The organism is Rhizobium sp. Root1220 (assembly GCF_001426265.1).
Taxonomy (GTDB): Bacteria; Pseudomonadota; Alphaproteobacteria; order Rhizobiales; family Rhizobiaceae; genus Rhizobium.
In genome coordinates this window covers 1-47,433 of the sequence record NZ_LMDG01000015.1, presented here as the reverse complement: position 1 = coordinate 47,433, position 47,433 = coordinate 1, and the positions used below count along the sequence as shown (strand labels likewise).

The 47,433-nt window shown below is 57.2% G+C and carries 40 protein-coding genes and 8 pseudogenes; 25 read left to right on the top strand and 23 right to left on the bottom strand.

Features of this window, described 5'->3' with window-relative positions; genetic code table 11:
* Positions 1-110 precede the first annotated feature (110 nt).
* Positions 111-463: pseudogene (locus ASC90_RS29930) on the top strand (hypothetical protein); the annotation flags it as partial.
* Between the two features lie 383 nt (positions 464-846).
* Positions 847-1,035, top strand: coding sequence for a hypothetical protein (locus tag ASC90_RS13360; RefSeq protein ID WP_056541003.1), 189 nt, complete (start codon positions 847-849; stop codon positions 1,033-1,035).
* 129 nt (positions 1,036-1,164) lie between these two features.
* Here ASC90_RS13360 and ASC90_RS28130 read toward each other — a convergent pair.
* The 4 genes and pseudogenes from ASC90_RS28130 to ASC90_RS13345 form a co-directional block, all read right to left on the bottom strand.
* A pseudogene (locus ASC90_RS28130) lies at positions 1,165-1,464 on the bottom strand (NADH:flavin oxidoreductase); the annotation flags it as partial.
* A 797-nt stretch (positions 1,465-2,261) separates the two neighbouring features.
* The gene (locus ASC90_RS13355; RefSeq protein WP_056541000.1) at positions 2,262-2,489 is read right to left on the bottom strand and encodes a hypothetical protein; all 228 of its coding nucleotides are present in this window, start codon (positions 2,487-2,489) and stop codon (positions 2,262-2,264) included.
* A 612-nt stretch (positions 2,490-3,101) separates the two neighbouring features.
* Positions 3,102-3,284 carry a hypothetical protein gene (locus tag ASC90_RS13350; RefSeq protein ID WP_056540998.1) on the bottom strand — a complete coding sequence of 61 codons (183 nt, stop codon included), beginning with the start codon at positions 3,282-3,284 and terminating at the stop codon, positions 3,102-3,104.
* A complete protein-coding gene (locus ASC90_RS13345; RefSeq protein WP_056540995.1) occupies positions 3,271-3,612 on the bottom strand; it encodes a hypothetical protein in 342 nt (113 codons plus the stop codon). Before ASC90_RS13345 ends, ASC90_RS13350 begins: the two co-directional genes overlap by 14 nt.
* A 625-nt stretch (positions 3,613-4,237) precedes the next feature.
* Here ASC90_RS13345 and ASC90_RS13335 point away from each other — a divergent pair.
* From ASC90_RS13335 to ASC90_RS13320, 5 genes and pseudogenes are all read left to right on the top strand, one after another.
* Complete coding sequence (locus tag ASC90_RS13335) at positions 4,238-4,624, top strand: VOC family protein (protein WP_056540990.1); 387 nt, start codon at positions 4,238-4,240, stop codon at positions 4,622-4,624.
* An 860-nt stretch (positions 4,625-5,484) separates the two neighbouring features.
* Positions 5,485-5,676 (top strand): annotated as a pseudogene (locus ASC90_RS13330) (hypothetical protein); the annotation flags it as partial.
* Positions 5,677-5,858, top strand: a pseudogene (locus ASC90_RS29925) (hypothetical protein). It begins immediately after the preceding pseudogene.
* Between the two features lie 1,327 nt (positions 5,859-7,185).
* Entirely contained in the window at positions 7,186-7,719 is a 534-nt protein-coding gene (locus ASC90_RS13325; protein WP_056540982.1) for an NUDIX hydrolase, read from the top strand.
* Between the two features lie 231 nt (positions 7,720-7,950).
* The gene (locus ASC90_RS13320) at positions 7,951-8,304 is read left to right on the top strand and encodes a hypothetical protein (RefSeq protein ID WP_056540981.1); all 354 of its coding nucleotides are present in this window, start codon (positions 7,951-7,953) and stop codon (positions 8,302-8,304) included.
* A 717-nt stretch (positions 8,305-9,021) separates the two neighbouring features.
* Here the strand turns inward: ASC90_RS13320 and ASC90_RS28120 are convergent.
* Together ASC90_RS28120 and ASC90_RS13315 are read right to left on the bottom strand one after the other, a co-directional pair.
* Positions 9,022-9,237, bottom strand: coding sequence for a DUF982 domain-containing protein (locus tag ASC90_RS28120; RefSeq protein WP_156392920.1), 216 nt, complete (start codon positions 9,235-9,237; stop codon positions 9,022-9,024).
* A gap of 258 nt (positions 9,238-9,495) precedes the next feature.
* On the bottom strand, positions 9,496-9,786 hold the full coding sequence (locus tag ASC90_RS13315) for a hypothetical protein (protein ID WP_056540978.1): 291 nt from the start codon (positions 9,784-9,786) through the stop codon (positions 9,496-9,498).
* Between the two features lie 128 nt (positions 9,787-9,914).
* On the opposite strand from ASC90_RS13315, the gene ASC90_RS13310 reads away from it, so the two are divergent.
* Entirely contained in the window at positions 9,915-10,121 is a 207-nt protein-coding gene (locus ASC90_RS13310; protein ID WP_056540975.1) for a CsbD family protein, read from the top strand.
* A 405-nt stretch (positions 10,122-10,526) separates the two neighbouring features.
* On the opposite strand, the gene ASC90_RS13305 is transcribed toward ASC90_RS13310, so the two are convergent.
* Positions 10,527-10,742, bottom strand: coding sequence for a CBS domain-containing protein (locus ASC90_RS13305; RefSeq protein WP_056540973.1), 216 nt, complete (start codon positions 10,740-10,742; stop codon positions 10,527-10,529).
* Between the two features lie 93 nt (positions 10,743-10,835).
* On the bottom strand, positions 10,836-11,000 hold the full coding sequence (locus tag ASC90_RS29360) for a hypothetical protein (RefSeq protein ID WP_200950897.1): 165 nt from the start codon (positions 10,998-11,000) through the stop codon (positions 10,836-10,838).
* A gap of 1,249 nt (positions 11,001-12,249) precedes the next feature.
* Between ASC90_RS29360 and ASC90_RS13300 the strand changes: the two genes are divergently transcribed.
* On the top strand, positions 12,250-13,917 hold the full coding sequence (locus ASC90_RS13300; RefSeq protein WP_056540970.1) for an arylsulfatase: 1,668 nt from the start codon (positions 12,250-12,252) through the stop codon (positions 13,915-13,917).
* Positions 13,918-14,280: 363 nt separating this feature from the next.
* Here the strand turns inward: ASC90_RS13300 and ASC90_RS13295 are convergent, their stop codons facing one another.
* The 3 genes from ASC90_RS13295 to ASC90_RS13285 all read right to left on the bottom strand — a co-directional run bounded on the left by ASC90_RS13295 (position 14,281) and on the right by ASC90_RS13285 (position 17,435).
* Complete coding sequence (locus ASC90_RS13295; RefSeq protein ID WP_056541015.1) at positions 14,281-14,655, bottom strand: response regulator; 375 nt, start codon at positions 14,653-14,655, stop codon at positions 14,281-14,283.
* A 264-nt stretch (positions 14,656-14,919) separates the two neighbouring features.
* Entirely contained in the window at positions 14,920-15,546 is a 627-nt protein-coding gene (locus tag ASC90_RS13290; protein WP_056540967.1) for a response regulator, read from the bottom strand.
* Positions 15,543-17,435 (bottom strand): sensor histidine kinase, encoded by a 1,893-nt coding sequence (locus ASC90_RS13285; protein WP_056540964.1) that lies wholly within the window; start codon positions 17,433-17,435, stop codon positions 15,543-15,545. The genes ASC90_RS13290 and ASC90_RS13285 overlap by 4 nt, the downstream gene beginning before the upstream one ends.
* Positions 17,436-17,796: 361 nt before the next feature.
* Between ASC90_RS13285 and ASC90_RS13280 the strand changes: the two genes are divergently transcribed.
* Together ASC90_RS13280 and ASC90_RS13275 are read left to right on the top strand one after the other, a co-directional pair.
* Positions 17,797-18,744 (top strand): HAD family hydrolase, encoded by a 948-nt coding sequence (locus ASC90_RS13280; protein ID WP_244480384.1) that lies wholly within the window; start codon positions 17,797-17,799, stop codon positions 18,742-18,744.
* A 103-nt stretch (positions 18,745-18,847) separates the two neighbouring features.
* On the top strand, positions 18,848-19,639 hold the full coding sequence (locus tag ASC90_RS13275; RefSeq protein WP_056540957.1) for a hypothetical protein: 792 nt from the start codon (positions 18,848-18,850) through the stop codon (positions 19,637-19,639).
* Here the strand turns inward: ASC90_RS13275 and ASC90_RS13270 are convergent.
* Positions 19,604-19,857 (bottom strand): annotated as a pseudogene (locus tag ASC90_RS13270) (hypothetical protein); the annotation flags it as partial. The gene ASC90_RS13275 and the pseudogene ASC90_RS13270 sit on opposite strands and share 36 nt — an antisense overlap.
* Positions 19,858-20,299: 442 nt before the next feature.
* Here ASC90_RS13270 and ASC90_RS13265 point away from each other — a divergent pair.
* A complete protein-coding gene (locus tag ASC90_RS13265; RefSeq protein WP_056541012.1) occupies positions 20,300-21,259 on the top strand; it encodes a formylglycine-generating enzyme family protein in 960 nt (319 codons plus the stop codon).
* 251 nt (positions 21,260-21,510) lie between these two features.
* On the opposite strand, the pseudogene ASC90_RS13260 reads toward ASC90_RS13265, so the two are convergent.
* A pseudogene (locus ASC90_RS13260) lies at positions 21,511-23,164 on the bottom strand (arylsulfatase).
* A gap of 670 nt (positions 23,165-23,834) precedes the next feature.
* Between ASC90_RS13260 and ASC90_RS13255 the strand changes: the two are divergent.
* Entirely contained in the window at positions 23,835-24,218 is a 384-nt protein-coding gene (locus tag ASC90_RS13255) for an SDR family NAD(P)-dependent oxidoreductase (protein ID WP_056540951.1), read from the top strand.
* 106 nt (positions 24,219-24,324) lie between these two features.
* On the opposite strand, the pseudogene ASC90_RS28820 reads toward ASC90_RS13255, so the two are convergent.
* Positions 24,325-24,450 (bottom strand): annotated as a pseudogene (locus ASC90_RS28820) (NAD-dependent epimerase); the annotation flags it as partial.
* On the opposite strand from ASC90_RS28820, the pseudogene ASC90_RS29920 reads away from it, so the two are divergent.
* Together ASC90_RS29920 and ASC90_RS13240 are read left to right on the top strand one after the other, a co-directional pair.
* Positions 24,429-24,670: pseudogene (locus ASC90_RS29920) on the top strand (LysR family transcriptional regulator); the annotation flags it as partial. The pseudogenes ASC90_RS28820 and ASC90_RS29920 overlap by 22 nt on opposite strands.
* Positions 24,671-25,589: 919 nt before the next feature.
* Positions 25,590-26,543 (top strand): 2-dehydropantoate 2-reductase N-terminal domain-containing protein, encoded by a 954-nt coding sequence (locus tag ASC90_RS13240; protein WP_056540942.1) that lies wholly within the window; start codon positions 25,590-25,592, stop codon positions 26,541-26,543.
* Positions 26,544-26,630: 87 nt separating this feature from the next.
* Here ASC90_RS13240 and ASC90_RS13235 read toward each other — a convergent pair whose 3' ends face one another.
* From ASC90_RS13235 to ASC90_RS13220, 4 genes are read right to left on the bottom strand one after another with little or no spacing between them, the layout of a single operon-like run.
* Positions 26,631-27,575 (bottom strand): XdhC family protein, encoded by a 945-nt coding sequence (locus tag ASC90_RS13235; protein ID WP_056540939.1) that lies wholly within the window; start codon positions 27,573-27,575, stop codon positions 26,631-26,633.
* Positions 27,576-27,600: 25 nt separating this feature from the next.
* Positions 27,601-29,892: a xanthine dehydrogenase family protein molybdopterin-binding subunit gene (locus ASC90_RS13230; RefSeq protein ID WP_056540936.1), complete on the bottom strand. Its 2,292-nt coding sequence runs from the start codon at positions 29,890-29,892 to the stop codon at positions 27,601-27,603.
* Complete coding sequence (locus ASC90_RS13225; protein WP_056540934.1) at positions 29,889-30,872, bottom strand: xanthine dehydrogenase family protein subunit M; 984 nt, start codon at positions 30,870-30,872, stop codon at positions 29,889-29,891. Before ASC90_RS13225 ends, ASC90_RS13230 begins: the two co-directional genes overlap by 4 nt.
* The gene (locus ASC90_RS13220; protein ID WP_056541010.1) at positions 30,869-31,342 is read right to left on the bottom strand and encodes a (2Fe-2S)-binding protein; all 474 of its coding nucleotides are present in this window, start codon (positions 31,340-31,342) and stop codon (positions 30,869-30,871) included. Before ASC90_RS13220 ends, ASC90_RS13225 begins: the two co-directional genes overlap by 4 nt.
* A 219-nt stretch (positions 31,343-31,561) precedes the next feature.
* Between ASC90_RS13220 and ASC90_RS13215 the strand changes: the two genes are divergently transcribed.
* Both ASC90_RS13215 and ASC90_RS13210 read left to right on the top strand, forming a co-directional pair.
* Positions 31,562-32,155 (top strand): TetR/AcrR family transcriptional regulator, encoded by a 594-nt coding sequence (locus ASC90_RS13215; RefSeq protein WP_056540931.1) that lies wholly within the window; start codon positions 31,562-31,564, stop codon positions 32,153-32,155.
* A 207-nt stretch (positions 32,156-32,362) separates the two neighbouring features.
* Positions 32,363-33,625 carry an adenylate/guanylate cyclase domain-containing protein gene (locus tag ASC90_RS13210; protein ID WP_056540929.1) on the top strand — a complete coding sequence of 421 codons (1,263 nt, stop codon included), beginning with the start codon at positions 32,363-32,365 and terminating at the stop codon, positions 33,623-33,625.
* Positions 33,626-33,663: 38 nt separating this feature from the next.
* On the opposite strand, the gene ASC90_RS13205 is transcribed toward ASC90_RS13210, so the two are convergent.
* Complete coding sequence (locus ASC90_RS13205) at positions 33,664-34,245, bottom strand: TIGR00730 family Rossman fold protein (RefSeq protein WP_056540926.1); 582 nt, start codon at positions 34,243-34,245, stop codon at positions 33,664-33,666.
* A 259-nt stretch (positions 34,246-34,504) separates the two neighbouring features.
* On the opposite strand from ASC90_RS13205, the gene ASC90_RS13200 reads away from it, so the two are divergent.
* Both ASC90_RS13200 and ASC90_RS13195 read left to right on the top strand, forming a co-directional pair.
* On the top strand, positions 34,505-34,960 hold the full coding sequence (locus tag ASC90_RS13200; protein ID WP_056540924.1) for a carboxymuconolactone decarboxylase family protein: 456 nt from the start codon (positions 34,505-34,507) through the stop codon (positions 34,958-34,960).
* Between the two features lie 131 nt (positions 34,961-35,091).
* Positions 35,092-35,412 (top strand): multidrug efflux SMR transporter, encoded by a 321-nt coding sequence (locus tag ASC90_RS13195; protein ID WP_056540920.1) that lies wholly within the window; start codon positions 35,092-35,094, stop codon positions 35,410-35,412.
* On the opposite strand, the gene ASC90_RS13190 is transcribed toward ASC90_RS13195, so the two are convergent.
* The 4 genes from ASC90_RS13190 to ASC90_RS13175 form a co-directional block, all read right to left on the bottom strand.
* Positions 35,390-36,397, bottom strand: coding sequence for a nitrilase-related carbon-nitrogen hydrolase (locus ASC90_RS13190; RefSeq protein ID WP_056540917.1), 1,008 nt, complete (start codon positions 36,395-36,397; stop codon positions 35,390-35,392). The two genes, ASC90_RS13195 and ASC90_RS13190, sit on opposite strands and share 23 nt — an antisense overlap.
* Before the next feature lie 59 nt (positions 36,398-36,456).
* Positions 36,457-37,047, bottom strand: a complete 591-nt coding sequence (locus ASC90_RS13185) for a hypothetical protein (protein WP_244480383.1) — start codon at positions 37,045-37,047, stop codon at positions 36,457-36,459.
* A 2-nt stretch (positions 37,048-37,049) separates the two neighbouring features.
* On the bottom strand, positions 37,050-38,429 hold the full coding sequence (locus ASC90_RS13180; protein WP_082519895.1) for an acetamidase/formamidase family protein: 1,380 nt from the start codon (positions 38,427-38,429) through the stop codon (positions 37,050-37,052).
* 462 nt (positions 38,430-38,891) lie between these two features.
* Entirely contained in the window at positions 38,892-39,533 is a 642-nt protein-coding gene (locus ASC90_RS13175) for an NAD(P)H-dependent oxidoreductase (RefSeq protein WP_056540912.1), read from the bottom strand.
* Positions 39,534-39,763: 230 nt separating this feature from the next.
* On the opposite strand from ASC90_RS13175, the gene ASC90_RS13170 reads away from it, so the two are divergent.
* The 6 genes from ASC90_RS13170 (at position 39,764) to ligD (ending at position 47,396) form a co-directional block, all read left to right on the top strand.
* Positions 39,764-41,185, top strand: coding sequence for a PLP-dependent aminotransferase family protein (locus ASC90_RS13170; protein WP_056540906.1), 1,422 nt, complete (start codon positions 39,764-39,766; stop codon positions 41,183-41,185).
* Positions 41,186-41,389: 204 nt separating this feature from the next.
* Entirely contained in the window at positions 41,390-41,845 is a 456-nt protein-coding gene (locus ASC90_RS13165) for a carboxymuconolactone decarboxylase family protein (RefSeq protein ID WP_056540904.1), read from the top strand.
* A 182-nt stretch (positions 41,846-42,027) separates the two neighbouring features.
* Positions 42,028-42,339: a chorismate mutase gene (locus tag ASC90_RS13160; protein ID WP_056540901.1), complete on the top strand. Its 312-nt coding sequence runs from the start codon at positions 42,028-42,030 to the stop codon at positions 42,337-42,339.
* Positions 42,340-42,398: 59 nt separating this feature from the next.
* Positions 42,399-43,979 (top strand): GMC family oxidoreductase N-terminal domain-containing protein, encoded by a 1,581-nt coding sequence (locus ASC90_RS13155; RefSeq protein WP_056540899.1) that lies wholly within the window; start codon positions 42,399-42,401, stop codon positions 43,977-43,979.
* Positions 43,980-44,185: 206 nt separating this feature from the next.
* Positions 44,186-45,835, top strand: coding sequence for an aldehyde dehydrogenase family protein (locus tag ASC90_RS13150; protein WP_348270870.1), 1,650 nt, complete (start codon positions 44,186-44,188; stop codon positions 45,833-45,835).
* 625 nt (positions 45,836-46,460) lie between these two features.
* Positions 46,461-47,396 carry a non-homologous end-joining DNA ligase gene (gene ligD, locus ASC90_RS13140; protein WP_082519893.1) on the top strand — a complete coding sequence of 312 codons (936 nt, stop codon included), beginning with the start codon at positions 46,461-46,463 and terminating at the stop codon, positions 47,394-47,396.
* Positions 47,397-47,433: the final 37 nt, after the last annotated feature.

The window sequence follows — 47,433 nt, the reverse complement described above, 5'->3', positions numbered from 1 at the left end:
CGATCCCCCCATAAGACACGTCGCTAACGACGTCGTTAAACACGTGTCTTAGGCCATTAAGGCATTATGCGGCAGGCGGTGCCAATCGGGCGGTTACTTTTCAGCGAAAAATCTCAGAATTCTGCACACGGCGCATCGCACCGACCGCCTCCAAGCGAGTACTGGAGAATATTCGGCCCTATCTAACGAGCTTGATCATCTATCGAGAGTCCCCTCCGATCCTGAATGGTCGTATCGACTGGACCACGATCGTCAGGCCTGCGGTATCGAAGCTGAGCTAACAGCAGAATTGAAGAAGCAACTCCGGCCAGGCCTGGATGCGATCATCCGGTGGCTCGGTGCTGCACCATTGGCCGAAGACGCGCAACCGTCAAAACCGACTGTTCGCCCGGACAAGACGGCGACCGGCAGGAAGGCGGCCTCCGCACCCTCAACCAGAAAGCCGCAACGCGCGGCTCGCGACTTTTCGAAAGGTTGGTCGGCAGGTGTTCCCGTGAACTCTGTTTTTAACGCTTGCTTAGCCATCAAGGTCTCCTCTTCCTTCAACCAAAGCCCGGCGCGCTTGGGGGCGGGACGCCGGGCGGCGGGAGAAAGTTCCCGAAGGCTCATGAAGCAGCGAAGCGCCGGTTCTCAACTGCGGCATTGGGATGACTTGCGCATGTAGACGCAGCGGTCGAGGGAGGCGTAGGGTTCGGATGGCACACTTGAGATTTGCGTCATGTATGCATTCTGTTGATTGATCAGTTTGCTTTGTCGAAGGTCAGACGGTAAACACCGCCGACGTTCCGAAGCCGTGGATGTGATCGTAGAGACCGGCGGCTCGGGCCACTGCAGGGAGACAATTTTATGCCGAACAAGAACCGCGCGCTTTCCGTTGTCGTACGCTCGGACGAGCGGGGCCACTGGGTCGAATGGAACAACGATGGCGAAACTGGATCGCTTGGACCCTACCAGGATGCGGACATGGCCGACAACGTCCGGTTAGCAAAGGAACGCGAACTTACTGACAACGTCGGCCACATCAACGACGTCTAAGCTATTCCCCAGGCTGCGGTGATCGGAAAGGAACGACAGAGGCGGAGCCCAACCGCTTATCTCTTCAGCCCGCGTTAGCTGCCATCCGGATAAGTGACCCACCTGACGCGCATCGTTGAGAGGCGTGCGTGGTGCCCCGCCACTTTTGGCGGCATCTGCCAGCCGGCGCAGACTTGGTGTGAATTTGTCGTCGTAGGATGCGAATTCGCCGGTAAAACCGATGCCGTTGGCTGCAACATGCGTACAGCCTGTCAGCACCAGGCCAACACCCCGAACCCTGCGCCGGTAGTAGCTGATTTCCTCATCGGAGACAGTTTGATCATCGCTTGCCGACCACCACGTGGTCATCAGCGCCATTATGACATTCCGGAGGGTCAATCCGTTCGGAAAGGTGAACGGTTCGAAGAGGGGAGTGTTCATGATATGCAGTCTCTCTTGCACTGTGGCTGTTCTGGACAGACATCTAGCAATCAAACAGCTGTTGATTATTCCGCCAATCTGCAGAGGTTAGAAATGGCGTTTCTAAATAGGCTTGAGGCGGGTTGTCGACGAAGTCAGTGTCGTCCTGCTTTCAGCAGCCGCTGACAAGCTCCCAAAACCGCTATCTCTAGGGTCGGAAACGCCGGTTTTGCCTATCAGGTCCGGCTGACGATGAAATCGCTCGAGCACACGGGCGAGCCTCCCTGCATGTCATTTGCGACCGACGCTGACCGCTTGCGAGATGATATCGGGATAACCATCTGAATTCGCAGTGTACTGAACTACTCTGCACGTCATAGGACGGGCCGAGCGCCCACTTTGGTTTCAGGAAGTCTGCTCCTTGGGCCGAACACAGCCCGCCTACGAATACATCTGTAACTGCTGGACAAAAGAACCGACAGTGGGGAGTTCGCCATTAGTCCGATGCTCATGTCGCCGGTCCGCGCCAACGGTCCCGTCAGGCGGAGCGCTGGCTGGGTCAAGGTGGTTATGCGTCAACTCCGACCAAGAATGTCTGCGCGACTCTTCTCGCGCAGGGACTTCCTGTGTTGTCTCATCGATCGATCGCCGGGAAGGGGTGGGAGATGCGTCGCTCGTTGGTTCTATCTTCGTGACGGCGAGTTGTGCCGCGTTGCGATCTTCAGCCACAACAGCAGTCGGGTTGCCGACGGGCGAACAAGTTTGATATTGTGCATCATGGCAATCGCTACGATCGGATCTGCCGCAAAGGCCTATTAGGCAAAAGCTCAAGCGACCGCACGCGCGGCTCGCCGCTTCACCAGGGCTTGTGCCGTGTCGATCAACTCCATTATATCGTTGGCCTTCTCTTTCACACCAACCGGCTTGCCGCCTTCAGACGTCGTTGAAAGATAGATTTTTGTGTGGTCGTCTGCTTGACTGACGGCGACAATGTGATCGATGTTAATGTGTACGGGCAGCTCAGTCTTAGCCCAAGTAGCTTGAATAAAGGCCATTTGTTCCTCCGGTGACTTCAATATTTCAGTAGCGCAGAGTCATCGAGCCACGGCAAGCCCGGACACGGCGATGTGACTCACACACCGAGGTATTTCGTCGCAATCCGGCTAGTTGCTTCCTTCAAGGAAGGAGCATCGACTTGCAAAATCTTAGAGAGTTCGCATCGAGCACCAATGGTGATTGTTGGTTTTTGGGCCTCGGCGACATGACCAACACAGAGGTGGTCGTCCACCGTAGCAAACCTCGTCCGGCGGTCATGACGACCATTCAGGTGAATTCATTCTTGAACCAGCGCCCGTTCGGCCGGAACGTGAGGCTCGGTTACGTTGCTTGCGGATCGGAGCGACCCCAAGAGCGCGGGAGGAGACACCCACCAACCCGGATAGTTGACTCAGGCGGGTCCGCGCAGTGCTGACCACTCCGCACGTTGAGAAAAGGGACGCCTATATGCAGAGCTGGACGTTCCCCTCCGGTTAAGGAGCGTAGCGGCTTATGCATGCTAGAAATGATCTCGACCAGCCACCAGGGCTTCGTGTCATTACCTGGACCTCGGCAGGACACGAGGCGTTCTCCCCTGAGTCTCACAACCGCCAAATCGACCCATTGTGATTTCAGTGGATTCTTCTATTCAGTTGATTGATCCCCAGCCGTTTCTCGCGCAACGCGGTGCTCTTGCCATCCCGTTCAGCTTTTTCACCAAGTGTGATGGCCTTTGCGTTTATGGTCGTTTGGTCCTGTTTGCCCAAATCGAGTAGAAAAAGGTCCATGCGGGTAAGGTCTTTACGCCAAGCCATTCGGCTCCTCCTCAAGTGCGCTCTTCGTTCGACGGTTTACGGGGTGACGATACTCCGGGTCGGTTGTGCTGATGCCCCGAATGGCAAGCCGATGAAGTCCGCTGGTTAGGAAGACCTTCTTTTCTGGCCGGCCGAAACGCCGCTCAAGTTCTGTCTTAAGCACTGCCGGATCCCGCACACCATTCTGGAAAAGGCGGATGAGCGACTTGGCTGCGACATCAGTTGGTCCCTCAGCCAGCAACTCGCCGGTATATCCGGTTTCTGTGAGCACCTTCCTGAGAAGGTCAAGATTGGCGGCAGTCAGATTTTTGGAGGGTCCGGAAGACATGTCGTCCTCCTTTCGATCGGGGCCAGGGCATGAAGCCCTCAAGCAGTGGCGCCCTTGAAAAGGCACACTGAAGTATTGATCTTGCGCTTATTCGGGAGCCAAAGCAACTGTGCCCCCAATCGACTTAGCGACCCAATCCTGGCCAGCACAAGGTTCGCGGTGAATACGATCATGGGTAGACAATCAAGGGACCGGCTTTTGCGGACCGAATCCTTAGCCAACTGCCGCGTCAACATGAGGGGTTGGTTCCGTTGGTGGGACGCCAACTCGGCAAGGAGGGCATGCAAGTTTATATTGGTAGTCGAGACCGGGAGCGGGGCCAGGCTGCGGTAGCTGACCTCGTAAACGAGGGAGTCGATGCGCATCTTCTAATGCCGAGGGGCAGCCAGCATGGTCACTCTTAAGACGCACGGGCAGTGACGATCAAAGTCCCTCCCTCTCAGTCGCGGATGGAAAGATCGTCGCGGACCAATGAGTGCGCTTTGGGCCGATAGCAGCATCAACGGGGTTGGCGGGAAAGCGCCCGCCAATTGCGGTCATTGGAGGTCACGCGCTATAATCACCTTCGCGTGAAACGGCATCACACTCGGGTGGATCGGGGCCGTTTGATCTCGGAGGAAGACAGATGCCGGAGACGACAGTCAACGTCCGCTACATGGTCAATGACGTGGAGGCAGCCATCGCCTGGTATACCGGGCACCTTGGCTTCGCAATTCTATCGAACCACGCCCCCGCTTTTGCCGATGTCAGGCGCGGAGCATTGCGGCTCCTGCTCAGCGGGCCGACGAGTTCAGCGGGACGGCCAATGCCGGGCGGCGAGCAGCCAGTTCCAGGCGGCTGGAACCGCATTCACCTAGTCGTTGATGATTTGGCTGCAGAGGTAGCCCGATTGGGCACGGCTGGCGTACGCTTCCGGAATGAAATTGTCACCGGACCCGGAGGCGCGCAGATACTATTGGTCGACCCTTCTGGGAACGTCGTCGAGCTGTTCCAGCCGGTTCCTCGGGAATGATGTGCTTATTGGGAGGAATTATCTGCTTTTGCGGCCATAATGGATGTACGGTTTGGGGCCGATAGCCGACAAAGCGCTTTCTTATCGCCTTGAAGGGATGTGAACCTGCGACGGGCGAATCCCTAGGAACCCGCCCCTGGGGAGACAAATGTGACTCATGGACTTAGCTCGTTCGAGCTGATGGCCTTCCCGCATCGAAGAATGCTTTGGAAGCGCGGTGGGAGACCGAGTGATCATACTCGGTGGTAAACATGAACGGCACGCCCTTCTGGTTCAAAACCTCAGCGGCACGAAACACGTTCTCTCCCTGGAGGTTCACATCAAGGACTGCGGCGTCGTGTGGTCTCCTGCCTCGATCAGCGCTCAAGGTCCATTGCAATCATGTACTCGTCCTCTGCGACGAGGCCCTTTGTCGTACCACCGCCATAGAGCGCCCTTATGGCCTGCTTCACCGAGAGAACGGGACCAAGCGATCGGGCGCCTTCGACATTTCGTCAGGGGCACCAACGTTTGATCCGCAGAGCACCGCAATGGTCTTGATTATGCGCGTAGTCAGTCTCGACCGTAGTGCCAGGGGGCGAACTCGGGAAAGAATACGTCCTTGAGGGACGGCGATTCCAGAACCTGATATAGCGCAGGCCACCAAGCATCTCGCGTATGCCCGCCACCAGTGAGCCTGCAAAGGACAGCGCGGATTGCGGAGAATCTGCTGGGCACTATCGGCCAACTTGAGTGCAAGAATTGGTGATTTGCGCAATAAGGCCGCCTTCGGGCGCCTTTTTCGATGCGGCATAAGCTCGCTTCACAGAGGAACCTTTCGTCCCCATAAGGCTTTGATCCCCAGAAAAGGAGATCAAATCATGGGAATGAAGTCACCTAAGGATGGCGCGCCTGGCACGACTGATCAATCGCCACGCTGGGAAGGCCCAAAAGAAAACCGACCACGCGGTTACCTTCCGGCAAAGGATGACCCGGATATCGATCGAGATGCCATGGGAGAAAATAACCAAGACCCCGAACTGCGCCGGCCTTCGGACGCAAAACGAAAGAAGATGCGAAGGGAGTTCGCGCAATCACGCGGCGATAGGGAAAGCACGGGAGTAGCAAGTTCAAAGCCTACGGTGATCACCGGGTCCCAAAATGTCACTGGCGACCGCACCCCGCTTGGAACCAACAGGCCGAAAAAGGATTGGATGTGAATTTCGATGAGGCAAAAACGGACCTTTCTCGCTAAGTGCCTGCGGGAACTGCCAGGTGCAGTATCGCCGGTGTCTCGTCCTGGGTGAGTGCCACGAGTACGGTGATGTCGCCGGGACGCGCCACGATCCAAGATGCAGCTCATCACACAGTGGGCGTGATCATCCGCTGCGTCAACGGAAGCCGAAAAAGCTGAGAATCGCGAGGACGATGACTATAGCGCCGACGAGCCAAATAATGTTGTTCATATGATTTCGCTCCCAAGATGAAAGACAAGTTGCGGAAACCAAACGCGTTATTGAACTTGTTGTTCCACCTGGCGATGCAGCTTCCTGCTACTTGGCGATCTTGGGGCAGGCTTGAGATTGAGCTGCCGGTACGGATCTTGGCGTAGGGCTCCGATTGCCGAGAAATTGTATCTGAGACCGTACCGTAAAATATGTCGCGTTGATCGGCGGGATGCGTTACGCAATAGCATGCCCCATCGGATAGGAAGCCGCAAACCCGAGTCCTCCCCACTTGCCCCCTCGCAGCAGTAGTGACGGGAACTTTCCCGCCCAGCCGGAGTTTTCACTACTATACAGCGCAGCGAACACGCTGCTGGGCCGCCTTAACCCATAACGGTCCACCCCAACGGCCCGGCGTCCGCCCCCAAGCGCGCCGGGCTTTGGTTTAGAGGAGATCGTGATGGCTAAGGAGGCGTTCGAAAGTCGACGCCACCGCCACCGACGCTGTGTGCGGGTGGTCCGCGGGTCCAGCCCACCACGTCGCGCTCTTGATCGCCGCTCTTGCTTTCGGACTTCATGGTGCACTCAGCCGGTGGCCTGAAAGTTCCTGCTGGCGATAGGAACCTTTCTCTGCACCCGGTGTTATGGGAAGCAACGCCCCACGTTGCAAATGACTAGCATTGCCCCACAGCACGAAAGGTGCTCACCGGCTTTTCCTTGGGAACAATCGTTAAAACTGAATGTTTGGTTTGGAGCGGCGTCGTTGCGTTTTGCCGCTCGGCCGGCGAAAACCTCAAATCGCCAGCTTGAACAACGAGCCCGGTGCCGGTCCCTCCTGCATCGGGCTTCTTTGTCCCGTGAAATTAGGTCCGCCATCGGCGGATGGCGGAGCCTAGCGAACACCGGGTCGGATGTCGACCGGATAACGGTTTAGTGGTGGGGGACACCCGAAAGCGCTGGCTTTCGTTCCTGAGTCACGGCACACCGTCCGGTACTTGGTGATGTCATGGTTATTACTGCGAACCTGATACGGCTGCTTCTCCGTTCGTTCATATGGTGGGAACGTCCGTGAAACCCGATAGTTCATGCCGGGTTAGCCTTGATCTTCCGATCGGCCTGCCATAGTTGACGCAAGCCATGACGTCAAAGAAAAAACCAGCAAAGACCCCAGGCCAACCCCAGTCGCTCCTGCAGGAACTCGCGGCGCGGCCAGAGAACCTTTTCACCGGCAAGTTTCGCCAGCAGTATGCTGCGTTGTGCTTCCGCTATAAGAATGACGGAGCCTCAATCGAAATTCTGGTCGTTACTTCGCGCGATAGCGGCCGCTGGATCGTTCCGAAAGGATGGCCTGTCGGTGGCAAAGCTCCCTACGAGTCGGCAGAAATCGAAGCGTGGGAAGAGGCGGGGGTTCGAGGCAAGGCTAGGAAGAAGCCGGTCGGTAGATATACCTACCTGAAGCTTTTGGGGGACGGCCATGTGGTGCCTTGCATCGTCGACATCTTCCAAATCGAAGTCAAGAAGGAGGTCGTCGCCTTCAAGGAGCGCGGCGAGCGTATCCTTGCATGGGTAAGCCCGGACGAAGCCTCCCGTCGCGTTAGAGAAGTTGAACTGAAGTCCCTGTTGGTGCAGTTCACCCCTCAAGGAGGTCGAGGCGGCCGAAAGGTTGCTTGAGAGTGCAGACCCCAGTGCGAGCGTCCGCTCGAGGTAAAAAAAGCCCCGCTGGCTGAGCGGGGCAGTTTGAGGAACCGGACAGGGACATACCGGCTATCGAGCGAACTGCGACCGCAGCTTATTGTTCCCTCTCTACCTCAGTCCATTGTTGGCCAAGAGCTATAATACTCTTCGCCCAGGCGCAAGGCTTCCAGAGCCGTTGGTGCATAGCCTTGCTGCGGAAGCAGCCTCATGCCCGGCGAAGAGGCAATGTACGCGCAGTTCCGTCAACTACTCGACGTCGCCGCTAAGGACCCGGCCATCAAGAAGCGGATTGTCGAGGAGGCCATTGCTACGGAGGACAGCGTCATCCAGTCGTTCCGTCGTTGGGAGCACAACGGGGTTCCCGCTGGCAACGGTTGGAACTCCTCGCCCAGCAGCCTGCTAGCCCGTTGCCTGACCCGGCTAGAATTGCTCATCCTCTGGGTCAGACATGAACATCGGCGTCTGGATAGCACCGGCGACTTCAGTCAAATTGTATTTCAGTGTGGATGGTCTCGAAATGGCCTTCCTGCCGATAAGGCCACGGAGTTTGCGCGTCCCTAGCGAACGGCGCGAATAGCAACCACGGTATTTGCCAAAGTCGTTCTGTGACTGGCGTGCAACACCCCGCCGTCCTTCGGTGTCTGGATAACCTCATCGCCTCGGTTTCATTGAGGTCCGACCGAGATCCTCAGCGTCCTTCTTCAGCCTCAATTCTCGGAGTCTCGCTGTTTTTGCGTTTCTTGACTTTTGGTGTGCTTCGATCAGTTCCAGGGCCGCCTCGGTGATACGATCCAATCTTGCGGTACCCTTGATGCCCAGCGTCGGTTCTCTTGCCATAGTGGAGTGCCTCGCAATTCCGTCTGCACTACCAACCTCAGTTCTTCTCCCTGGTTCCGCTCGCCAAAAGCCCTCCGCCGTATCGCGATGGACTGCTTCTATTCGCGCATTGGCACCCTATCTACATTCTGTCGGCATCTGTGGCGGCGGGGATCGCTTGGGAGCTTCTGCCGAAGAGGGAGGAGCTACCGTGTCTCTACTCAGCCTTGTCAATTTGAATGAAGATCAAGTCGAAGCCGTCACGACAGTCGTGACTTGCTGGTGTCAGGATCATGCTGTTTCAATTGACAGTAATGAGGGTCGCATTGCGATGGCTGCTGCCGTCGAATGCGCGGCTCGGGGAGAGCAGTCTCCTGTAGCACTCTCAGAGGCGATCAACGTTGCGATGGCTGCACGTTCTGTGCCGGTCATCAGCGCCCCAAATGATAACCATAGACCCGCTTAGCGGCGGTTAAACCGATCATTTGCCGAAGCAAATTCTGTCGCACCGATTGATGGAAGCTCTAATTCGAGCTTAGCCGCCATAGCGGCGGCCACGAAGGCAGTTTGTGCTTCGTCGGGTGTCCTTTGTCCGTCGTCGACTGCAGTGCAGACTTCCAGCGCACAAAAGTAAGCCCGCCCTTCGGTGACCGGCCAGTCGTAAATCAGGACTGCCATGCATCCATGGTACACATCACCGAGTGAACTTTGACGCACCTTTTGCAGGCAATAAAGCACAGGGGCATTTCAATGCCGATTCATCGCGCTTCACTTAGCCTTGAGGCAGTTCCCATGTGCTCAGGTCAAGGTGACATAGGCTCCATCCGCTTGAAGCAACCGGGCCTTTGAGCAGGAATCGCTGGACATGGTGTCAAAGCCAGAAAAAAGCCCCGCTCTGTTTGCGGGGCCCGTCGGTCCTAGCTCTGCTGGGCTGACTCAATTATTGTGAGACGCGCAGGCTTCGTCTTCCGGGGTAGCGTTGCTCTTGCCGCCCTGAGTTTGCAGATTGCCATTGCCGGCGCTGCTCGCCGGATTTGCACACTTGGTTTTGTCCATTGTGCCCATCGTGCTGCCGGTCGATGTCGAATCGGTTGCCATTGGCTTCTTAACGTCGGTGTTCGCGTTTTTGTCGATTGTGGATCCAGCCGGCGCGGGGTTCGACTCTGCAAAGGCAGAAGTAGCCAGGCCGAGAGCAAGAAGTGACGCTGCAAAAAATTTCGTACGCATTGGGAATCTCCTCCGTGATGTTTCTGTAGCGATAGCTCAACAACCGCGCGACCGATTGGTTCCTCCAAAAGCCGGAACTCTTAAGGGTGAGAGCCGTTGTCCTCTGCAGATCACAGGAGGAAAGCGAAATGGATTGGAATCGTGTTGAAGGCAACTGGAAGCAAATGAAAGGCAAGATCAAGGAGCAGTGGGGCGAACTCACCGATGATGATCTTGACAAGATTGCAGGCAGACGTGACCAACTCGAAGGCAAGATCCAAGAACGGTACGGACTAGAACGGGATCGCACACGTCGCGACGTTGACGATTGGTACAACAATCAGAATTGGGGCTGAGGAAAGATTCGATTTAACCGGCGGGGGCTGGCCGCCTCTCCACGTGGGAGGCGGCCTTCTAGTTCCATACATGGTCCGTTAAACCCCACAACCTCGCGAGGGAGACCGCATTTGGTGCGGGAATTGTTCTTATGCTCCCCTGAACTCGCAACCTCCAGACCTTCGGACTTCTCGCTTTTTACATTTAGCCTCAGCTCTCGAAGTCTTGCTGTTTTAGCGTCTCTTGCCTCCTGATGTGTTTCAACAACCAATAGTATGTTCTCTCGCCATGGTGAGGTGCCTCGTATTATTCGAGTATGGTGTGCGCTTCCTATTTGGATCGATCGGGAACAGGTCAGCGGTCATTGATAATATGAGATATGATCTCTTCCTCAATCTCGGAACAGATTGTCGCGTATTCGAAGATCATCGCCTGATCGTCGTCCGTCTTCCGCCGCAGGGTCTCCCGGCGATGACGCGTATGACGATATCGCGGTCGGTGATCAATCCAGTGACGAGGTCATCTTCGATGACCGGGGTGGCGCCGCTATCGATCTCAGAGATCATCCTCGCTACATCTTCGACGGTAACGGTCGGTACGGCAGAGACCACCTGCGCGGATATGAATTCTCGTACTTTCATCCAAAATCTCCAATCAGGTCCGTTCTCGATTTGCTGTCGATGCATCGCCGTGGCAACAGGAAAGCCCGCTTAAGCGGGCTTCCGAATGCTCTGTTACTTCGAGTTCTTGTGGCTTTGCTCGCCGGCCTTCACGTGCTGCTCATGCGAGCCACCCTGCTTGCCTGACGACGAGCTTGAGCTTTCCTTCGAGGACGCACTCTTGGCGCCACCCGATTTGCTACCGGCTTTGCTGCCTTGCGATCCACTTGTCGATGCCATGATTTCACTCCTCCGTGGAAGATCGGATTGATCTCGGATCACTAACCCGGGCGAGGGCATAGTGTTCCTTCGAGCTGAAATTCAACACACGGATAGCGGACCGCCGAGGACTTTCAGATCAATGCCGTTATTGGGAGATCGGCGCCTTCGGGCCGATAGGAGTTGCTGCCGCGGGCTACAACAAGGTTGGAGGCAGTGGCATCCAGCTCTTATCATGCGTGGTAGGAATGACGAAAGCCCCATGATCGGTAGCCGGGCGTTCGGGCGAGCCGAATATGACGCTTACAGACCCGCGGAACGGCTGGACTTCCGGTCACCCCAATGTCGGCATCCTGGCGAGCTGAGCCGCGATTGGCGTGCGCGATGCGGGACCAGCTTCGCCTCCTTGAAGGGATATGACCCTACGACACGCGAATAGAGTTGCCTTCCCAACTATTTAGACGCTCAGTGCGACGTATTCGTTTTTTTGGAGCTTTCTCCGTGTTTTACCTGTCCCTGCATACACTGAGGGAAAGGTTTCATTCGGACCGTCAGGGCACGGTGATCATCCGCCAACGAGCGGCGCTCGAGGAGCTAACCGTGGATGCAACGGTCTGCCCGAGCAGGAATACGAGCGCGGCCGTCCCAAAGTGACCCTGAAACTAGCACGCTGCTGCCGGCAAGCTTGTCAAGGGATCCGATTTACGGATCATCACGACCAGCTACATCTACGAAATTTCCTCTTCCTGCGAGCAACTGCGGTGCGCCCCTTTTCCGCGGGCAAGCGGTGATGGACTTAACGTTTGATTGCCAGGGCAAGGCTCCATTCGCCAGACCCTTGCTCCAGCGAGTTCAAACATCAACGTCCTGACACCAAGGAGATGTTTCGTGCCGCGCCTGCGTGCGGTGTGCCTATCGATTTTCAATCCTTGCGTCGGCTAGTTGAACGCGACCATCAAGAGGCCAGCGCACTGCATTCGACCTCTTGTTTAAGGCCATTGCTCTACCGCAAGCCGGGCCATAATAACGGCTTTTTGGGAAGGGCAACACCTGTCGGACGGGCACTTTTGATTGCCGCTGGACCCGGGGATTCCCTCAAGGGCAATATCGAAGGGTGATCCCATCCGTTAGAATTACGCATTGCCAAGCAGAGGCATGCCGCGTGCCCGCCTAAAGCGTGACTCTCGAACTACGCTTGAGTTGTTGCGTCCAGACGGCCCAAGGAATGCTTTCGCCATCATTTAAAGACAACCAGCGGAAGGGTCTGAACATGAGCAAAATCCTTAGTGGCTGCATCGGAGCACTAGCGTCTTCGACCATGCTCTGGTGTGCAATGCCACTTGCGCAAGCGCAGGACTCCCAACGAAAGCCTAACATCCTGTTTATCGTTTCCGATGACACAGGCTATGGTGATCTAGGACCTTACGGTGGCGGCGAAGGCCGCGGTATGCCGACTCCGAACATCGACAAGCTGGCGGAGGAAGGGATGACCTTTTTCTCGTTCTACGCCCAGCCAAGTTGTACCCCGGGGCGCGCGGCAATGCAGACCGGGCGTATTCCAAACCGCAGTGGCATGACCACCGTCGCTTTCCAAGGCCAAGGTGGCGGCTTACCGGCGGCGGAATGGACGCTCGCGTCCGTGTTGAAACGCGGCGGGTACCGCACTTACTTCACCGGGAAGTGGCATCTCGGAGAGGCAGACTATGCGTTGCCGACTGCCCAAGGCTATGACGAAATGCAGTACGCGGGCCTCTACCATCTCAATGCCTATACCTACGGCGACCCGACGTGGTTCCCGGATATGGATCCGAAACTGCGCGAAATGTTTCAGAAGGTCACGAAAGGCGCCCTCTCAGGAAACGCAGGCGGACCGGCGACGGAAGACTTCAAGATCAACGGGCAGTATGTCGACACCCCCGTCATCGACGGCAAGGAAGGCGTCGTGGGCATTCCGTTTTTTGACAGCTACATTGAGAAGGCCGCACTTGGCTTTCTTGATGAAGCCGCGAAGAAGCCAGATGAGCCGTTCTTCATTAACGTCAACTTCATGAAGGTGCATCAGCCAAATATGCCTGCACCGGAATTCGAACATAAGTCTTTGTCGAAGAGCAAGTATGCGGATTCGATGGTGGAACTCGACACCCGCATCGGCCGGATCATCGACAAGCTGCGCGACACTGGTATGGATCGGAACACACTGATTTTCTACACGACGGACAACGGCGCCTGGCAGGACGTCTATCCGGATGCCGGATACACGCCGTTTCGTGGCACCAAAGGGACCGTGCGGGAGGGTGGCAACCGAGTGCCTGCCATCGCGGTGTGGCCAGGTAAGGTCAAACCTCGAACCAAGAGCCACGATATCGTCGGTGGCCTTGACCTTATGGCAACATTTGCAGCGGTCGGCGGGGTGCCGTTGCCTGACAAGGACCGCGACGACAAGCCCATAATCTTCGACAGCTATGATATGTCGCCCATTTTGCTTGGCACTGGAAAATCGGAACGCAAGTCCTGGTTCTACTTTACGGAAGATGAACTTTCGCCCGGCGCAATACGGGTGAACAACTACAAATTCGTGTTCAACCTCCGGGGCGATGACGGAGCTCAGACTGGCAGCATGGCGGTCGATACAAACCTCGGCTGGAAGGGGCCGGAGAAATATGTCGCCACAGTGCCACAGGTGTTCGATCTATGGCAGGACCCGCAGGAACGCTACGACATTTTCATGAACAACTTTACAGAGCGGACTTGGATGGGAGTTGTCATGGACGAGGAGTTAAAGAAAATCATGGCGACTTATGTCCAATATCCTCCGCGAAAGATGCAGGGAATGGGCTACACGGGTCCGATCACGATTTCAAGCTATCAACGATTCCAGTGGGTACGAGACGCGCTTGCGAAGGAAGGCGTTTCGATCCCGCTACCGACCGGCAACTGAACCTGATCAGCGGCCGGTAATTTCGGGCCGCTGTCGTCACGGTTTCGACGGACTTCGAAATGCTGGTCTTCACCATTGAATTCTTAGATGGCGCTCCGAGGTGCAGGGCAACGGTGATAGGCATGCAAAGCGAATCCATTGCGTCCGGGAACGATAGGCGGGCGAAGGCCGCCAAGTCGCCGCTCAGCGAAACTTTCGCCTTATCGCTAATGTTGGGTTTGGCCATTGCATCTTTATCACCGGCTGCCTCATTGAGGTCAACAACCACAGCGCAACTATGCGGGTCGGTCAGATTGCAAAGGACGCCCGTTTTACGCTGTGGATGTTGTGGATGACAGACCCTCCCGAGGGTCTCCATTGAGCTTACAATCCCAACGCCTTACTGATCGCGCCGATAAGATCGGATCCCGCAAACGGCTTTTGCAAGTAAGCGATGCAGCCCGCCCGCACAGCCTCCGCTTGCAAACGTCGATCTTCAAGCGCTGTGATGAAGATGACCGGTATGTTGGAGCCCGATTCTTTCAGCCGACGCTGCAGCTCTATGCCGGAGATACCACCGCCCAAGTCGATATCCAGCACAAGACAGGCAGCATCGGTGCGCTCATACTGAGCGAGAAAGGCTTCGGCTGACGCGTATTCCACCGCAGCAAAGCGATAGGCATTTAGCAGCCTTCCGACGCTGCGCCGTATGCTTGCGTCATCGTCAACAACGGCGACCGTGTGGCGCAGCTTTCCCATCTCAAGCCCCACTTGTGAACTACATGAGAGATACGCGATTATCCTCACTTTAGGCGCGTTGGTGTCTGCTTGATATTGCCCTAAAGGGAAGTCGCTGTGTCAGCGAGTCGACTGATTTTCCTCGCAGAGCCAGACACTAAGGGACGACGGCGAGCGATCGCGTACCGAATTGCTCCACCAAGTGATGTACATTCACGGTAGCCGTACCCAAGCATATGACGACATCTCGTTGCGGAGATACTGCGTATGATCAACCCGGGACGTTCAGGCTCTGTCGACTTGTCGCTCGAAGGGACCGGCGCTGGCTGCCATAGCAATGACTTCGGCAACGGACTTCACACCGAGTTTTTCCAAGACGCGGTGGCGGTGCACCTTGACGGTGCGCTCCGATATGCCCAGCGCGTAGGCCATCTGCTTATTAAGCTTGCCGCGGATGACTAGCGCAAGAACTTCAGCTTCGCGCACGCTCAGGCTGGCCAGCAAAGTCCGCCGCTCCTGAATACGCTCATGCTCTGCCCGCCGACGTTCGCAAAGTGACAGTGCTCGCTCGATCGTCGCAACCAGCACCGCTGCCGTGCTGCGTTTTTCCAAAAAATCCTCTGCGCCTGCCTTCATCGCTTCGACGCTGGCCTTTATGTCCCCTTCTCCCGTAAGAAACACGATTGGCAAAAGCGGCGCCCGCTCACGTAGCTCGCGCTGCACCTGCAGGCCGGACCGACCCGGCATCTGCAGGTCAAGAAGGACACACCCTGGTTCACCGCTAGGAAGACACGTCAGGAAGTGATCGCCGGATTCATAGGCCTCGACCTTCAGGCCATATGCGGTAAGCAATCTTGCCGTTGCATTTCTGTAGGATCTGTCGTCATCGACGATATGGACAACCTGTTTCATCTGCCATGCTCCCCCCGTCGGAAAAGAGGCAGAACCATGCGAAAGATGGCCCCGCCTTCCGGCCTGTTGTAGGCGGCGATCGTGCCGCCATAGGTTTCGACAATTGCGCGCGCTATGGAAAGACCCAAACCAGTCCCCGCCTGCTTTGTCGTGTAGAAAGGTTCAAAGACACGGGACAGCCGCTCCTCTGGAATACCGTTGCCAGTATCAGCGACACAAAGTGCGGCTCTCTCGTTGGACAGCGACGTCTCGAACGTCAGTACTCTTGTGGAGGAGTCGGCATCCAATATGGAGTCCATCGCATTGGTCGCAAGGTTGAGGACAACCTGCTGCACGTGAACCTTGTCGGCGCGCACCGGCAGCTCGCCAGCCGGCTCTGTTACCTTCAGCACTATCCCGCGGCGTTCGGCCTCACCGTGGATGATACAGATGGCACTCGTCATGACATCGTTGAGATCGAACTCCTGCCATTCGATCTCGCTCCTCTTCTTGAGCAACCCCCGCATCCGGGCGATGATGTCGCCGGCGCGCTGGTCGTCTTCCTGGATGTCTTGGAGGATCTGCTGCATCAATTGCAGATCTGGCTTCTCGCTTCGGAGCAGTTCGGAAGCGGCATCGGCGTTGTTACGAATGGCCGAAAGGGGCTGGTTGAGTTCGTGAGCGATAGAGGAGGATAAGGCGCCCGCCGTTGCCGACTGGTTGAGGTGAACCGCTTCCATCAGGTGAAGAAGCGAGCGGCTCTCTGCCTCTTTGCGACGCCGTCGCTCTAGGAGCAGGACCGCGATAGCTCCAGCCTGCATAGCAACGATGCCAAGCGCCCCGGTCGCTGCCAGCCAATGCTCCTCCCAGAACGTTTTCTCCTTGTGAATCTCAATGGTTCCAGGAGGCAGATTCTTCTCCGACAGCCCCCAATGCCTGAGCACTCGGGCATCGACGATGTTTGTCTGGGGTGCCCGAATATCCGAGACCGGCCGGCCCGCTATGACATCGGCGACGAGATCTCCGACCGTTCGGCCCAGGCTGTCGAAGGTCACGGTATTTCCCCCCACCACACCGTAGTCGATGTAGGTCTGGTAAGGTCCATAGACCGGCGCGCTGGCCTTTGCCGCAATCTGCCTGACCGCTTCGCGAGGAATGAAATTCCGTCCTGCTCCATCCTTAAAGACCGTCAACGCCAGAATGATGCTGTCGGGCGGGACATGAGATGCTCGTTCGATCAGTTCCTCGATCGTCAAATTTTCCAGATAGGTCGTTTCATATGACCTGGAAAACGCGTTGAGGTCGGCGCGCGCCGTCGCCAACCATCGCCGGTCGAAGTCCGACGATCCACCTATGATAAAGAGGTGGCGGGCACTGGGCTGAAGCGCACGCGCAAGCTCGGCGGTCTTTAAAATATCGAACGTCGTAAACGCGCCGATCACATCATCCGGCAGGTCGATATTCCTTGCAGGGGAATTGCCGAAACCGGCTGCGACAAGTTTCGCGGTTGGGGCGATCGAGGCCCTTGTCTTGGCTATAAAGCGCGCGGATTCTTCTCCAAGTGCCACCACCACATCCGGGCGCCGAGCAGAATACTTCTGGTCTAGGTACCGTTCCATGCGTGCGGCATGATCGGCTTCTGGAAACCGGGAAAGATCCAGGAACTCCGAGAACAGGTCAATCTTGCCGTTTGTTACTTCAAGCAAGCGGTTGCGAAGCGCCTCTCCCGCAACAGTCGTTGCCGCGATCCTCTCATCGTACGGGTAAAGAATGAGAACGCGTGGAGCCTGATCGGGATTCGCAGATGATATGCGGGTAGCTGCAGCGAAGCAGGTCGATACAAGCCACAAAAACGCAACCAACCATCGGCCAGCGTACTTCACTCGACCTGACCCGTTGCCTGAGCCCATTGGCTTTCCCCAAAAGCCCCGGGACGATAACAGCCCGGCGGTGCAGTGTCATCCGCAATTTACTCTACCGTTGATTGGGCGGCGATATAACGGATTCCCCAAAGGGCAATATCGGTATGGTTCGGCATCCGATAAGATCGAATACGGGTGGAGAGGTAGCCGTCGATCAATCATAGACCGAGGTCGGATTTGGATAGCGTGCGCCATCCGATCGAACCGAAGCTAATCTGACGGAATTTGGATCTCTTTGCGACCCGAGCCCGATCAACTCTTGGGGGGAGATTTCGCTATGCAGGTCACGCGCCGCGATTTGCTCAAATGGACACGCCATGGCACCTTGGCGATCGGCCTGTCCACTACCATGGCTACACCAACAGTGGCATGGGCACAGAGCGACCCTCTGCCCTCTTGGAGTGATACCGCGCCAAAGGCAGCCATCGTCTCGTTTGTCGAGAAGGTGACCAAGCAGGGTTCGCCCGACTTCGTTCGGGAACCGGAGCGCATCGCCGTCTTCGACAATGACGGTACGCTGTGGGTCGAACATCCCATGTACACCCAGCTCGCTTTTGCCTTGGACCGCGTCAAGGCGCTAGCTCCGCAGCATCCGGAATGGAAAAACGTACAGCCGTTCAAGGCGGTGCTCGAAGGCGACATGAAGACACTCGCCGGATCAGGTGAGAAAGGCCTTCTGGAACTCATCATGGTGACGCACGCGGGAATGACGACTGGCGAGTTCCAGAAGATCGTGACCGACTGGCTTTCGACGGCACGCGATCCCAGGTTCAAGCGGCCGTACACCGAACTGGTGTATCAGCCGATGGTCGAGCTGCTATCCTACCTGCGCGGCAACGGCTTCAAGACGTTTATCGTGTCGGGTGGCGGCGTTGAATTCATGCGGCCATGGACTGAGAAGGCCTACGGCGTCCCGCCGGAGCAGGTCGTCGGCTCCTCTATCAAGACTGAGTTTAAGATGCAGGACGACACACCGACCCTGTATCGCCTGCCGGAACTCAACTTCATCGATGACAAGGCAGGCAAGCCGGTCGGGATCAATCAACAGATCGGCCGCCGCCCGATTGCAGCGTTCGGCAATTCCGACGGGGATCTCGAAATGCTGCAATGGACCACCATGGTAGGCGCGCCCGCACGGCTAGGGATACTCGTGCATCACACCGACGCAGACCGCGAATACGCGTACGACCGCAAGACCGAATTCGGCCGCCTCGACAAGGCGCTCGACGCGGCCCCGATCGCCGGCTGGACCGTTATCGACATGAAAGCCGATTGGAAGCAGATCTTCAAAAATTAGGACCGTGCGCCAGAGGAGTCGCGCCACATGTCTGTGACGTCGGACTCCACCTTCGCGCCAAAAGTAACGGGCGTCCTGTCCGTTCAATCGGGAGGAAAATGCCATGAAAGTCGACCTGTTCACCACACTAATCTGTGCCGGAGGTATTGCTTTGACCTCCGCGGCTTTTTCGCAAGACGCTCCGAAAAAGCCGCACGTACCGCTTGAGAAATCTATTGGCGTGGTCACGCCGACAGGGCCGGTGCCGTCATTGGCCGTGCTCAACTCCGCTAGTGCCAAAATCGAAAACGGAAAGCTCATTTTGACCGGCGTCTCTGCCAATTCGATCGTCTTTGCCGACCGCCCGGTACGAGCTGCCGGACATGTGATGACCGAACAGTTCATCATGCAATGGGACGACGGCAAGGACAACTTCGCCGTCGATCCTCCGAACGCTACCATCTCAGTGCTCGGGGGCGACGGATCCGATGTCAGTGACGCTGTCGTGACATTGAGGACGCCGAAGCTCGACGGCACGATGCTGACATTTGACATCACTGTTCTGGAGGGAAACCTTAGTGGCGCGTCCGGGCCAGCCGCTCTCTTCATCGACCATTTCGGGGGCGGAGGAGGATTTGGCGGCGGCAGCTTCGGCGGACGCAGCTTCGGAGGTGGCGATTTCCACGGCGGTTTCCGCGGAAACGACGTGCATGTCGGCGACACAGACATCAATCGTGTGGGAGGCGGCTACTGGCATGCCCCTGTCTACCACGGTGCCTGGTATCGAGGCGCGCCCGTCGCCACGGGCGTGTTGGCCGGCGCTGCGATTGGCGCCGCGGCAGCCCGTCCCTACTACTACAACTCCTACTACAACAACCAGCAATGCGGCTACTATCCCTTCCCGCCATGCTATTGATCTGCCGACACTGTCACGCCGCCAGCGGCGTGACAGTTCCTCGCCATCGGCGAGCCGACCTCGGCGGCCTTCTCTTCAAGGCGGGCTTGAATGCGCTCACCGCCTAGATTGACGCCCTGGCAGTGCTTCTTGATGTCCGCGCCGCACTCCTTGGCAAGCGCAGTCATAGCGTCGGCGTAACTGATCGTGTCTGCGTAGCTGGCTGCGGCGTGCATCATGCCGAAAGTCACTACGGCGACTAGCACAAGCTTCTTTTGCATCATGGCGTAATCCGATCTGCTATTGAAAACCTTTCCTGCGGCGCAGTGATTGCGGATTGTTCGACGCCGCAAGGCCTTGTCGTTGTGGCCGGAAAATCCGTCCTCTGTCTATTGCCCTCTGGGGAGGTGCCGAGATTCCCCAAAGGGCAATATCAGTTCGCTCCGCCACGTGACAAAGTGGGTGTGTGTGACTGCCAGCGACGATCCCTCAAGAGACACGGTTATGAGCGGCTAGCTGGCGAGAGCGCATAGCACATCGATTGTGAGGGGTTACGCCGAAGAGTAAAACCCTTTGCAATTACGATCGAGGCTCCGCAACAGCAACGACGTCCTTTGCCCATTGGTGAATGGCGGACGTTAGTCCGGATGCTTGGTCAAGCTCCAAACCGTCGAGGAAACCATGACCTTAGCAATCGAAGAGACAAGTTTGGGGCGGCAACCCAACGGTATGGTGTGGATTCCCGGCCGAACTTACCTGATGGGATCGAACAGACACTATCCTGAAGAAGCGCCGGCTCACCCCGTTTATGTCGATGGCTTCTGGATTGATGAGGTCCCAATCACGAACCGCCGGTTCAAAGAGTTCGTGGACGCGACGAAATATGTGACATTTGCCGAGACGGTGCCTGACCTGCGCCAATATCCAGGCGCGCTGCCGGAAATGCTTAGGCCGGGGTCGCTCGTCTTTCACCAACCGAAGCGGGTGAACGGGCCGGACATTTCGCAATGGTGGACGCTCAAGTTCGGCGCGAACTGGCGTCGCCCGTTCGGTGGTCTCAGTGATCTACGCGGCAAGTTGGACCACCCGGTCGTCCACGTCGCCTATTGCGATGCAAAGGCCTTTACGGATTGGGCAGGCTTGGATCTCCCGACGGAGGCGGAATGGGAGCTCGCGGCTCGCGGCGGTCTGGACGACGCAGAGTTTGCATGGGGCAATGAACTGATGCCGGGTGGGATAGCAATGGCAAACACATGGCAAGGCGTCTTCCCAACGCAGACCACCAAGCGTTCCGGCCAGGATCGGACGTCGCCGGTAAGAACATTTCCGCCCAACGGCTATGGGCTCTATGACATGATAGGCAACGTCTGGGAGTGGACGTCCGACTATTGGTCGGCGCGGCATTCGTTGCCTTCGGCGAGGTCCTGTTGTCTACCTGAGAACCCTCGCAACGGCGACGTGGATGCGAGCTACGATCCTCGTCAGCCCGATATTCGTATCGCGCGGCGGGTCCTTAAAGGCGGTTCGCATTTGTGTGCACCCAACTACTGCAGGCGTTACCGCCCAAGTGCGCGTCATGCCGAACCAGAGGATACTTCAACCAGCCATGTCGGGTTTCGATGCGTAAAGAGGATATCATAGCTGTAAGGCGCTGGGTTGCGATCCTATTTCCCGGTCTGTCAAACTGCGTGCCATTCCCTTCCTGAGGCCGGAACGGACCGATGTCCAAGAGCAAGCACTTTGAAAAAGTGTCGAGCGTAGAAGCAGGGGTCGCATCCGCCCGAGGCCAGAGGCTGGTCAGCTCTCGAGGCCGTCGTCCCCCGCTCGTAGCGCTCATTCCCATTCTAAGGTAGCGGACGCCGCGAGGCGTCAGCTACCTGTTCAGGATCAAGCTATTCGCTTGGATGATGCTGTTGCTTCATCGCCTGAACCTGTTGAATGACCTGTTCCAGATTATAGCTCGCAGGGTCCTGCATTGGTGGATAGTCGATGTAGCTCTGGAGTTCCTTCAGCCACAGCGCCTGACCAATGGGCAACATGTTCCAATCGTACACGTAGGCAGTCGCCGGCGCCGAGATAGCGCCACCCATGCCTGTGAGGGTCTTTACCTGCTCGCCTATTGATGTTTCGAACGGATCACGCTTGATGTTGACCACCTGCGTCCAATGGAAAGGCAGGACGCCAGCGAGGAAGCCGGTAGGTGCATCCGATACCATCGCGAAATACATCTTCCAGTTCTTGTAGCGGACCGCTGACGGATCCTTACCGGAGTAGTAGAAGAATGTATCGCGGGCAGACTTGTCCGACTCCCCCTCGAGATATGCCCGTTGGTTGACGCCATCCAGAGTGGTCTTGGCAATTCCGGGATAGGCACCCTTCTCGATCTCGGCCTTCAGTTCGTTGCCCTTGTGGCCGCCTGCAATGTCGACCAGTGTAGGCAACCAGTCGAGCGAGGCGAAGATGTCGTTCTTGACCGTGCCTGGTTTGATATGGCCGGGCCAACGAACGACGAGGGGCGCGCGCATCCCGCCTTCCCATGTTGACAGCTTGCCACCTTTGAACGGCGTCGTACCACCGTCCGGGAAGGTTATTGTCTCGGCTCCGTTGTCGGTAGTGAACGCGATGACGGTATTGTCGAGCTCGCCCATCTCCTCGAGCTTCTTGAGCACGTAGCCGATGTTGTCATCCATCTGCTTCATGCCGGCTTCGTTGACACCCCAGTCCTTGCCGCCTGGCTCGCCAACCATATTCAGGTACTTGTCCGGAAGCACAGTCGTGATGTGCATGCGTGCCGGATTGTACCAGACGAAGAACGGCTTGTTGGTCTTCTCCGGGTCGTTGCGATCGAGGAAGTCGATGACGTGGCTCGATATTTCCTCGTCGACCGTCTTCGAACGCTCCAGAGTCAACGGTCCCTCGTCCGTGCAGGTTTGGTTGGCAGCGGTGCCGTCCGAGGATTTGCACGCCAGAACGGGCCGTGGCGGCATCAGGCACAGCGTGGTCTTCGGATCGACGGCGGCAGGATCATCCTTGAGACCGGGAATAGGTGTGTTTCGGCACGGCGGTGCAATCGTCTGGTCCGTCGGCGTCCTGTTGATATCGGGGAAGCTCACCCCCTGCATGGCATCGAGGTGATAAAGATAGCCCCAGAACTCATTGAAACCATGGGCGGTAGGCAGGGCATCGGTGTGGTCGCCAAGGTGGTTCTTGCCGAATTCACCGGTATTATAGCCGAGGTCGCGCAGGAACCATGCAAGCGCTGGAGTGCCCGGCTTGAGATATGATGGGCTTCCGGGCAATTGGGGTGGGATCATGCCGGTCCGCAGCGGGTGCATTCCGGTGAAGAAAGCGTTGCGTGCGCCCCGCCGTGCAGCTCTGCTCGGCGTAGTAGGTCGTGAACATTGCACCTTCCTGGCCGATGCGGTCGATGTTCGGGGTTTCCCCGACCATCAAGCCTTTGTGATAGATGCCAGGCTGCATCCAGCCGATATCGTCACCCATGATGAACAGGATGTTTGGCTTCTTCGCGGAATTCTGCGCTTGCATGGTTGCGGTACTCGCCAGCAGGCTTCCTGCGACGGCGAAAGCTGCGGTTAATAACTGTGTGGTCCGTCTCATTTCTGATGCCTCCCTCAAGGGCCTCCAGTGGATGGCCAAGGTTGGTTGAAAAACAATTCAAGGCAAAGCGAGGGGTGATGTGACGAAGCCCGGGCAACAACGCGACAATTGAACAGGCCATTTCAACATGAAAGCTCTGCCGTCTGCAGCGCGCTGTGTCTGCCCCACGACTTGCGGAAGAGGGAATGTCCGTCCGCCTTCCAACCAGGGTTCTACATCGTATTAGAGACAACAGATATTGCCCTTTAGGGAATCACCAGGCGTTACCGCGCGCTGAGCGCCGTTTGAAGTGCCGCGCAACGATCAACCCAAAGGCCGGGGGCAGTCAAAGGAGGTCTTGAAGGGGTATGAACCTGGCCTCGGCAATTATTTAGGCGCCCAGTTGGGCGTAGCGAAGCCGTGCGTCCTGCTGATTAACGAGGACGACTCTATGGGAAGCGGAACGAAGGATGTCGGTCGTAACGCGCATCCTATGCTCGTCAGGCGATCAATGGGGTCCCCGAGCTGATGGACGGCGGGAGTGTCATCGGTGCTACCAACTATCTCACTTGATCGACGCCGCTTTGCTGCGCTCCGGGGGTCTCGAACGCCATTTCGCATGACACATACCATGCTGCTTTTGCTCAGGAAATCAAAGCACCCACGTATCGTCAACATCGCAAGCACTACCGCATCGCAGGCGTTGGCGAGCGATCCCTCAAGCATGTTCGGCCGCGAGGATACGATAGTGGCTTACGCCTCTTCCAAGGCCGCCCTCACGATGCTGACTGTGCAATATGCCAATGCGTTCCGCCGCAGTGCGGAGTACGCTCACCTCAAGATCAACAGCGCGACACCTGGCTATATCGCAACGGGCTTCAACGGCTTCAGCGGCAACCGTTCGGTCGAAGAAGGCGCGAGGATCGTTGTTGAGCTGGCTACGCTCTCGGACAATGGGCCAAGCGGGGGCTTCTTCAACGACGCAGGCGTCGTGCCGTGGTGATCTCGTCAAGCACGACCCTTTCGATTGATATTGATTTGCGGATGCGGCGCGGCGGGATGGAGTCTTTCTGAAGTATTGGCTGACCGAAGCCGCCTGCGTTTGCGGCGCGGCGGATGAACTTGGTTGCATCGTCTCCAGCCACGCGGCGAAGAGCTTCGATCTGGTCTCCGACCGTGGCCGGCAGACCCGGCATGGTCAGGGTGCGGCGGGATCCGAGCTTTTCGGTGTTCAACTGGCCGGCGCCTCACCGAAGCGGGCGAGGTGCAGCAGTTCGCCGAGCAGATGGAGGCATCCTCCCACTTGCTGATGAGCACGTATCCGGCCGCGAACAGGGCGTGCGCGGTCCCCTGCGGGTCACGATGGCGCCCACGCTGGCGACGCATCTCCTGATGCCGGACTTCGCCGCCTTTGCAAGGCAGCATCCCGAAATCGAAATGGTAATTTGGTCGTCCTTGGACGGCGCGCCTCCGGCATGGCAGCGTTTGCGTCCGCCATCTTCCGCTGCAACTCGATAGCTCCGAACGTGGCATTGACTACGCCTTGGAAACTCAAGAGAACCCCATCTCCCATCACTTTGACTATGCGGCCGCCATGTGCCCGCACGATTGGTTGGAGAATTGTCGGGCGTCGCTCCTTCAGTACCAGGCTACGTCCGCGACGACTATTGCTGCAAGTCGACGTTTGATGCCTTCTTCGGCCATTCGGACAAGACCCAGGTGGGTGAATGTCCACGCGTGGCTCAACTGCGACCGGTCGCTCGATGACCATTATGCGGGCGCGAAGCGATCGTTGACCGTAAACCCAGTTGGTATCGAGCAATCTGTCTGATCAGCGTCTTCGCTTTGATGGGATTCGACCCTCGCATCAGGATAGTCCCTGAAATGATAGGCAGCTGTCTGGCCCGTACACCCGGCGCCTTACAGATGGCGTTGTCGATGGCTGCAGAACATCGCACTGGCGAAGCTCGCCAATACCCATTGCCTTTCATCTGTGCCAGGGATGTGGGTTGGTGGCGGGCAATTCGGCGCAGCCACTAGGGAAGTAGAGCACACGGAGCACATGCTCAGGGCTACACGCCGGAAACAGTTGTCGCGCCAGTCATCAATCCTATGTGCGACTTATGTCGCGGTGTGGCGTGCCAGCCGTCGGGCGAGCTCTCGAAACCGCATTAACTCTCGTGAGATGTCGAAGCGTCGATGAAAATAGGGATCTGCCGCAATGCCTTCCCGTTTCCCGAAAAACGTCAACGCGAGAGGCGGCGACACGCACTCTCCGGCGCTACGGACAACAAAGGCACCATGAACAGACGCTACGTTTGCCTCGGGCGTGCTATCATTGATCAAACATTGGCGTGATATGTAAGGATGTGGGATGCGAATTATCGTTTATGGAATCGGAGCCATTGGCGGCACCATCGCTGCATGTCTGAGCCTAGCAGGATTTTCCGTTGCGGGTATTGCGCGAGGCAAGCAGTTGGACGCCATTTCGAGGTCGGGCTTGACCTTGATCACGCCGGAAAGTCGCAGAACAGCGCGATTTCCTGTTTACCCCAATCCTTCGGCAATTGGCTTTTACGCCGATGACATCGTTATCCTGGCGATGAAAGGACAGGATACACTTTCCGCACTTTTGGAATTGAGGGCCGCCGGTGTCTGGTCGCAACCCATATTCTGCTTCCAGAACGGTGTCGCCAACGAAGTTCTGGCCCTTCGGCTTTTTGAAAACGTCTACGGCGCCACCGTCATGTTGCCGGCCGATTATGAAACACCAGGTGAGATCGCCGCCTACACTGTCCCCAAGCACGGGATCTTTGACATTGGCCGTTTCCCCGTCGGCGAAGACGAGACTGTTCGGTCCCTATGTGCGATCCTGTCGGCCTCGGGGTTCGTGGCGAATGCGAGGACCGATGTCATGGGCAGCAAGTACCGCAAGCTGCTTGCCAATCTCCGCAATATTGTAGACGTCGCGATAGGCGATAAGGAGCTCCAGCAGTATTGGTACGAGAAGGTTCGTGCCGAGGGTGAGAACGCCCTGAGGGCGGCGGGAATCCGCTGGGATCCTGCCGATGCCATCGCTCGCGGTGATTTGTCTTTAGGGACGATTGCGGGCCAAAAACGACTGGGATCATCGACGATGCAAAGTATCGTCCGAGGCGCTGGATCGCTTGAAACCGACTATCTTAACGGCGAAATTGTACTTTTGGGCCGGCTCCACAACGTGGCTACGCCCGCAAATGCCGCCTTTTGCAGGCTGTCGCAACATTTGTTGGATGGACGCTTGGCCCCTGAAACCGCCGATAGCGAGAGAGTTTTGTCCGAGATCTAGGCCGAGGGGCGGGCGTAAGGCTCGCCGCTGACGTTTCATTCGACGCCGCGGGAGCTTGATTGGCGCCCGCGCTCTGCCGATCGCTTTTTAGGACGGCATCCTGCCCTCGATCTCCAATAGCCGACAAGCCGCAATATCGGCCAAAACGGAAAGCGCTAGTGACTGTGAGTCTCTTGCCCGGTTGAAGAGCCCTATCGGCGATTTTATCTTGGCAATGTCGGCCTCAACATGGCCGAGTTCTCGCAGGCGTTGAACGCGCCTGGAATGGGTACGTGTGCTTCCAAGTGCACCGATATAAAATGGACTCGAGGCGAACGCCGCTTCAAAGACCGGAATTTCACGGTCGATGTCGTGATATAGCAGTGCCACGGCGGTCTCCGCATCGATTGCCGTCGGATCTGGCGCAGATCGCCCTGCCTCGTGGCACACAACATCGTATCCTACAGCTGCCGCGACCTTGGCTGCGACTTCCACTTCGACCGATCGACCGGCAAGAAAAACCCGTACGCGGGGTCGATGGTGAACAATAAATACCGGGCCGGTCCAACCAGTTTTATCCTTAGCCCCTGCTGTCGATAGCCGCTGTAAAGCAGGCTCGTAACGCAGACTAGCGGGCTGCCGATATTCGAGGCTGGAAAGGACGGTGCGAAATGGTGCATTGTCCCGAACCACATGGATCGCAATTGTAATGCCACCCCCGCACGGAAGCACGATATCGAAGAATGACGATCCCTCTCCGAGCAAGAGATTGCGATCGCATCCCCTGGATATTGCTTCTACCGCCTCCGAGGCGACGGCAGCCTCGGTGCATCCGCCGGAAACGAAACCGCAATACAAGCCGTCGTCGCGGACAGCCATGTGAGATCCCAACGCACGAGCGGATCCGCCGCGGATTTCCACGAGCGTGGCGAGGGCAACGCCGTGCCCCGCGTCAAACGACTCCGCGGCAAAGCGCATAACCTCAATGGCGTCGTCGGTCATAAACGCCGCTTTGGGAACGATCGGCATGATGATAGGGGCAAGGCTTGTCATTGTGTCCCTCTCCGGTGACCCTGCTTTACAGCATCTTCTCCAGGGTGATGGGCAGATCACGGATCCTTTTGCCCGTCGCGTGGAAGACAGCGTTGGCAATTGCAGGAGCGACACCGACAATACCAACTTCGCCGACGCCCTTGCCGCCGAGCGCAGAGGCATTGACATCGGGGACGCCGACCGAGATCACCTGAATGTCCGGCACGTCCGAATTGGTTGGCAGCAGATAGTCGCCGACATTGTTGTTCATGAGCCTGCCGTTGCGTTGATCGACCAGCCCCTCTTCCAGCAAGGCCTGCCCGATACCCATGATGATGCCGCCGCGCCATTGGCTTTCGACGAGCTTCGGATTGTATAGTCTACCGCAATCGAACGCAGACACGATGCGCGAAACGCGAACCGTGCCAAGGTCCTCGTCGACCTTTACTTCGGCGAAATGCGCGCACCAGCTGTGCATGGAATAGTCTCCAGCCGTGGGGCCCTGAACGCCCGCCAGCGTTGTCCAGGCGCGTTTATGATCGGCTGCCGATTGTGTGGCATCATCAAGCGTGTTGCGTAGGATCTCCAGGTGATCTCTCCCTAGCGCCTTCATCATTTCGGACAAGGAATGTGAATTCCCATCACCCCTTGCAGCACCCATACGCCCGTCGGCAAAAACAAGCGTGTTTGCTCCCGTGTCGCGCAGCGGCGAGTTAACATCGTTCAGTGCGAGACCAATCAATTCGTCCCGCGCGGCAACTGCGGCTTTGTGAACAGCACCGAGTATCGACCCGGCGAGCATCGATCCGCCGGCGATTGCTGATCCAGGCAGTCGCGAATCGCCCAGATGGACATCGATCTGTTCGACGGGGACACCGAGTACCTCGGATGCCGTCTGTGCAAGGATCGTGTACGTCCCCTGCCCCATGTCGATGGCGCTGCTGACGACCTCGACGCGGCCATTGGCGAGAATGCGGATCATTGCCGCACTCGGCGCACGAATGACGGGGAAAGTACCGCATCCAATCCCCCAACCGACCAGGGTCTTGCCGTCCCGCATGGAACCGGGCTGATGGCTGCGACGCGACCAGCCAAAGGCCTCGGCTCCCTCGGTGAGGGCCTCCCGCAGACGGCGGCTCGACCAGGGTTTGCCGGACTGATAGTCGTGGTCTGCGTAGTTTTTCAGGCGAAGCTCCAGAGGATCCATCCCGATCTCGTAGGCGAGCTCCTCGATTGCGCATTCAATGCCATAAGCGCTCGGGTTTTTGCCCGGACCACGCAAGGCGCCTGGCGTGACGGTATTGACCGGGATGACACGGTGCTCGGAACTGAAGTTCTCAACCTTGTAAAGCACGGCCGTGGCAGCACCCGTCTGCTCGGGATAATCCATGTAGACACAGGTTTCACTCGCCCCGCGATGAACGATTGCTTGCAGTATTCCGTCGCCGTTCGCACCGAGCGCGATCGTCTGGCGCGTCGCAGCGCGCCCACCATAACTCGTAAAGTTCTGTGGGCGCGTCACGGCCAGCCGCACAGGCCGGCCAAGCTTCCGTGCCGCCACGGCCGCCACCGCGCCGTAAGCCAATGCCGCGCCCTTGGATCCGAATCCGCCACCGATGAACGGTGAGATCACACGGACATTTTCATCCGGCAGACCAAACCATTCCGCGTAGGTACGGGCCATTCCCTGCGCCCACTGACTTGGCTCCCAGATCGTCAGGGTGTCGCCGTCCCATTTCGCGGTCAGGCCGTGCGGTTCCATGGCGACATGGAACTCGCGCGGCGTGCGATACTCCGCCTTTATCTTGACCGGCGCGGCGGCGAAGGCAGCGTCAGCGTCACCCCATTTCGACGTGAGGTTATCCATGACTGTGCCCTCGCCCGCATGCGGGTCGTCAAGGCTCATGACCGCCGACGTCTCCTGGTAGATGACCTTGATCAATCTTGCAGCCTCGGAGGCCTGCTCACGGGTCTGAGCCACGACAGCGCAAATGCTTTCACCGTTAAAACGGACCTCGCGGGGAAGCGGCCTGTAGGGCTCGTTATCCGGTCGGTTGCCATACCAGTCGGTCGCAACCGTCAGACCAAGGTCGTCTTCCGGCGTCAGGATCATGAGAACGCCGGGCGCGGCTTTCGCTGCTGCCGTATCCACCGCCAACACGCGGCCGGCTGCGATCGTGCTTTGCACAAGGGCGGCATGTACCATGTCCTCAAGGGCGTATTCCAGCGCGTAGGTCGCTTGGCCCGTCACCTTCACGATGCCTTCGAAACGAGATTGGCGACCACCAACGACACCATCGGATGCGTCGCCGTGCTTGCGGGTTTCAATTGCGGTCACAGGATACCTCCTACGGTGAGGATTGCGCGGGCGACGACACTCGGCACCAGTTTGATCTTGTACTCGTTGCCGCCGTGGGAAACGGCGCCTTCGACGGCGAGCTTGCTCGCAGCCTCGACCTGGCGGACGTCGAGCACCTTGCCGATGAGCGCCTCTTCCACAACACGGGCGCGCCAGGGAATTGTCGCGACGCCACCAAGCGCAACACGTATATCGCGCACGGTTCTGCCGTCAGCGTCGAATTCGATACCCACCGCAGCGCTTGCGGCCGCAAATTCGTATGATTGCCGATCCCGGACTTTCAGATAGGTGGAATTCCGCGCGGCCGCCGACGCGGGCACAGTGATGGCGGTGATCATCTCACCGGCACAAATGACGGTCTCCTTTTCAGGTGTAGATCCCGGCAGCAGGAAGAATTCGCCGATTGGCACGGCGCGTTCGCCGAGGTGAACAGTGGCATCAAACGCCAGCAGCGCAGTGGCGAGATCGCCCGGATAACTGGCAATGCAGCTTTCGCTCGTGCCCAAAACTGCATGGCTGCGGTTTATGCCGCCGATCGCGGAACAGCCCGAACCAGGCGCCCGCTTGTTGCAGGCCGCAAATGCGCCCGGCTCCCGAAAATAGGCGCAGCGTGTCCGCTGTAGCAAATTGCCGCCAATGGTCGCCATATTGCGGAGCTGCGGCGATGCGGCCTGTGACAGAGATTGCGCCACTGCCGGAAAGGCAGAAAGAATATGGTCATCGTCCGCCACCGCCGCCATCGTCGCAAGCGCGCCGATCGTGACGCCCGCATCACTGGCGACGATCTCGCTTAGTCCAGAGAGGTGGGTGATGTCGATAACGAGATCCGGTTGTGTCACGCCGCATTTGGCGAGATCCAAAAGTGTGGTGCCGCCAGCAAGGAGGACCGCCCCGGTCCGGCTCAACGCTTGCCGCGCCTCATCCATCGAGCCCGCACGGAAATAAGAAAACTCTCTCATGCTGCCTCCGCCGCATCGCGTACAGCCGCGACAATGCTGTTATAGGCGCCGCACCGACAGAGATTGCCGGACATATATTCGCGGATTTCGCTGTCGGACGTCGCGCGCCCCTCGCGAATGCATGCCACAGCTGACATAATCTGGCCGGGTGTGCAGTAACCGCACTGAAAAGCATCGTGCTTTACAAATGCTGCCTGTACGGGGTGAAGATCCCCGTCTGCCGCGCTCAGCCCCTCGATCGTGGCAATCTGTCGGCCTTCGACCTGTGCGGCAAGCGTCAAACACGCAAGCACCCGCTGACCGTCGACATGGACGGTGCATGCACCGCACTGCCCCTGGTCACAGCCTTTCTTAGTACCGGTCAGACCAAGATTCTCGCGCAATGCGTCAAGCAACGTCGTGCGGGGTTCAATTGAGATGGCGCGCATCTCGCCGTTGATGTCCAATTTAGTGGGAAGCGTTTCTACCATGATGGGGTCTCGCTGTGTCTCTGGTGAAAGCAATCTGTCGGGTTTGGTAAGCATGGATGACCGGCGATATTCACTCTGTTTCGATGAGCCGGTCATATTCGGCCTGACATAGCAGTCCGCTTGCATTACATTTCAGACGGGCACCCTCTCAAATGGAGGCGCCTCCGTTTAAACTAGAGACTTGTTCGAACTCGTCAAGTCAAAATTCCGGAGCATCTTTTGACATCGGCGGAGCCAAAAAGCGCATTGGACAATTCTCCCGCCCTGCGGGCGGATGCGCGTCGCAATAGGCAAAAACTTATCGAAATTGCGGCTGCGGCGTTTGCAGAAAACGGTGTAGAGACCTCGCTCGAAGATATCGCCCGGCGCGCCGGCGTCGGCATCGGCACGCTTTACCGTCACTTCCCCACCCGTGAACATCTGGTCGAAGTGGTGTATCGGCGCGAATTGGAGATGCTCGCCGCTGCAGCCGGTGGTTTGGCACAGACGCACGCGCCCGATGCAGCTCTCGAAGAATGGATGCGTCGCTTTGTCGGCTACATCGCGACAAAGCGCGGCATGGCCAACAGCCTTAGAATTCTGATGACCTCAAACTCCGCACTATTTGCAGAGGGTTCGGGCGTTTTGCGGGCCGCATTGGATGATCTCTTGAAACGCGCAGCACAAGCGGGTGCCGTGCGCGGTGACATCGACACGACCGATCTGTTGCACGCTCTGTCAAGTATCTACTCGATCCCCGATGCCCCGGATTGGCGGGATCGCTCACATCGGCTGATCGGTCTGCTGATGGATGGATTGCGTTACACCAGGTAGCATGCCCACGCCGCTGCTCGAAGCAGATAGCGCTTTGCGGCTACAGGGCGAGCTGGCGCAATCCTTTTTATGGAACTCGCAGCCCAACGCTGTTGCGACGACGAACCGATCCACCATGTCCCAGACGATAAGAACGATCTTGGCTCTTTTTTACGAGCTCAATTGACGGCACGGTGGACCGTAAATTTTACCGACAGGGAATAAGAAATGCTTCACCCCGTGGAAGAAGATCGCGATACCGCTAGGCGAGTTGATACACTCTTGCCTGACATTGCCGCCATTTCGGCCTCAACGATTGTCGAATGGCTAGCGGGAGACGATTGCCATGCAATGGATGAGGCAGAGCTCATTTCTGGTCTCGGTTACCGTCTTCGCGCAATCGGAGTTCCTGTGGACCGGTTGGCGCTTCATCTCATGACGCTTCATCCGGAGTATTTCGGGACAAGCATCGCTTGGACGGCGGGAGAACCTGTCAATAGCCAGGATCGCCATCACGGTTCCGTCAGCCTTGCCTTCATGGATAGCGCAATCTCTCAGGCTATCCGGATGAGAAGAACGGTCGTCGCGGGTCGCACCGGGATGGGAGCAAGCTGGCAATGCCTGGAAACCTTTGCGGGTCGCGACCTGATGCAGGTGATAGTCATACCGCTTTGCAATTGCGACGGCTCCGTGAGCACCGCGTCTTTTGCAACGCAACGTCCGACGGGCTTCACCGCCGGCGAGCGACAAATACTGGAGCGCATTATCCCCGCACTTCGAAACGCCTGTGAACTGCGAACGCTTCGGAAAATTGGTGATACCATGCTGGACACGTATATCGGGCCCTATACCGCCCAACGCATCCGAGCAGGCCATATACGACAAGGCGAGGTTGAGTCGATAGATGCGGCTCTGTTGCTCTGCGACCTGCGAGGTTTCACGGAGCTTTCGAATAACCTGCCACCTCGTGAGATCATGCAGTTCCTGAATTGCTATTTCGACCGGGTGGTACCCGCGATCACAAGCCACGGCGGGGAAGTCGCAAAATTCATGGGCGACGCGGTGCTAGCCTTCTTTCCCGGGTACAGTGCCGTATGGGCGGCGGCATCTGCCTACAACGCTGCGATGGAAATCCTCGCGCGCACTGCAGAAACCCACGATGTCAGAATGCATGTTGGCATCGCGCTGCACTACGGCGAAGTCAACTACGGAAACCTGGGTTCCGGCGGTCGTCTTGATTTCACGCTGATTGGGCCGGACGTCAACTTGGTGAGCCGTATTCAGCACGTCTGCAGCGAGGAAGGTCATCAACTTTTAATGTCGCGTGCTTTTATGGAAGCACAGAACGATGAGAATGAGCGGCAATCTATTGGATGCCGCGAGTTGAAGGGCTTTGAAAGCCCAGTGGAGCTTTTTCAACCATTAGACCGGGTCGATCGCACACTGACGACTGACCTCCTTCGCCCCGGGATTAAATTCGGTCAAGGTTGACCTCTTCGTTTGTGCGTCTTGACCCGCGATATGGCTCATCAGAGCCATTTTGGTATGTCGACTCGAGAATAGTTTCGCAGCTTTTCAACCAATGCCGTCGCATCGTTGTCCACCGATACGCTGTGCCTATGCGCCGCAGGCAGAAAGTTTGTGTCGACCATATGGTCGATGAAGCTGAGGAAAGAGGCATAGAAGTCCGCGGTGTTTAGAATGCCAACGGGCTTATCAATTTCGGAAAGCTGGTTCATGGTCCAGATCTCCATGAGTTCCTCGATCGTCCCGATACCTCCGGGGAGCGCGATAAAGGCATCCGCTAGCTCCGCCATTCGTTCCTTCCGCCGGCGGAGGGTGGATGCTATCTCATGCCGTGTTAAGCGAAGATGCGATTGTCCTTTACGATGAAGTCCTTTCGTAGTCACACCATGCACTTCGCCCCCTGCCTCCAGAGCGGCATCGGCCACGACACCCATTAGACCCTTTGTCGTTCCGCCATAGACCGTCGTTATGCCGGCTTCACCGAGAGCGCGACCAAGCGATCGGGCGCCTTCGACATATTCGTCAGTGGCACCAACGTTTGATCCGCAAAACACCGCAATGGTCTTGATTATGCGCGTAGTCATGTATCAGCCCTTTCTTCCACAAGCACGCTGGCCTCCAACAACGTGCCAGTGCGTAACTGTCTATTTTTCCGTCATTTGAGCTGCCATTCGCGGACCAGCCGCGAACGTGGGATCGAGTTTCTGCTGTCGCTCCGATGGCGTCCAGAATGTGCCATTCGCTACCAATCTATGGCCTATATGGCAAGGCCAATCTTGGACCTTCTAGAATAGACCAAGATGGAGCACGGTAGGGTCTCTTCTACAACGCAGAGGACCTATCATGAGCAACCGCATCGACTACGCCAAGGCGTCACCAGAAGGCTATAAAGCGTTTGGAGGCGTCTACCTCACCCTTCGAAGAAGTGACCTGCCAGAGGAATTGATCAATCTCGTCAACCTGCGCGTCTCCCAGATCAATGGTTGCGCGTTCTGCATAGACATGCATTCCCGCGACCTCCTAAAAGGCGGACTGAGCGTCGATAAACTGGTACTCGTCGCCGTTTGGCGCGAGGCCGGAAGGCTCTTCACCCCCCGTGAACGCGCCGCCCTCGCCTGGGCCGAGACCGTCACCCGGGTGTCTGAAACAGGTGTGCCTGATGCGGACTACGACGCAGCCGCAGCTGAGTTCAACGAAAAGGAGCTCGCTGACCTAACCTATGCCATCGGGTTGATGAATGCCTTCAACCGTTTTGGCGTCAGCTTTCGCTCCACTCCCGCCGCTACCGCAAAGAGCTGATTTACTCCAGGCTGGCTGCCGCTGGTGCGGCAGCCAGCTCACAAGGGGCTTGCCCGCGATGCTACCGGGTAGCCAATTTCCCAATCAACACCGCCCGGCAATGCTTGGCAAATGAAGAAGGAACCGTCGTCATGGCGTGGACACTATTGAGTATCGCCGGCGTTCTCGAGATTGCATTCGCCTTGTGTATGAAGATGTCCGATGGTTTCACGCGGTTAGTACCGGCGCTGTTTACGATCGCCGCAGGACTTTCCAGTGTGTTCCTCCTTTCGCTTTCCCTCCGCACGCTACCAGTCGGCACCGGTTACGCTGTCTGGACCGGGATAGGCGCGGCCGGAACAGCCATCTTCGGCGTATTGTTTCTAGGGGATTCTCCGTCACCGATGAGGTTGCTCTGTATCATGGCGATTTTATCAGGCGTCATCGGTCTCAAGCTGGTATCGGCGCAGTGAGCACCTCAAAGCTGGCATCCGCGCCGTCCACGGTGCCAGGTTCGTTAGGTCGAGTAAGCTGATGCACATGGGCCGTCGGTCTACGATCGATTAACAGACTAAGCAGCTCCGGCCGGCTATAGTGTCCGCGGGAATCCATCATCTGTTTTCGCTTGTCGATCAGTGCGAAGTCGAGATCAGCAATCACCTCCCCTTCGCCAGAGCGCAAGGGATCGCACAGCAATGTACCGTCCGGTGCAACGATCGCGGTAAAGCAGCCACTGGAGATCGGACCGATGCCGCAGCCGGTGTCTCTCATGATCTGGGCTTGCTGATCGGGGCTGAGCCAGGCGGTAGCATTGACGACGAAGCAACCGGATTCCAACGCGTGCTGCCGAATATTGACACCCATCTGTTCAGAGAACAGATCTCCGCCGAACGAACCAGGATACATTGCCGAGTGTATTTGTTCGCCGTCAGCCATGAGCGCGTAGCGGGCCAGCGGGTTGTAGTGCTCCCAGCATGCCAACTGACCGATACGACCCACAGCGCTGTCGACAGCCCGAAGGCCAGATCCGTCTCCGTATCCCCAGATCATCCTTTCATGAAAGGTCGGTGAAATCTTGCGGCGTCGCTGCAACAAACTGCCGTCGGCATCAAACAGCAACTGGGTATTGTAAATCGTGCCGCCATCACGCTCGTTGACCCCTATGGAAACCACCATCCGTGCTCGCTTGCAGGCTTCACCGATGGCGCGGGTGGTTTCAGACGGCACAGTGACCGCTTGATCCAGCAGTCGCAGATGCTCCTTGCCTGTCCGCAAGTCATAGGCGGACTGGACGAAGGAAAAGTACGGGTAATATGGAACGATCGTCTCGGGGAAGGTTGCGAATTGAACACCCTTCTCGGCGAGGTCGGCGATCTTGGCGACGACTATGCCGACCGTCTTTTCGCGACTGTAAAGCGCGGGACTGATCTGGACGGCAGCGGCTTTCACGACTGTCATTGTGATCCTCAGTTCTGTTTAATGGTTATGAGAGGTCGGGTGTCCGCGGCGCCAGTTTGTCAGATGTCTTTGCCGATAAAGTAAGCGCCTGCTCCGCGGTGCACGGGGATTGGTCCGTCGGGTTCGACGACGGGTCTCGCCAGCATGTTCTTATGCACGGTCAATGTCTGTGCAACGGTGTAAGCGTGGCGGTCCTCGAAATCCGTCCGGCTGACGAGCACGTGGCTGCCGAACGACACTATCAGTCTCAATGGTAAGTTTCGGATATCTGTGAAGGGCGGTGTGGCGGCAAAGAGCGCCTCGGCGCTCTCCCTTGCCATGACTGCAATATCCTGCTGATGGGTGCCGATGAGGACCCCGACGCGCCGCGTGTCCGCGGCGCGAGTCAACCTTGCACGGGAGGCCGGCAAAAAACGCTCCAGCACATTGACTGCCGATTCCGACAAGTCACCGGCCGTTTCATCATCGCGCTGACCGACAAGCAGAAGGCGGTAGCGGCGGTAGGTCCGCGTTAGGCCGTCCGGTTCCATATCGGCGAGCACTAGCCCGGGCCCCCGGCGCGTCTCAGTGATCGTAACTGCTGGCTTGAACCCCGTCAGCACAGAAACGGCCAATCCTGTCCCTAAAGTCAATAAGGTACGGCGTTGCATGATCATTGCTCCTTGAACACGTCGCGATTCAGGATCGCCGTTACCCCAACATTGGGGTAGTCAACGACCTGCGCTATGTTGAGGTCGACAGCGACACTGGTCAGAACGTAAGCCTGCTCGCGGGTGAGTCCTTTGGTCTTGACGAGAAAATCAATCATGTTGAGCGTGGCGTTTCGCGCTGCCAGCGTGAGATCCTCCGAGAGGTTTGCGAGGGGAGCAATCTTCTCGCCACCAAGGTAGGTCTCAAAAACAGGCACTTCGCCCTCGCTCTTGATTGGGAGACCTGAGATGGCGTAAAAGCTCGATGGAGCAAGTTGCTTGAGCTGCGAGCCACCTTCAAAATGCATTGTGGACTGTAGTGCGGCTCCGCCTGGTATGACCTTGGCTTCGAGTGTCACTCTGCCGCCGGTCTCAATGGCGGTACCGGCCACCTCGCCGCCGCCCATCGCGAAGTGCACGTCTCCTGCAAACAGACCACAGCCGTCGATGAAGCATGGCAACAGGATCGTCGTACCGACGATTGTTTCCTTGGCATCCACGTTCCCACCGTTTTCACGTGGCGGAACAGTCCGTAGGCATTCGGACTTTGCTGTGCCATCGACGCCACAGAGATCGGCTGGTAGCGCTTCGACGGGCTGCGGAGTCAAAATTGCACCGCCGGCATCGGCAAGCTCCTGCTCCCGCTTTAGCCATTTTTGAAGTTCTTCCCTGTCTGGAAGCACGCCGATGGTACCCATGAACGAGTTGTTTGGCACTGAAATGCCGGGCATGTCTTTGGAGCGTGCTTCTAGCCGGTTCAGATCCCAATGAACAATGTATGGGTCAGTGAACACGTCTCTCAAAAACCCGAATCCTGGCACGACCGTGGTTGTCCCAAACTCGTCAGGCTCGATGTCCACCACCGTTACAGCGATAGAATCACCCTTCTTGGCTCCTTCAATGTGGACGGGTCCCGTCAGCGGATGGCAGCGGTTCAGGTCAACGGCCGCGACGTCCTCGGCGGTCGAGGAAAAATCAAGGTCAGAATCGAGTCCATCTCGGGTCTCAAGAATGAATTTCTGGCCAGGCTTCACTCGGGCAACGGGTTTGACCGCGTAGTGAATTCGGTTAAAGCAGTTTGGATCATCTTTGCAATGTTCGCCCGACTTTGCGACGATCACTGGCTGTGGTCCCTTGACGTCACTGGTGTCCGCGAAGGCACTGCTTCCAACCAGGAATAGTGCAACTGCCGGCGCAGCACAGGCAAATTTTGACCTTACGCAGTGGGTCGGCATGGGAGCGACCACAACACATTTACTTGTCTTTGAACTGGAACCAAGCGACCAGTTCAAATGTCTGGAAACCGCAGCTGAAGTCTTTCGGTAGTCGATACGGCTGTTCATGGCCATTTCCTTCCGTTAGAACGACGAGGGTCGCAGCACGCGCGACAAGTCCCCTGATTGGAGAGTTATTCGGCGATAGGTATCCTCGACACTTAGGTATCTCGGTGAAAGAGGGTGCCGCATATGCAGACACGATCTACTTCTGTTTTAGAACATGGTGAGATTGGCGGAAGGACCATGATTGGACTTCATTGTTAGTCCATGAGTGCGCTTGGATCATACTCAGGCGAGACGTGACATCACGCATGGCACCGTACACAGCATCGGCAGGCTGATGCGGTTTCCAGCGGGGCGGTTAGCCTTCGGGTCGCGGTAGAGCATATTATGGGTTGGCGCAAACGGACGCCGCAACGGCAGTGTTGATGCTGGACGGCGCTGACGAGCGAACCGCTACAGATTTAGCAATCTTTCTGGGCGCGGAAACCTACTGAGCTCGACAGCACCGACGACGCCAATTCTCGATCAGTATGCTACCGAGCCGACATGAGATTGATCACGATGGAGAGAGGCGAAGTAGTCTCTCACTGTTTGATCGGCATTGCGTCTTAGTGAAGCAAGCGCATCCGAGTGCGAGCCTGTTCCCTGAACCGAGAATGTTGTTACCTTATGCAAGCCGATCATGCCGAGGATTGCTTTAAGGTACGGCGTGAGAAAGTCTGGCTGTTGCGGATGCTCACCAGAGAAGCGACCGCCCGAAGAAATGGCGACATAGACAGGACGATTGTGTAGCGTCCCTACTTTTCCAACGTTTGTGATATTGAAGGTCCGCCGCGTTCTAACGATATGATCGATCCACAACTTCAGAGTCGCAGGCAGCGTCAAATTATGCATTGGCGTAGAAATGACCACAACGTCCGCGTTCTCCAGCTCCAGTATCAGTTGTTCGGACTTGGCCATCGATCCAAGGCGAGACACGTCTTTGGAGGAGCCCTGAGAAACCGCATAGTCCTCATCGATCGGCAAGATGATGCCATGGCCAATCATCCGATCGATGACTATTGCGCCTGGATCGGTCTGTCGCAACTGGTCGATGATCTGTTGCGCGAGCCGATAGCTCTCGGCTGCTTGCCTGCGAGGACTGCAGCTGACATGAAGGACTTTCATCGGATTCAATCTCCTGATCTTGCGCAGCACCAGACCACGTCAAATCAGCGTATAGGCCGGTCAAGGCAGACCCAAGGTCCATGAAGCGGAAACGAAGCTGGACCATCAACGTGATCGCAGGTGCCGGCGCCCGTGACACTCACGGCGCAAGATCCATTGCCTTCATACTGTCGGTTCCCTGATCGATATGGTACAGATGCCTGCAAAGAAACAGAAGTGGCGACTGGCCCATGATCGTCGCGAATGGCAACAACTTCCCGCCGCTGGACCCAAACGCAGGCGTACCCTTCTACCGGCAGATCTACGATCGGTTCCGCGCCGCTATTGCCTCGGGACTTTTGAAACCCGGCGACCGGATACCCTCGGCGCGAGCGCTGACAAAAGAGCTCGGCTTGGCAAGAGGTACGATCGAGTCAGCATATTCGTTACTCGCAGCCGAGGGCTACATCGAAGCGCACGGTCAAGCAGGTACCATTGTAACACCGGGCCTCGATACGCTCACGCCTGCTCCTGCCCCCGCCCCCCAGCCAGTATACAATGCGGCAGAGGTGAGCTTTCGCCCGGATTCCATTTTGCCATTCCAAATGGGTTTGCCAGCCCTCGATGCATTTCCACGGAAGATCTGGGCACGGCTGGGCGCGGGATGCGTTCGCGCCATGCAGCCATCCGACATGGTCCACCCTGCAATATACGGCCTGCCCGCACTGCGGAGGGAGATCGCCACCTATTTGCAGGTTTCGCGGGGAATTGGTTGCTCGCCATCGCAGGTATTCATCACGTCCGGCTATCGTCACACGATTGAACTGATTGCCGATGCTTTGCTGAAGGCAGGAGACCAGGTCTGGCTTGAAGATCCGGGATATCCGCCAACGCGAGAAATTTTTAGACACATGCAAATCACACCCGTGCCAGTGCGGGTGGATGAAGAGGGAATGGTTATATCCGATGGCATAAAGGCAGCCCCTGACGCTGTTGCAGCCGTCGTGACGCCCGCACACCAAAGTCCACTGGGGATGTCTTTGGCCTTGCCACGGCGGTTGGCGCTTCTGGACTGGGCCGCGAGAAGCAAGTCTTGGATTATCGAGGACGACTATGACGGTGAGTATCGCTACGTCAGTCGTCCTCTCCCGGCGCTTAAGAGCCTGGATCGCAATGGGCGTGTTCTCTATTCTGGCACCTTCAGCAAGGTGCTTTTTCCGGGCCTTCGGCTAGCCTATCTTGTCGTTCCCGAAAACCTGGTCGAGCGGTTTGAGCATATCAGCCAAACTTTAGCAGGTGGGAGCCCCGAGCTCACACAGGCTATTGTCACGGCGTTTATCAAAGAGGGGCACTTTGCGCGTCACATCCAACGGATGCGAAAACTGTATGCCCAGCGTAGGAAGGCCACGGTGGCAGGACTCGATACCGTCCTTGGAAATCACATGAGCATTGCGTCTCAACCAGGGGGAATGCACTTGATCCTGCGGTTGAAAAACCAGCAATCAGACCGCTTGCTTTCAGCCCGCATGCGGGAAAGCGGGCTTTATGCTGAGGCGTTGACCGATTGGACCATGCTCGCCCACGAGCCAGCAGCCATACTCGTCAACTTCACAAACATCGATAGTGAGAAAACCGCCGAGAATCTCGCAAAGCGAATTCTGATGTTGGCGTAAGCGTAGCGACCATCTCTGGAAGAGATGGATCGAGAACGCCAGTCGCTCTCACGAGTCTCAAGTCAAGAATTAAGCACAGCCGCGCGCGAAGGACGCCGTTTAGCGGAACGACGCATGGCCCAGCATGCAAGTTAATTCTTGGTCCTTCTGGTTCCAGGCTAGCGTTGGCACTATCCGTCTCACGGTTGGCGATACGGATTCGTGATGAAGGAACGTCTTGATTGCGCCAGAGCTTCACCCGAAGGCTTAAGGGCTTTTTGGGAAGTGTACGCCGCTGTTGCAAACGGTAGCCTCGACAGGCCGTTGCTTTCTCTCGTCTATCTACGAGTTTCCCAGATCAATGGCTGTCCGTATTACATCGATGTTCACTCTCAAGAACTGCTGAATATGGGCATGACGGTGGAGAAACTCGGGCAGGTGCCGGTGTGGCGGAATGCTGGACCCCTATTCAACGCTCGCGAGCGCAGCGGACTGGCTTGGGCTGAAATCGTGACGCGCGTCGTTGAAACGCGTGTTCCCGATGTTGACTACGAAGCTGCAACTGCCGAATTCAACGACAAGGAACTCTCAGACCTGACATATGCGGTTGGGTTGATGAACGCCTTGAACCGAATTGGGATAGCGTTCCGCTTGAAGCCAGCTGCCGCGGGGACGGATTGACCCCCCGGGATCCGCTAGGCGTTTGAGAGAATGCATTCGTACGCTCTCCGGTGTTCGCGAAAGTCACCTCGTGGGCGGCTCACTAGACCCACTGGGCTTTCGCGTGTGCAAGCACGTATGGAGTTTGAACCGTCACCCCAATGGCGGTCAGCATAAGACGCAAAACTGAAAGGCATCCGCATATGACAATGATTTCTCGACAAGAGCTCACCGAGTTGCGTGCATCGATCGACAACATCGATGCCGCCGTTATCCATCTGCTTGCCGAACGCTTTCGTTGCACGAAAGCAGTGGGTGCACTGAAGGCAAGGGAAGGTCTCCCTGCGACCGATCCAAACCGTGAGGCCTCACAGGTGAAGCGTCTGCGATCACTCGCTTCACTATCGGGTTTAGATCCTGATTTTGCGGAAAAGTTCCTGACATTCACCATCGAGGAAGTGATCCGACACCACCGGTCGATCGCGGACGGCCTAGATGGTCAGACCCGGGTCTGAGGACAAGTCGCCACGCGAGCGAGCAATCCAGCCATTTAAGTATGGAAGGAACAAATACGATGTATGACTTCATTGTAGTTGGCGCAGGGTCTGCAGGCTCTCTGGTGGCAGGCAGGCTCGCGGAAAATGGTGCAAACGTTCTGGTGCTTGAAGCCGGTGGCCGTGACACAAGCATCCTCATCCACATGCCGGCCGGATTTCAGAAATTGCTTGTGCACGGACGGTTTCTTTTTCCATACGAGACCGTGCCGCAATCGCAACTCGACGGCCGCGCACGGTCCATGCTCGTGGGCAAGGGTTTAGGGGGAAGCAGCTCGCTCAATGCCATGTGTTGGGTTGTCGGTCAGCGTCGAGACTATGACACGTGGCAGACTGCGGCTGGCAGCGCCGCAAAGTGGTCCTTTGACGATCTACTCCCGCACTTCCGAAAAATCGAAGCAAACCAGCTCCTGGATAACGAATTCCATGGCAGCTCAGGACCAGTCCGCGTTTCATTTCCTCCCAAGATCAATCCCCTCAACGCTGCGGTCATCAGGGCGTTTCAAGAGGCTGGGTTGCCATTCAACGCTGACTATAACGGAGCACAACAGCGTGGCGTAAACCTTGTCCAGTCGAACTTTTCCGATGCGCGCCGCTACAGTTCGGCTGTCGCTTTTCTGCATCCGGTGGAGAAACGGTCGAATATCGTCATCGATACGCGCGCCCTCGTACATCGACTCCTTTTCGAGGGAGATCGAGCCATCGGGGTAGAATACTCCCAGGAAGGGCGGTTGCGACAGGCCAGGGCCAATGAAGTAATCGTATCCGCAGGCGCATTGAATTCTCCCCGCATCCTGATGCTCTCTGGCATCGGGCCGGAAGAAGAACTTAGCAAACTTGGCATCCGGGTCCGCTGCAATTCTACTGACGTCGGCAGCCATCTGCAGGATCATGCTCAAGTTCCAATTCTGGCGCGTTGCCGCCACAAGTGGGGATACTATAGGGATAGTCATGGCCTTCGAATGCTAATCAACGGCCTCCGCTATCTTTTGTTTCGGGATGGTCCGGCGTCGGGAAGCGGCATCGAGTCCAGTTCCTACTTCAATCCGGACGATTCCGACGGACTGCCCACGATCCAAAGCTTCCACAATCCGGCCCTGCTCAGTGCATCCTTGGGCAAGGCCGAGGCCGCACCCGGCATGACGTTCGTCAATGTGGTGCTGCAACCGCAAAGTCGGGGACAGTTGAGACTTCGCGACGCAAATCCGAGATCGACTCCGATTATCAATCCGAACTGGTTGTCGGAGAGTGAGGACGTACGCAAGATGCTTGGTGGCCTGCGCTATATCAGAACCGTCCTTGAATCGCCCTCCCTCAAGGACGTATTCTTTCCCGAGCTTGCCCCTGGCACTGCCGTTGAGAGCGATCAACAACTCACGGACTATATAAAGTCCGCCGCAACTACGATGTGGCACCCAGTGGGAACCTGCAGAATGGGAAGCGATGAGGGATCAGTCGTCGACGCCGACTTGCGGGTGCGAGGCGCTCGTAGCCTACGAGTGATCGATGCGTCGATTATGCCAAATATCGTCAGCGCAAATACCAACGCCGCCACGATGGCGCTGGCCAGCAAAGGCGTTGAATTGATATTGGTCCACTGAAGCGCCCTCACTTCATTTTGATACCCAAGATGTCGTTGTCAAAAGCTCCCAGCCGATTGCGGCTACGGGCACGCGTGCTTCGACCTCAAGTCGCTGTGAAGAGCTTCGTCACCAGGAACGCGAGTGTTATCGAAGATGGTCCATTCCTTTAGGTAAAACATGGACCTTCATATGGGGAACGAACTCCCGGATTATAGGTCCATCGCTTGAACCGTTACATCAGGCGAAGTGTTGAAGCACCTCACCCGGACCACTGCGAACGCAGTCGTTTCCGCTTTGTACGTCACGGCACACCGTATCACTCACTCTCGTTAAACGGCGACCGCTCGGGCGGCGTGCAAGGTAAACGATTTCAGGCGGCGATCGGCTCCTCGACGACAATTCGAGCTTGTCGCTGGATGCAACGACAAAACGCGGCGATGCGAACTCAACAGGCAGAACTGGAGAAAGTCATGAACCAATTCGCGCTACTGATTAACGGCAGGCTTGTATCTGGCGTAGCAAAGCTTGACGTCATCAACCCTGCGACCGAGGAGGTGTTGGCGGAGTCGCCAAGAGCAGACCGTGCGCAGCTGAACGAGGCCATCGACGCTGCAAAGCTGGCGTTTCCCACATGGGCGGCCACACCCGTTCGTGAGCGCGGAGCGCTACTGGGTAGGCTGGCCGACACACTCGAAGGCAGACAAGACGAGTTCGCACGGCTGCTAACGCTGGAACAGGGTAAGCCCCTTTCCGAGGCGCAATGGGAAATTCGCTTCACCGTCGCTATCATTCGCTACTACGCAACACTTGACCTACCAAACAGCGTTCTGAAGGAAGACTCCAAGCAGAAAATCGTTCGGCAGCACATGCCACTCGGCGTAGTCGCGGCGATTGTGCCTTGGAATTTCCCTATGCTGCTGCTGCTCATCAAGGTGGCGCCGGCGCTCCTTGCGGGCGATACGCTTGTCGCGAAGCCCGCGCCAACGACGCCGCTAACAGCATTGCGATTTGGAGAAATTTGCGCTGAGATTTTGCCACCGGGCGTCATCAACATCATCGTCGATCAGAATGACTTGGGCGACGCGCTCTCCAGTCACCCTGATGTTGCCAAGATTGCCTTCACCGGCTCGACGGCGACTGGCAAGAAAGTCATGGCTGGTGCGGCCGGCACGTTGAAGCGCCTAACACTGGAGCTTGGGGGCAATGATGCCGCAATCGTTCTGGACGACGTCGATCCGGTCGAGGTTGCCGGAAAATTGATGGTCGCCGCGACGATGAATGCTGGACAGATCTGCCTTGGCGCCAAACGGCTCTACGTCCACGATTCACAGTATGACCAAATTTGTGAGGAGCTGGGACGCCTTGCACGTCAGGCAGTCGTTGACGATGGGCTAAAGCAGGGAACCCATATCGGCCCTTTGCAGAATAGAGCCCACTTCGAGAAGGTTAAAGGATTCCTTGAGGACGCCAAAAGGAATGGTAAGATTGTAGCAGGCGGCGAGGTTCTCAGCCGCAAGGGATACTTCGTTCAGCCAACCATCGTGCGCGACATTTCTGACGATGCGCGACTTGTGAGGGAGGAACAGTTCGGCCCGGTCGTCCCCGTGTTGCGCTACACTGACGTCGACGACGCGGTCGCTCGTGCCAATGATTCAGAATATGGACTTGGCGGAACCGTGTGGGGTAAGGATCTCGATCGGGCGTATGCTGTCGCAGCGAAGATCCAAACCGGTATTGTCTGGATCAATACGTTTCTTGATATGTCACCCGATATTCCTTTCGGCGGCGCCAAGCAATCAGGTATTGGCGCCGAACTTGGTCACGAAGGCCTCGAGGAATATACTCAAGTCAAAATCATCTGCATGGCGAAGTAGCGGTAGCTAATGCCCTCGTGTGTGAGGTTAGTGCTCATGCACCAGGGCTGCGGCTTGGCGGCCTCGGTGGTGCATGACGGCGGTCTTGAAAGGGTCCGAACCGTCGACCCTTCAATTGCCAAGACAGCCAGCCTTCTTGGGCGACACGTCTTCCATCGTCGAGATCCGCTTACGCAAATCGGAGATCACATCCGATATCGCGTTTGATAGCCCTGGGGCACGGGCAGCAGTCATCGTTCACGGCTCCCTTCAAGGTCGTGTGGAGGATATTGTGGGCCAGCATCATGCTGGACAAAATGCGGATGTTCTGTTTCTGTTCCTGTTGCGGCAGAGAGTCAAGCAACCGACAAGATGGGAATATTATCCTGAATNTGGGCCAGCATCATGCTGGACAAAATGCGGATGTTCTGTTTCTGTTCCTGTTGCGGCAGAGAGTCAAGCAACCGACAAGATGGGAATATTATCCTGAATGTTAGAAATCCGGCGAATTGCTATCGGAATCAGGTAGGTAGCCCGGTTGAGAATTTTTTCCGCTCTCGCCGGTCCAATCACAATCCGCTTAGATAACGGGGATAAAGCTGAGATCGTCACAATGTTCTTAAGCTTTCCCTGCTGAACTGCCGCCATGACGAAGCCACCGAGATCAAAGCCGCTCCTTCGTGATAYCGACGCRCCGATCCGCTCCAAGCCGCAGCGGAAGCGCGACCCTGCCCAGCCGCAGCTTCTGTTCGATCCCATGCCTGATAGGGTTGAGCCGGCGCTCGCCAAGGTCAAGCAGCGACCGCCGCGCGGCGATCAATGGGGCTGGGAGATCAAGTGGGACGGCTATCGGCTGGCCATCCATGTTGAACCGCAAGGCGTCAGGATCCTCACTCGTGGCGGCCATGACTGGACGCATCGGTTTCCTGATATTGCAGACGCTGCCCGCGCACTCGGACCGGCGACGATGATCATTGATGGCGAGGCTGTCGTTCTCGACGCCGAGGGCCGGTCGGATTTCGGGCTGCTGCAGAAGTCGCTTGGCGCGTCGGGCAACAAACCCGGAAACCGGGCGTCCAACGCCATGCTCTATGCCTTCGATCTGCTCTATCTCGACGGCCATGACCTACGTGGCGTCGAGTATGGGTCCCGCCGCCACCTGCTCGAAGATCTGTTGAGCGGCCGGGACGGTGCGATCCAAATCTCGGAGGAGCTGGATGCCGATCCTGATATCCTGCTGGAGCATGCCCGTCATTTCGGTCTGGAAGGCATCGTCGGCAAGGACCGCGACCAGCCCTATCGATCCGGCCGGACAGGCGACTGGGTGAAAATCAAATGCATCGGGAGCGAAGCCTTTTTTATCGTCGGCTACGAGCCTTCGACAGCGCTGACGGGCGGCTTCGGCTCGCTGGTGCTTGCTGCCTATCGCGGCGATGAGCTCGTCCATGTCGGGAACGTCGGGACGGGCTTCAAGGAAGCGGAGACCGCGAGCCTGAAGAAGATGCTCGACACACTGCGCTGGAAGCGAAAGCAGCCACCGGTTGATCCGGGTRACGCTGGCCGCAACGTCATTTGGGAGTAAGCCGCCATGACGACTGGAGCAAACCGCATCATGGACG

What these genes read in the sequence shown, in the direction of transcription:
- ASC90_RS13360 (WP_056541003.1), top strand. Translation starts at nt 847, where the DNA reads ATGCCGAACAAGAACCGCGCGCTTTCCGTTGTCGTACGCTCGGACGAG.
- ASC90_RS13355 (WP_056541000.1), bottom strand. Translation starts at nt 2,489, where the DNA reads ATGGCCTTTATTCAAGCTACTTGGGCTAAGACTGAGCTGCCCGTACAC.
- ASC90_RS13350 (WP_056540998.1), bottom strand. Translation starts at nt 3,284, where the DNA reads ATGGCTTGGCGTAAAGACCTTACCCGCATGGACCTTTTTCTACTCGAT.
- ASC90_RS13345 (WP_056540995.1), bottom strand. Translation starts at nt 3,612, where the DNA reads ATGTCTTCCGGACCCTCCAAAAATCTGACTGCCGCCAATCTTGACCTT.
- ASC90_RS13335 (WP_056540990.1), top strand. Translation starts at nt 4,238, where the DNA reads ATGCCGGAGACGACAGTCAACGTCCGCTACATGGTCAATGACGTGGAG.
- ASC90_RS13325 (WP_056540982.1), top strand. Translation starts at nt 7,186, where the DNA reads ATGACGTCAAAGAAAAAACCAGCAAAGACCCCAGGCCAACCCCAGTCG.
- ASC90_RS13320 (WP_056540981.1), top strand. Translation starts at nt 7,951, where the DNA reads ATGCCCGGCGAAGAGGCAATGTACGCGCAGTTCCGTCAACTACTCGAC.
- ASC90_RS28120 (WP_156392920.1), bottom strand. Translation starts at nt 9,237, where the DNA reads ATGGCAGTCCTGATTTACGACTGGCCGGTCACCGAAGGGCGGGCTTAC.
- ASC90_RS13315 (WP_056540978.1), bottom strand. Translation starts at nt 9,786, where the DNA reads ATGCGTACGAAATTTTTTGCAGCGTCACTTCTTGCTCTCGGCCTGGCT.
- ASC90_RS13310 (WP_056540975.1), top strand. Translation starts at nt 9,915, where the DNA reads ATGGATTGGAATCGTGTTGAAGGCAACTGGAAGCAAATGAAAGGCAAG.
- ASC90_RS13305 (WP_056540973.1), bottom strand. Translation starts at nt 10,742, where the DNA reads ATGAAAGTACGAGAATTCATATCCGCGCAGGTGGTCTCTGCCGTACCG.
- ASC90_RS29360 (WP_200950897.1), bottom strand. Translation starts at nt 11,000, where the DNA reads ATGGCATCGACAAGTGGATCGCAAGGCAGCAAAGCCGGTAGCAAATCG.
- ASC90_RS13300 (WP_056540970.1), top strand. Translation starts at nt 12,250, where the DNA reads ATGAGCAAAATCCTTAGTGGCTGCATCGGAGCACTAGCGTCTTCGACC.
- ASC90_RS13295 (WP_056541015.1), bottom strand. Translation starts at nt 14,655, where the DNA reads ATGGGAAAGCTGCGCCACACGGTCGCCGTTGTTGACGATGACGCAAGC.
- ASC90_RS13290 (WP_056540967.1), bottom strand. Translation starts at nt 15,546, where the DNA reads ATGAAACAGGTTGTCCATATCGTCGATGACGACAGATCCTACAGAAAT.
- ASC90_RS13285 (WP_056540964.1), bottom strand. Translation starts at nt 17,435, where the DNA reads ATGGGCTCAGGCAACGGGTCAGGTCGAGTGAAGTACGCTGGCCGATGG.
- ASC90_RS13280 (WP_244480384.1), top strand. Translation starts at nt 17,797, where the DNA reads ATGGCTACACCAACAGTGGCATGGGCACAGAGCGACCCTCTGCCCTCT.
- ASC90_RS13275 (WP_056540957.1), top strand. Translation starts at nt 18,848, where the DNA reads ATGAAAGTCGACCTGTTCACCACACTAATCTGTGCCGGAGGTATTGCT.
- ASC90_RS13265 (WP_056541012.1), top strand. Translation starts at nt 20,300, where the DNA reads ATGACCTTAGCAATCGAAGAGACAAGTTTGGGGCGGCAACCCAACGGT.
- ASC90_RS13255 (WP_056540951.1), top strand. Translation starts at nt 23,835, where the DNA reads ATGACACATACCATGCTGCTTTTGCTCAGGAAATCAAAGCACCCACGT.
- ASC90_RS13240 (WP_056540942.1), top strand. Translation starts at nt 25,590, where the DNA reads ATGCGAATTATCGTTTATGGAATCGGAGCCATTGGCGGCACCATCGCT.
- ASC90_RS13235 (WP_056540939.1), bottom strand. Translation starts at nt 27,575, where the DNA reads ATGACAAGCCTTGCCCCTATCATCATGCCGATCGTTCCCAAAGCGGCG.
- ASC90_RS13225 (WP_056540934.1), bottom strand. Translation starts at nt 30,872, where the DNA reads ATGAGAGAGTTTTCTTATTTCCGTGCGGGCTCGATGGATGAGGCGCGG.
- ASC90_RS13220 (WP_056541010.1), bottom strand. Translation starts at nt 31,342, where the DNA reads ATGGTAGAAACGCTTCCCACTAAATTGGACATCAACGGCGAGATGCGC.
- ASC90_RS13210 (WP_056540929.1), top strand. Translation starts at nt 32,363, where the DNA reads ATGCTTCACCCCGTGGAAGAAGATCGCGATACCGCTAGGCGAGTTGAT.
- ASC90_RS13205 (WP_056540926.1), bottom strand. Translation starts at nt 34,245, where the DNA reads ATGACTACGCGCATAATCAAGACCATTGCGGTGTTTTGCGGATCAAAC.
- ASC90_RS13200 (WP_056540924.1), top strand. Translation starts at nt 34,505, where the DNA reads ATGAGCAACCGCATCGACTACGCCAAGGCGTCACCAGAAGGCTATAAA.
- ASC90_RS13195 (WP_056540920.1), top strand. Translation starts at nt 35,092, where the DNA reads ATGGCGTGGACACTATTGAGTATCGCCGGCGTTCTCGAGATTGCATTC.
- ASC90_RS13190 (WP_056540917.1), bottom strand. Translation starts at nt 36,397, where the DNA reads ATGACAGTCGTGAAAGCCGCTGCCGTCCAGATCAGTCCCGCGCTTTAC.
- ASC90_RS13185 (WP_244480383.1), bottom strand. Translation starts at nt 37,047, where the DNA reads ATGCAACGCCGTACCTTATTGACTTTAGGGACAGGATTGGCCGTTTCT.
- ASC90_RS13180 (WP_082519895.1), bottom strand. Translation starts at nt 38,429, where the DNA reads ATGAACAGCCGTATCGACTACCGAAAGACTTCAGCTGCGGTTTCCAGA.
- ASC90_RS13175 (WP_056540912.1), bottom strand. Translation starts at nt 39,533, where the DNA reads ATGAAAGTCCTTCATGTCAGCTGCAGTCCTCGCAGGCAAGCAGCCGAG.
- ASC90_RS13170 (WP_056540906.1), top strand. Translation starts at nt 39,764, where the DNA reads ATGATCGTCGCGAATGGCAACAACTTCCCGCCGCTGGACCCAAACGCA.
- ASC90_RS13165 (WP_056540904.1), top strand. Translation starts at nt 41,390, where the DNA reads ATGAAGGAACGTCTTGATTGCGCCAGAGCTTCACCCGAAGGCTTAAGG.
- ASC90_RS13160 (WP_056540901.1), top strand. Translation starts at nt 42,028, where the DNA reads ATGACAATGATTTCTCGACAAGAGCTCACCGAGTTGCGTGCATCGATC.
- ASC90_RS13155 (WP_056540899.1), top strand. Translation starts at nt 42,399, where the DNA reads ATGTATGACTTCATTGTAGTTGGCGCAGGGTCTGCAGGCTCTCTGGTG.